At 65.2% G+C, this 55384-nt stretch carries 51 protein-coding genes and 2 pseudogenes (1 of these 53 cut by a window edge); 26 read left to right on the plus strand and 27 right to left on the minus strand.

The window, feature by feature from the left end; all coding sequences use genetic code 11:
• Window positions 1–42: 42 nt before the first annotated feature.
• Complete coding sequence (locus AB4Y44_RS06750; RefSeq protein WP_368699040.1) at window positions 43–1524, minus strand: alkaline phosphatase family protein; 1482 nt, start codon at window positions 1522–1524, stop codon at window positions 43–45.
• Window positions 1525–1719: 195 nt separating this feature from the next.
• Window positions 1720–2565, minus strand: coding sequence for a helix-turn-helix transcriptional regulator (locus AB4Y44_RS06755; RefSeq protein ID WP_368699041.1), 846 nt, complete (start codon window positions 2563–2565; stop codon window positions 1720–1722).
• 80 nt (window positions 2566–2645) lie between these two features.
• On the opposite strand from AB4Y44_RS06755, the gene AB4Y44_RS06760 reads away from it, so the two are divergent.
• On the plus strand, window positions 2646–3551 hold the full coding sequence (locus AB4Y44_RS06760; protein WP_368699042.1) for an SDR family oxidoreductase: 906 nt from the start codon (window positions 2646–2648) through the stop codon (window positions 3549–3551).
• A gap of 94 nt (window positions 3552–3645) precedes the next feature.
• On the opposite strand, the gene AB4Y44_RS06765 is transcribed toward AB4Y44_RS06760, so the two are convergent.
• Window positions 3646–4842: a phytanoyl-CoA dioxygenase family protein gene (locus AB4Y44_RS06765; protein WP_368699043.1), complete on the minus strand. Its 1197-nt coding sequence runs from the start codon at window positions 4840–4842 to the stop codon at window positions 3646–3648.
• 110 nt (window positions 4843–4952) lie between these two features.
• Complete coding sequence (locus AB4Y44_RS06770; protein ID WP_342925454.1) at window positions 4953–5894, minus strand: LysR family transcriptional regulator; 942 nt, start codon at window positions 5892–5894, stop codon at window positions 4953–4955.
• 184 nt (window positions 5895–6078) lie between these two features.
• Between AB4Y44_RS06770 and AB4Y44_RS06775 the strand changes: the two genes are divergently transcribed.
• On the plus strand, window positions 6079–7590 hold the full coding sequence (locus AB4Y44_RS06775) for a CoA-acylating methylmalonate-semialdehyde dehydrogenase (protein WP_368699044.1): 1512 nt from the start codon (window positions 6079–6081) through the stop codon (window positions 7588–7590).
• Window positions 7591–7655: 65 nt separating this feature from the next.
• Here AB4Y44_RS06775 and AB4Y44_RS06780 read toward each other — a convergent pair whose 3' ends face one another.
• Entirely contained in the window at window positions 7656–7937 is a 282-nt protein-coding gene (locus AB4Y44_RS06780) for a VF_A0006 family four-cysteine protein (protein WP_342924487.1), read from the minus strand.
• On the opposite strand from AB4Y44_RS06780, the pseudogene AB4Y44_RS06785 reads away from it, so the two are divergent.
• Window positions 7897–8343 (plus strand): annotated as a pseudogene (locus AB4Y44_RS06785) (substrate-binding domain-containing protein); the annotation flags it as partial. The gene AB4Y44_RS06780 and the pseudogene AB4Y44_RS06785 overlap by 41 nt on opposite strands.
• Window positions 8344–8351: 8 nt before the next feature.
• Here AB4Y44_RS06785 and AB4Y44_RS06790 read toward each other — a convergent pair.
• Both AB4Y44_RS06790 and AB4Y44_RS06795 read right to left on the minus strand, forming a co-directional pair.
• Entirely contained in the window at window positions 8352–9215 is an 864-nt protein-coding gene (locus tag AB4Y44_RS06790) for a sugar phosphate isomerase/epimerase family protein (RefSeq protein WP_368699045.1), read from the minus strand.
• A 145-nt stretch (window positions 9216–9360) separates the two neighbouring features.
• The gene (locus AB4Y44_RS06795; protein WP_368699046.1) at window positions 9361–10314 is read right to left on the minus strand and encodes a LysR family transcriptional regulator; all 954 of its coding nucleotides are present in this window, start codon (window positions 10312–10314) and stop codon (window positions 9361–9363) included.
• Window positions 10315–10424: 110 nt separating this feature from the next.
• On the opposite strand from AB4Y44_RS06795, the gene AB4Y44_RS06800 reads away from it, so the two are divergent.
• Window positions 10425–11441, plus strand: coding sequence for an NAD(P)-dependent alcohol dehydrogenase (locus tag AB4Y44_RS06800; protein ID WP_342924490.1), 1017 nt, complete (start codon window positions 10425–10427; stop codon window positions 11439–11441).
• Between the two features lie 68 nt (window positions 11442–11509).
• Here the strand turns inward: AB4Y44_RS06800 and AB4Y44_RS06805 are convergent, their stop codons facing one another.
• The 4 genes from AB4Y44_RS06805 to AB4Y44_RS06820 form a co-directional block, all read right to left on the minus strand.
• On the minus strand, window positions 11510–12862 hold the full coding sequence (locus AB4Y44_RS06805) for a TRAP transporter large permease (protein ID WP_368699047.1): 1353 nt from the start codon (window positions 12860–12862) through the stop codon (window positions 11510–11512).
• A gap of 7 nt (window positions 12863–12869) precedes the next feature.
• Complete coding sequence (locus AB4Y44_RS06810) at window positions 12870–13349, minus strand: TRAP transporter small permease (protein WP_342924492.1); 480 nt, start codon at window positions 13347–13349, stop codon at window positions 12870–12872.
• Between the two features lie 78 nt (window positions 13350–13427).
• Entirely contained in the window at window positions 13428–14438 is a 1011-nt protein-coding gene (locus AB4Y44_RS06815) for a TRAP transporter substrate-binding protein (RefSeq protein WP_368699048.1), read from the minus strand.
• A gap of 396 nt (window positions 14439–14834) precedes the next feature.
• Entirely contained in the window at window positions 14835–15827 is a 993-nt protein-coding gene (locus tag AB4Y44_RS06820; RefSeq protein WP_342924494.1) for a LacI family DNA-binding transcriptional regulator, read from the minus strand.
• A gap of 174 nt (window positions 15828–16001) precedes the next feature.
• Between AB4Y44_RS06820 and AB4Y44_RS06825 the strand changes: the two genes are divergently transcribed.
• From AB4Y44_RS06825 to AB4Y44_RS06835, 3 genes are all read left to right on the plus strand, one after another.
• Entirely contained in the window at window positions 16002–16835 is an 834-nt protein-coding gene (locus AB4Y44_RS06825; RefSeq protein WP_368699049.1) for an NAD-dependent epimerase/dehydratase family protein, read from the plus strand.
• A 273-nt stretch (window positions 16836–17108) separates the two neighbouring features.
• Complete coding sequence (locus AB4Y44_RS06830) at window positions 17109–17528, plus strand: helix-turn-helix transcriptional regulator (protein ID WP_342924496.1); 420 nt, start codon at window positions 17109–17111, stop codon at window positions 17526–17528.
• 38 nt (window positions 17529–17566) lie between these two features.
• Entirely contained in the window at window positions 17567–18856 is a 1290-nt protein-coding gene (locus tag AB4Y44_RS06835; RefSeq protein ID WP_368699153.1) for a type II toxin-antitoxin system HipA family toxin, read from the plus strand.
• Window positions 18857–18862: 6 nt separating this feature from the next.
• Here the strand turns inward: AB4Y44_RS06835 and AB4Y44_RS06840 are convergent, their stop codons facing one another.
• Window positions 18863–19771, minus strand: a complete 909-nt coding sequence (locus tag AB4Y44_RS06840; RefSeq protein WP_342924497.1) for a LysR family transcriptional regulator — start codon at window positions 19769–19771, stop codon at window positions 18863–18865.
• Window positions 19772–19903: 132 nt separating this feature from the next.
• Between AB4Y44_RS06840 and AB4Y44_RS06845 the strand changes: the two genes are divergently transcribed.
• From AB4Y44_RS06845 to AB4Y44_RS06855, 3 genes are read left to right on the plus strand one after another with little or no spacing between them, the layout of a single operon-like run.
• The gene (locus AB4Y44_RS06845; protein WP_368699050.1) at window positions 19904–21322 is read left to right on the plus strand and encodes a M20 family metallopeptidase; all 1419 of its coding nucleotides are present in this window, start codon (window positions 19904–19906) and stop codon (window positions 21320–21322) included.
• Window positions 21323–21332: 10 nt separating this feature from the next.
• Window positions 21333–22640, plus strand: coding sequence for an MFS transporter (locus AB4Y44_RS06850; protein ID WP_368699051.1), 1308 nt, complete (start codon window positions 21333–21335; stop codon window positions 22638–22640).
• 40 nt (window positions 22641–22680) lie between these two features.
• Complete coding sequence (locus AB4Y44_RS06855; protein WP_368699052.1) at window positions 22681–23775, plus strand: serine hydrolase domain-containing protein; 1095 nt, start codon at window positions 22681–22683, stop codon at window positions 23773–23775.
• Here AB4Y44_RS06855 and AB4Y44_RS06860 read toward each other — a convergent pair.
• From AB4Y44_RS06860 to AB4Y44_RS06870, 3 genes are all read right to left on the minus strand, one after another.
• Window positions 23772–26795, minus strand: coding sequence for an FAD-binding and (Fe-S)-binding domain-containing protein (locus AB4Y44_RS06860; protein ID WP_368699053.1), 3024 nt, complete (start codon window positions 26793–26795; stop codon window positions 23772–23774). The two genes, AB4Y44_RS06855 and AB4Y44_RS06860, sit on opposite strands and share 4 nt — an antisense overlap.
• Before the next feature lie 6 nt (window positions 26796–26801).
• Window positions 26802–28088, minus strand: a complete 1287-nt coding sequence (locus tag AB4Y44_RS06865; protein ID WP_342924502.1) for an MFS transporter — start codon at window positions 28086–28088, stop codon at window positions 26802–26804.
• A gap of 135 nt (window positions 28089–28223) precedes the next feature.
• On the minus strand, window positions 28224–29441 hold the full coding sequence (locus AB4Y44_RS06870) for an aminotransferase class V-fold PLP-dependent enzyme (RefSeq protein ID WP_342924503.1): 1218 nt from the start codon (window positions 29439–29441) through the stop codon (window positions 28224–28226).
• A 162-nt stretch (window positions 29442–29603) separates the two neighbouring features.
• On the opposite strand from AB4Y44_RS06870, the gene AB4Y44_RS06875 reads away from it, so the two are divergent.
• Complete coding sequence (locus AB4Y44_RS06875) at window positions 29604–30311, plus strand: GntR family transcriptional regulator (RefSeq protein ID WP_342924504.1); 708 nt, start codon at window positions 29604–29606, stop codon at window positions 30309–30311.
• A 46-nt stretch (window positions 30312–30357) separates the two neighbouring features.
• On the opposite strand, the gene AB4Y44_RS06880 is transcribed toward AB4Y44_RS06875, so the two are convergent.
• Entirely contained in the window at window positions 30358–31311 is a 954-nt protein-coding gene (locus tag AB4Y44_RS06880) for a LysR family transcriptional regulator (RefSeq protein ID WP_368699054.1), read from the minus strand.
• 351 nt (window positions 31312–31662) lie between these two features.
• On the opposite strand from AB4Y44_RS06880, the gene AB4Y44_RS06885 reads away from it, so the two are divergent.
• The 4 genes from AB4Y44_RS06885 to AB4Y44_RS06900 all read left to right on the plus strand — a co-directional run bounded on the left by AB4Y44_RS06885 (window position 31663) and on the right by AB4Y44_RS06900 (window position 34528).
• Window positions 31663–32103: an anti-sigma factor gene (locus tag AB4Y44_RS06885; RefSeq protein WP_368699055.1), complete on the plus strand. Its 441-nt coding sequence runs from the start codon at window positions 31663–31665 to the stop codon at window positions 32101–32103.
• Between the two features lie 79 nt (window positions 32104–32182).
• On the plus strand, window positions 32183–32770 hold the full coding sequence (locus AB4Y44_RS06890; RefSeq protein WP_368699154.1) for a YceI family protein: 588 nt from the start codon (window positions 32183–32185) through the stop codon (window positions 32768–32770).
• A gap of 269 nt (window positions 32771–33039) precedes the next feature.
• Window positions 33040–33456, plus strand: coding sequence for a plastocyanin/azurin family copper-binding protein (locus AB4Y44_RS06895; protein ID WP_368699056.1), 417 nt, complete (start codon window positions 33040–33042; stop codon window positions 33454–33456).
• 610 nt (window positions 33457–34066) lie between these two features.
• Window positions 34067–34528 carry a CHRD domain-containing protein gene (locus AB4Y44_RS06900; protein WP_368699057.1) on the plus strand — a complete coding sequence of 154 codons (462 nt, stop codon included), beginning with the start codon at window positions 34067–34069 and terminating at the stop codon, window positions 34526–34528.
• Window positions 34529–34670: 142 nt separating this feature from the next.
• Here the strand turns inward: AB4Y44_RS06900 and AB4Y44_RS06905 are convergent, their stop codons facing one another.
• The 4 genes from AB4Y44_RS06905 to AB4Y44_RS06920 form a co-directional block, all read right to left on the minus strand.
• Complete coding sequence (locus AB4Y44_RS06905) at window positions 34671–35285, minus strand: hypothetical protein (protein WP_342924508.1); 615 nt, start codon at window positions 35283–35285, stop codon at window positions 34671–34673.
• Between the two features lie 48 nt (window positions 35286–35333).
• Window positions 35334–36122, minus strand: a complete 789-nt coding sequence (locus AB4Y44_RS06910; protein WP_368699058.1) for a molybdopterin-dependent oxidoreductase — start codon at window positions 36120–36122, stop codon at window positions 35334–35336.
• Window positions 36123–36125: 3 nt separating this feature from the next.
• Window positions 36126–36719, minus strand: coding sequence for a cytochrome b/b6 domain-containing protein (locus tag AB4Y44_RS06915; protein WP_368699155.1), 594 nt, complete (start codon window positions 36717–36719; stop codon window positions 36126–36128).
• Window positions 36720–36969: 250 nt separating this feature from the next.
• The gene (locus AB4Y44_RS06920; protein ID WP_368699059.1) at window positions 36970–37308 is read right to left on the minus strand and encodes an ArsR/SmtB family transcription factor; all 339 of its coding nucleotides are present in this window, start codon (window positions 37306–37308) and stop codon (window positions 36970–36972) included.
• A gap of 90 nt (window positions 37309–37398) precedes the next feature.
• On the opposite strand from AB4Y44_RS06920, the gene AB4Y44_RS06925 reads away from it, so the two are divergent.
• Together AB4Y44_RS06925 and AB4Y44_RS06930 are read left to right on the plus strand one after the other, a co-directional pair.
• Window positions 37399–38616 carry an MFS transporter gene (locus AB4Y44_RS06925; RefSeq protein ID WP_368699060.1) on the plus strand — a complete coding sequence of 406 codons (1218 nt, stop codon included), beginning with the start codon at window positions 37399–37401 and terminating at the stop codon, window positions 38614–38616.
• Window positions 38617–38798: 182 nt separating this feature from the next.
• Window positions 38799–39371 carry an SgcJ/EcaC family oxidoreductase gene (locus AB4Y44_RS06930; RefSeq protein ID WP_368699061.1) on the plus strand — a complete coding sequence of 191 codons (573 nt, stop codon included), beginning with the start codon at window positions 38799–38801 and terminating at the stop codon, window positions 39369–39371.
• Here AB4Y44_RS06930 and AB4Y44_RS06935 read toward each other — a convergent pair.
• Complete coding sequence (locus tag AB4Y44_RS06935) at window positions 39292–40056, minus strand: carboxymuconolactone decarboxylase family protein (RefSeq protein ID WP_368699062.1); 765 nt, start codon at window positions 40054–40056, stop codon at window positions 39292–39294. The genes AB4Y44_RS06930 and AB4Y44_RS06935 overlap by 80 nt on opposite strands.
• 162 nt (window positions 40057–40218) lie before the next feature.
• On the opposite strand from AB4Y44_RS06935, the gene AB4Y44_RS06940 reads away from it, so the two are divergent.
• Both AB4Y44_RS06940 and AB4Y44_RS06945 read left to right on the plus strand, forming a co-directional pair.
• Entirely contained in the window at window positions 40219–41409 is a 1191-nt protein-coding gene (locus tag AB4Y44_RS06940) for a M20 aminoacylase family protein (protein WP_342924513.1), read from the plus strand.
• Window positions 41406–42710, plus strand: coding sequence for an MFS transporter (locus AB4Y44_RS06945; RefSeq protein WP_368699063.1), 1305 nt, complete (start codon window positions 41406–41408; stop codon window positions 42708–42710). Before AB4Y44_RS06940 ends, AB4Y44_RS06945 begins: the two co-directional genes overlap by 4 nt.
• A gap of 122 nt (window positions 42711–42832) precedes the next feature.
• Here AB4Y44_RS06945 and AB4Y44_RS06950 read toward each other — a convergent pair whose 3' ends face one another.
• Window positions 42833–43213 carry a hypothetical protein gene (locus tag AB4Y44_RS06950; protein WP_342924515.1) on the minus strand — a complete coding sequence of 127 codons (381 nt, stop codon included), beginning with the start codon at window positions 43211–43213 and terminating at the stop codon, window positions 42833–42835.
• A gap of 233 nt (window positions 43214–43446) precedes the next feature.
• On the opposite strand from AB4Y44_RS06950, the gene AB4Y44_RS06955 reads away from it, so the two are divergent.
• Entirely contained in the window at window positions 43447–44001 is a 555-nt protein-coding gene (locus AB4Y44_RS06955) for a type 1 glutamine amidotransferase domain-containing protein (RefSeq protein ID WP_342924516.1), read from the plus strand.
• Between the two features lie 21 nt (window positions 44002–44022).
• Here the strand turns inward: AB4Y44_RS06955 and AB4Y44_RS06960 are convergent, their stop codons facing one another.
• On the minus strand, window positions 44023–45957 hold the full coding sequence (locus AB4Y44_RS06960) for a potassium transporter Kup (RefSeq protein WP_368699064.1): 1935 nt from the start codon (window positions 45955–45957) through the stop codon (window positions 44023–44025).
• A gap of 190 nt (window positions 45958–46147) precedes the next feature.
• Between AB4Y44_RS06960 and AB4Y44_RS06965 the strand changes: the two genes are divergently transcribed.
• Window positions 46148–47128, plus strand: coding sequence for a GNAT family N-acetyltransferase (locus tag AB4Y44_RS06965; protein ID WP_368699065.1), 981 nt, complete (start codon window positions 46148–46150; stop codon window positions 47126–47128).
• A 99-nt stretch (window positions 47129–47227) separates the two neighbouring features.
• Here AB4Y44_RS06965 and AB4Y44_RS06970 read toward each other — a convergent pair.
• Both AB4Y44_RS06970 and AB4Y44_RS06975 read right to left on the minus strand, forming a co-directional pair.
• Window positions 47228–47506: pseudogene (locus AB4Y44_RS06970) on the minus strand (alpha-ketoglutarate transporter); the annotation flags it as partial.
• 74 nt (window positions 47507–47580) lie between these two features.
• Window positions 47581–48465 (minus strand): oxaloacetate decarboxylase, encoded by an 885-nt coding sequence (locus AB4Y44_RS06975; RefSeq protein ID WP_368699066.1) that lies wholly within the window; start codon window positions 48463–48465, stop codon window positions 47581–47583.
• A gap of 196 nt (window positions 48466–48661) precedes the next feature.
• On the opposite strand from AB4Y44_RS06975, the gene prpR reads away from it, so the two are divergent.
• The 3 genes from prpR to AB4Y44_RS06990 all read left to right on the plus strand — a co-directional run bounded on the left by prpR (window position 48662) and on the right by AB4Y44_RS06990 (window position 52172).
• On the plus strand, window positions 48662–50623 hold the full coding sequence (gene prpR / locus AB4Y44_RS06980) for a propionate catabolism operon regulatory protein PrpR (RefSeq protein ID WP_342924520.1): 1962 nt from the start codon (window positions 48662–48664) through the stop codon (window positions 50621–50623).
• 72 nt (window positions 50624–50695) lie between these two features.
• Complete coding sequence (locus AB4Y44_RS06985; RefSeq protein WP_342924557.1) at window positions 50696–51310, plus strand: LysE family transporter; 615 nt, start codon at window positions 50696–50698, stop codon at window positions 51308–51310.
• A gap of 16 nt (window positions 51311–51326) precedes the next feature.
• Complete coding sequence (locus AB4Y44_RS06990) at window positions 51327–52172, plus strand: alpha/beta hydrolase (RefSeq protein WP_342924521.1); 846 nt, start codon at window positions 51327–51329, stop codon at window positions 52170–52172.
• 112 nt (window positions 52173–52284) lie between these two features.
• Here the strand turns inward: AB4Y44_RS06990 and AB4Y44_RS06995 are convergent, their stop codons facing one another.
• Both AB4Y44_RS06995 and AB4Y44_RS07000 read right to left on the minus strand, forming a co-directional pair.
• Entirely contained in the window at window positions 52285–52554 is a 270-nt protein-coding gene (locus tag AB4Y44_RS06995) for a hypothetical protein (RefSeq protein WP_342924522.1), read from the minus strand.
• Window positions 52555–52947: 393 nt separating this feature from the next.
• Window positions 52948–53238: a hypothetical protein gene (locus AB4Y44_RS07000; RefSeq protein WP_342924523.1), complete on the minus strand. Its 291-nt coding sequence runs from the start codon at window positions 53236–53238 to the stop codon at window positions 52948–52950.
• 163 nt (window positions 53239–53401) lie between these two features.
• Between AB4Y44_RS07000 and AB4Y44_RS07005 the strand changes: the two genes are divergently transcribed.
• Both AB4Y44_RS07005 and acnB read left to right on the plus strand, forming a co-directional pair.
• Window positions 53402–53788: a DUF3175 domain-containing protein gene (locus AB4Y44_RS07005; protein ID WP_342924524.1), complete on the plus strand. Its 387-nt coding sequence runs from the start codon at window positions 53402–53404 to the stop codon at window positions 53786–53788.
• A 180-nt stretch (window positions 53789–53968) separates the two neighbouring features.
• A protein-coding gene (gene acnB, locus AB4Y44_RS07010) for a bifunctional aconitate hydratase 2/2-methylisocitrate dehydratase (protein WP_342924525.1) crosses the window boundary here: on the plus strand, window positions 53969–55384 show its 5' portion. Its footprint extends 1170 nt past the window's final position; only the first 1416 of its 2586 coding nucleotides appear in the window; the start codon lies at window positions 53969–53971; its stop codon lies off the right edge, out of view.

Raw genomic sequence — 55384 nt, forward strand, 5'->3', positions numbered from 1 at the left:
CTGACACGGCGATCGACGGAACCGATGGCCCACCCCGCGGCGCTAACCTCCCGTCTGGAATCCTAACGATGCCGCCTTCGCGCGCAGGTCCGCGAAGCGGTCCGCGTTCGGGTTGCTCGCGAGCTGCGACTGATCGATCGACGACACCGGATTCGACGACGACGTTCCGGGCGCCCCCGAGCACTCCCCGCCGAACGTGCCCTGGGCAATCGTGAACGCCGGCGCGTCGGTGCGCGGCGCATCGGTGAAATCGAGCGCATAGGCGAGATTGAAGGTTGCCGAATCACTGCCGCGCACGCCGAGCGGCGGCAAGCCGAAGCGCCATTGCAGCAGTGCGTGAATCGAACTCGGGTCGAACGGGTAGCGCGTGACCGTGCCCGCGCGAACGCGCGGCCCCAGGAGCGCGAGCGGCACGCGGAACCCCAGCTTGCCGTCGTTGCCGAGCGCGAGCTCGTTCTTGCTGACCGGCCGCGTGGGCGGCACCACGTGCTCGAGAAAGCCGCCCCATTCGTCGTACACGACGATCATCAGCGTGCGGTTCCAGCTCGGGCTCGTGCGCAGCGCCTCGTACACCTGGCCGAGAAACGCTTCGCCGTTGCGGATGTCCGCGTGCGGATGATCGTCCGCGGAAGTGCCTTGCGGCTCGCCCGCGAACGCCGGATCGACCATGCAGAACGGCGGCAGCGTGCCTGCCTCGGCACGCGCGACGAAGTCCGCAAACGGACGCGAAATGCCGGCATAGCGCGTGCCGTAGAGCGCCGTGAACGGCACGTCGTGATAGTAGTAGTTACAGTCGATATTCGCGTCGCTGAGCCGGTCCCAGATCGTAGGGAGCGTCGAATTGTCGATACCGTCGTCGAGGCGATCCGTTGCGCCGCTGTGCAGGTAAAGGCGGTTGGGAAACGTGCTGGTGAGGATGCCGCTGAAGTAGAAGTCGCCGATCGTGTAGCTGCTCGCCACGGCGTCGAAGAACTGCACATCGGCCGACGTGTAATAACCGATGGGCAGCAAGTCGCCCTGATGCAGGCTCGTGCCCGGTGTGAGCAGAAAACCGTTCATCTCGCCCGAAGCCAGTTGCGTGCGCGCGCCGTCGTAGCTGTGATCGGGGTCCTGGTACGCGCACGCCTGGTAGCCGTAGGCGGCATTCGCCGCGAGCGAAAACGGCGTTTGCGTCGCGCCGAACGCGTCCTTGAACTGCCGGTTCGCGGGCATGCCTTCGGCGCCCGGCACCCAGCCGAGGAAGTGGTCGAAGGAACGATTTTCCATCGTGACCAGCACGATGAAATCGATGCCAGAACTCGCCGGATCGGGCAACCCCGGGCGCGGCAAGCTATAGCGGTCGGCGCCGTCCGGCGAGGGAACGTCGCCGATCGAGTGTGCGGGCGCGTCACTGTCCTGGCCGCCCGGGTCGTCAGCGCCGCCGCCACCGCAGCCCGATAGCGCAACACTGCCGGCAACCGCCGCTACGCCGGCGAGAAAACGGCGCCGGTCGTATCCGTGATGCGGGCTATTCTCGTCTCCCATGACACGTCTCCTGGTTGGATGCAGCGCCGGCAATCCGCCCATGCCTCGCTGCCGCGAAGCGAAACGCGCTCGCTACGGCGAGCAGCGGACGGCCCTTGCCCGCAAGCGTCGCGCCCGCTGTGGTGCAGTCAGGACAAGCCCGGCGTGTTGCGATGGGAGAGGAAGACGAGAGCGGTCAGAATGCACGCGGCGGTGTCACGACTGCTCGATCAACGCCTTGATGCGTTCGGCCTGCCCCGCATCGACCGGGTTGTAGACGATCATGTGCAGGTCGGGCCGGCCATCGACGGAAAACGCCGACTGCTCCAGCGCGATCAGACCCAGCGTGGGATGGTGCAAACGCTTCACATGGTCGGCTTCCGCATGCGCGAGCACTTCGTTCTCGCGCCACAGGGCGTCGAACTCGGGGCTCACGCTGCACAACTCGTCGACGAGTTCGCCAACGGCCGAAACGAGGCCCGCGCGCGCCACGTCGGCCCGGAACGCGCCCACCACGAAGCGCGCCACGCTGTCCCAGTCGTGCTGCTTGGCGCGCACGTCCGGGTTGCAGAACAGGAAGCGCAGGATGTTGCGCTGACCGGGCGGCAGCTTGCCGTAGTCGGTCAGCACGATAGCGGCCGCGCGATTCCAGGCCACGACCTCCCAGGTGGCCGTCTTGACGATGGCCGGGCTGAAGCGCAGCGAGTCGAGCAGGCGTTGCAAACGCGGGTTGACCCCGTCCACGGGCTTGTAGCGCACTTCCGGCGGCCGCCCGAGACCCAGCATGAAGAGGTGCTCGCGCTCCGGATCGGTGAGCATCAGCGCGCTGCAGATGCGTTCGAGCACTTCCGGCGAAGGCGCGCCGCCGCGCCCCTGCTCGAGCCACGTGTACCAGGTCGGACTGATATTGGCCCGCTGCGCCACTTCTTCGCGACGCAACCCCGGCGTGCGCCTGCGGCCGCTAAAACCGAAGCTCGCGGGGTCGAGCCGCGTACGGCAGCGCTTCAGGAAGTCGCCGAGCGAGCCTGCCGAGTGGATCGGAATGGATAGCGTGTTAGTCATCTTAATATGATGAACTCACTACTTTAACGGTATAGAGAATTTGAAGATAGTACGCCAGTCATGACCCAGGAGAGATGACCATGCGTATTTTTCTGACCGGCGCGACCGGCTTCATTGGCTCGGCGCTCGTTCCGGAACTCATCGAAGCCGGTCACGAGGTGATCGGCATGACCCGCTCCGAAGCGGGCGCAAAGGCGCTCGCCAGGGCGGGCGCACGCGTGCATCGCGGCACGCTGGAGGAACCGGCAAGCCTGCGCAGCGGCGCGGAGCAAGCAGACGCCGTGATCCACACGGCCTTCGACCACGACTTCTCGCGCTTCGTCGAAAACTGCGAAAAGGACAAGCGCGCCATTGCGGCGCTCGGCGCCGCGCTCGCCGGCTCCGATCGTCCGTTGCTGATCACGTCCGGCACGGGCATCGGCAATGCCCAGCCTGGCGAGCTGGCGAGCGAGGACGTCTTCAATCCGGGCCATCCCAACCCGCGCATTGCCTCCGAGCTGGCCGGGCAGGCACTGCTGGAACAAGGGCTCAACGTAGGCGCCGTGCGGCTGCCCCAGGTCCACAACCCGTTCCGGCAGGGGCTCGTTACGCCGCTCGTGGCGATCGCGCGCGAGAAAGGCGTTTGCGCCTATGTGGGCGACGGCCAGAACCGCTGGCCCGCCGGCCATCTCTCCGACGTCGTGCGCCTTTATCGCCTCGCCGTCGAAAAAGGTCAGCCGGGCGCGCGCTACAACGCGGTCGGCGAAGAAGGCGTGACGAGCCGCGACATCGCCGAAGCGCTGGGCCGCGGGCTCGGCCTGCCCGCCGTGTCGATTGCGCCGGAAGACGCGGCCGCGCATTTCGGCTGGATGGGGATGTTCGTCGGCATGGACATGCCCGCTTCGAGCGCGCTCACCCAGGCGCGGCTCGGCTGGCGCCCGACGGGTCCCTCGCTGATTACGGATCTGAACGAAGCGCACTTTGCGGAGGTGGGCGCTTCAAATTGATCCGATAGCGATCCTGAATATCCTCACCTCACCGTCACGTGGTCGAGAGTGGCCACGAGACGTGACCCCGTGCGCGATGCGGTCATCGCCGCGCTCACGCGGGGTCGCGTCGCGCGCCCTGCGCGCGCAACGCCTCGGCGAACCGGCCCGGCTCCCAGTCCTCGCGCAGCGCGCGCTGCATGAGTGCCTGCTGGCTTTCCGGCGCGAGGCCACCCAGGGGCGGGTCACGGTCGAGATTGGTGGGAAACGGATAGCCCTCGGCGCACGACGCGATGACCGCCACGGTCGCAAGGTCGACGGCATCGCTCGGGCCCTTCCTGCGCCGTTCCCGCAGCACGGGATAAATCGCCTCGCACATGCGTGTGCGGTCGAGCGCTTCCATGGCGCGCCCCATCGCCGATGAAACCTGCAGCAGGTTCGCCATGCGCTGCACGTCGGCGGTGCGGTTCGCGCCCGCTGCATGAAACAGCGCGGGATTGAAGAACAGGGCGTCGCCCCTGGCAAGCGGCAACTGCACGCAATGCGCTTCGAAATACGCGCGGAAATCGGCGCGCCGCCACGCAAGATAGCCCTCGGCATAGCGTTGCGAGTACGGCAGGAGTTTCGTCGGCCCGCTCTCGACCGGCATGTCGCTGTGCGCCACCGCCCCCTGGAGCGTGAGGAAAGCGGACACGTGATGCACGTGCGCAGGATATCGCTGCGCCTCCTCGATCGTCTGGAATCCCAGGTGATAGTCGCGGTGTGCTTCCTGCGCCGCGCCGCCCGGACGCACCACGTTGACCTGCGAGGTCATCTGATAGCACGGTCCGAGCCACGCCTCGCACACGGCCATGAGCGGCAGATTCGCGAAGTAGTCGACGAACACGGCGGGCGCTTCGAGGCAGAGCTTCTGTTGCGCATTCCAGATGCGGTCGTTTGCGCCCGCCTTCGCAAAATGGTCTGCACCGCTCGTGCCCTGCTCCCGCTCGGCCCGGATGATGGCTTCGAAAACCGCGGTCGCATCGTCCACGGGCTGCATGTTGGCGTAAGCGCGCTCGAGCACCAGCACGCCGGCGCCATCGCGCAGCACATACGTCCATTCCGCCTGCAATTGCGCGCGCTGCGCGACGTCGTGAAGGACGCCTTCGAGCGCCACGCAGTCGTACACGGGAACGCGCTGCCTCACATCGCAGGCATAACTCAACGGGCCGCCGTCGTCGCGTAGACGCTCCACGAAGGCATCTAGCGAGCATTCGCGTTCGACGTACCATTGCCGCCCCAAATCCGCCACAGGTGTTTCGCGCTGATCCATGCGTCTGCCTCCATTTTGAATCTAGGATAACGTCGGCACCGGGCGCCGTGGATACCAAAAATCTATCAAAACCGCATCAGGAAGCTGGCGGCATGGCTGCGTGCGCTACGTCACTCCAGCGGAAAGCCATCCTTGAACGTCTGCCGCAGGAACTCCGTAAAGTGCTTGACTGCACGCGGCACCTGCGCACCATACGGCCGCACGACGTGCAATTGCGAAGCGAACGCGCCGACGGGCCGCCAGTTGGGCAGCAACACGACGAGCTTGCCGGCCTGCAGCGCAGCCTGCGCGCTGAAATCGGGCAACAGCGCGATGCCGAGATGCTCCAGCGCCGCGTCGCGCAACGCTTCGCTGTTGTTCGCCGAGAACGGGCCGTTCACCGTCACCGTCTCGCGCGCGCCTTCGGCGCGGCGGCCGGCTTTCTCGAACGACCACACGCCCGCGCCCAGTGGGCGCGGATAGAACAGACAGTCGTGCTGCGCCAGATCGGCGGGCGTTTGCGGCGTACCGCGCTGCTTGAGGTAAGGCCGCGTGGCGACGATGACCGAGCGCGTGTCGCAGAGTTTCCAGGCCACGTGAGTTTCCGGCACCTGCGCGCTATGGCGAATCGCAAGATCGAACCCTTCAGTCGCGATCGAGCTGAGCCGGTCGGAAAGCTCCAGTTGCACACGCACTTCGGGATGCGTGCGCGAAAACTGCGCGAGACGCGGCACCAGTTGCTGGCGCGCGAAGGCCACGGGCGCGGTGACGCGCACCGTGCCGCGCGCGACGTCGGCCATCTCGCGCACGCTTGCAAAACTGGCGGCAATGCTGTCGAACTGCGCGCGCGTGTCCTCCACGAGCCGCAGCCCCGCCTCCGTGAAGCGCACGCTGCGCGTGGTGCGCTGCACAAGCGGCACGCCCGCCACACGCTCCAGTTCGGCGATGCGCTGGCTCACCGCCGCCTTGCTCACGCCCAGGCGCGTCGCCGCCGCGGTATAGCTGCCCTGGGTGGCCAGCACATTGAGCCAGTGCAAATGCGTCCAGAGTGCTTCGACTCGCTGTGTATCCATCGATAAAAGTCCGCGTCAAAACTCGTGATTCCCGCGCCAATACTAGCATGGCGCTCGCGCACTTTTCACAGACCACGCGAGCGATTGTTCACGACTGAAAACAATCAATTCAGCGCCAACGTCTTTCCTCGCCCCCGCACCCTCCGTAGACTGGCGGCACGCACTCACCTAACGAGGAGATGACATGCAGCCCTATACCGATTCCGCAGACGTGGTCCACTTCATCGGCGGCAAGACCGAGCGCGGCACGGGCGACCGCACGCAAGCGATCTTCAACCCAGCGACCGGCGCCGCCGCGCGCCGCCTCGTGCTGGGCGAAGTTGCCGACGTGGACGCCGCCGTGGCGAGCGCGAAAGCCGCGTTCCCGAAGTGGCGCGACACGCCGCCGATTCGCCGCGCACGCGTCATGCTGCGATTTCTCGAACTGATGAATCGCCACGCGGACGAACTCGCGGCGATCATCACGGCCGAGCACGGCAAGGTCTTCTCCGACGCGCAGGGCGAAGTGGCGCGCGGCATCGACGTGATCGAATTCGCCTGCGGCATTCCGCAACTGCTCAAGGGCGACTACACCGAGCAGGTTTCCACGGGCATGGACAACTGGACCGTGCGCCAGCCGCTGGGCGTGGTGGCCGGCATCACGCCGTTCAACTTCCCCTGCATGGTGCCGTGCTGGATGTTCCCGGTGGCGCTCGCAGCCGGCTGCACGTTCATCCTCAAGCCTAGCGAGCGCGACCCTTCGGCATCGCTGTTCATGGCGCGTCTGCTCAAGGAAGCCGGCCTGCCCGACGGCGTGTTCAACGTCGTGCAGGGCGACAAGGTCGTGGTCGACGCACTCCTCGCGCACCGCGACATGAAGGCCGTGAGCTTCGTCGGCTCCACGCCGATCGCCAACTACATCTACGAGACCGGTGCGAAGCACGGCAAGCGCGTGCAGGCGCTCGGCGGCGCGAAGAACCACATGGTCGTGATGCCCGACGCGGACCTCGACAAGACCGTCGACGCCCTGATCGGTGCGGGCTACGGCTCGGCCGGCGAGCGCTGCATGGCGATCTCGGTGGCGGTGCTGGTGGGCGATGTGGCCGACAAGATCGTGCCGCGCCTCGCCGAGCGCGCACGCAGCCTGATCGTGAAGAATGGCATGGAAGCCGACGCGGAAATGGGCCCGATCGTCACGAAGCAGGCGCTCGAGCGCATCGAAAGCTATATCGCGAGCGGCGTGGAAGAAGGCGCGAAGCTCGTGGTGGACGGGCGCGGCCTCAAGGTGCCGGGCCACGAAACAGGCTTTTTCACCGGCGGCACGCTGTTCGATAACGTCACGCCCGAGATGCGCATCTATCAGGAAGAAATCTTCGGACCGGTGCTCGCCTGCGTGCGCGTGAAGGACTTCGCTGAGGCCGTGCAATTGATCAACGACCATGAGTTCGGTAACGGCGTCGCCTGCTTCACGAGCGACGGCCACGTGGCGCGCGAGTTCGGCCGCCAGATCGAAGTGGGCATGGTGGGCATCAACGTGCCGATTCCGGTGCCGATGGCATGGCACGGCTTTGGTGGCTGGAAGCGCAGCCTCTTCGGCGACATGCACGCGTATGGCGAAGAAGGTGTGCGCTTCTATACGAAGCAGAAGTCGATCATGCAACGCTGGCCGGAAAGCACCGAAAAGGGTGCGGAGTTTTCGATGCCGGTGGCGAAGTAACGGTTGCTGGTGAGAGAAGAAAGCCCACTTCGCGTGGGCTTTTTTATGGTTCATCGCGGGCGGCGTTACATCTGCCTCCGCCGCGAGCAGATCTGGGCGATGCGCGAGATCGCGGACGGTTCCCTCGCACCGGGCATATTCTGCAGGATGCACTCGTGATATGTCCTCTCGCGCGGCAGCAGCATTTCGCCGTTCCGGTACAGCGCATAGCACGAGCGCTGGATATAGTTCGATGCAACCTCATTACGGGCGTCGCGCAAGCCAGCCAGCATGCAGTCATCAAAGGACCTGCCGCAAAACAGCACGCCGTTTTTCCAGCGGCTGACGCTGGGACTCGAGCGCTCCATGCAAATGCTCGACCGGCGCATCGTGCTGCACCGGCAGTTCCTCCCCGAAGCCGACGACGCCGTCATCACCCGCGCCATCCTGCAGCCGAACTACAAGCGTGCGGGCCTGATCGTCACCACGCACGACACGGCGGAGGTGCGCGACGCGCTGCGCACCGTGATCGCCCAGGGCGAGGCCGTGGTGACGATGGTCACCGACATCGACGGGGTCGAGCGCGTGCATTACGCGGGCATCGACAACCGGCTTGCGGGCCGCACGGCCGGCTATTTCGTGGGGCGCCTCGCAAAAGAGCCGGGCCGCGTGCTGCTGATCTGCTCGCGCAAAGACTATCACGCGCATATCGAACGGATCAGCGGGTGCCGCGAATGTGCGGCGCAATCCGTATCTGGGCGTCGGGAATTGAGTGACTGGCTTCAAGCCGCGGCACTGTCGCGCGCGGATTCCCTTTCGACCGCCTGCCACAACTCGCGAATCCAGTCGCGCATGAGCAGCGACTCGCGCCAGCGGTCGGTCGTGTCGTTGCCATCCGGTCCGATGATCGCGTAAGGCTGCGGCCCCAGTTCGCAGGTGAACGCGAGCGTGTCGTCCGCGCCCGCTCGCTTGCGCCACGAATGAAAGCCGTAGCGCCACCAGTCGAGAAAGAGATCCACCCATTTGCGGTGCGGCGCGAAAGAAAGCTCGATCTGCACCTGCTCGCGGCTCGCCACGCGACCATGAAACGCCCACGAAGCATCGAGTATGCGATGCATGAGCGCGTGATTCTCCTGCGCAACGGGCCACGCGAACTCGCGCCCGACCAGGTAGTGCGAAATGTCGCCGAGCAGCTTGAGCTCCGGCCGCGCGTCGAGCAGATCGAGCGTGAAATACAGATCCGTCGTCATGCGGTCGCGATGCGTTTCGATGTAGACCGGTATCTCCACCTGCTCGGCCAACCGCCGCCAGCCGTCCAGCAAGGCGAGCGCCTCGCGCTGCGTGCGCGGGCGCACGTCGGGCTGCAGGTCGACGTGGTGCAAGCCGAATTCGGTTGCGAGTTCGAGCACCGGTTGCAGGTCGTCGACGGCCGTCGGGAAGCATTGGCCTTCTGCCGCCAGCCCGTAGGTCTTGCGCAGCTCCGCGAGGCGCTTCACGTCCTCGCGCTGCGTGCAATGCGCGCTCACGCCGTCGAAGCCCGCCTCGGCGATCATCCGCACGTTTTCTTCGAGCGTGCGCTCGTAGCCATCGGTATGGCGGCGTTCCATCGACCAGAGCGACTGGAACACCAGGAGTCGTTGCGCCATCATGTCTCCGTTTTTCGTCTCAAAGCAGGCTCTTGAGCTTGACCTCGGGGTTGGCCAGCGCCGATGGCAACGCGTAGCGCACCTCCTGGGATCAAACATAAGCGGCGCGCCTGTCGCGCACAACGGAAACCTTGATGAAATTTCGTCAATTTTCGTCCGGGTCGATGAGGTCCATCGGGTTCATATGGTCTTGTTCAGTGCCGAGCATGCGCGAAATATCCGCGACGAGCGCATCCACCGCCACGCGCACCTTCGACGGCATGTGCCGCGCCTTCTGCCGCACGACGTGAACTTCGTCGCCCATCACGCTCTTGCTGTCCATGACGAGTTCGAGCCGACCGTCGCTCAGATACGGGCTCATGAGCCAGCACGGCAGCCACGCGAGACCGGCGCCGGCGGCGGCCGCGTCGGCGATCGCCAGCAGGTCGTCGAAGCACAGCCGCGACGCGAGCCGACACTCCTCGACTGCGCCGCCGGAGCCGCGCACGCGCCACGCCGGGCTCTGTCCGGCGCGGCCATAGGCGACGCCGGTGTGCGTGGCGAGCGCCGCGACGTCCGCGGGTTTGCCGTGCTGCGCGAGATACGCCGGCGACGCGCAGATGCCCATGCGCTGCACCCCGAGCCGGCGCGCGACGAGCGTGCCGTGGTCGGGCAGCGTGCCGATGCGCACGGCCAGATCGAAGCCGTCCTCGACGAGATCGGCCACGCGGTCGCTGAACGAGAGTTCGACATGCAGACGCGGATGCACCTCGACGAGCCGCCGCACCACGGGCGCCACGCACTGGCGCCCGAACAGCACCGGCGCACTGATCCGCAGGCGCCCCGCCGGCTCGCGCCGTCCGTGATCGAAGGCTGCTTCCACGGCGCTCAGCTCGCCCAGCACGCGGCGGCACTGCTCGTAGTAGGCGTGGCCTTCGTCGGTGAGGCTCAAGCTGCGCGTGGTCCGCTGCAGCAGGCGCACGCCCAGGCGCTGTTCGAGCCGCGCGACGATCTTCGCGACCGCCGAGCGCGTCACGCCAAGGCGCTCGCCCGCGGCAGAGAAGCTGCCCGCGTCCACCACGTCCACGAATTCGGCCACGCCGCTCAGGCGGTCGTTCATATCCCCACTCCTTTTGTATCCTATACGGCGACAACCAAGCTCCGGAATCTCACCAATGTCGCCTCGAAAGCAACACTATCATAGGTGCTCCCACTCGTACTGGAGCAGTCATGAACGCATGGAAACTGAAGGCCGGCAGCGGCCATAGCGCACTCGCGCGCGCCGACTTCACGCCGCGCACGCCCGGCCCGCATGACGTGGTCGTGAAGATTCACGCGGCCTCGCTCAACTATCGCGACCTGATGTTCGCGCGCGGCGATTACCTCGGTCTTGGCGACACGCCGCTCGTGCCGGTCGCCGACGGGGCGGGCGAAGTGGTCGAAGTCGGCGCGGCCGTCACGCGCTTCAAACCCGGCGACCGCGTGATCAACACCTACTTCCCGCATTGGGTGGATGGCCCGCCCACGCCGTCGAAAGTGCGCGAGACGCCCGGTGCGCAATTCGACGGCGTGCTCGCCGAACGTTTCGTCGCTGCGGAAACCTCGCTCGTTGCGATTCCCGCGCACCTGAACTACGAGGAAGCCGCGACGATCTCGTGCGCCGGCATCACCGCCTGGAACGCGATCTTCGCCGATGGCGGCGCACGGCCCGGCGCGACCGTGGTGCTGCTTGGTACCGGCGGCGTGTCGATCTGGGCGTTGCAGCTTGCCCATGCAGCGGGCTTGCGCACCATCATCACGTCGTCGAGCGACGAGAAGCTCGAACGCGCCCGCGCGCTCGGCGCGAGCGAGACGATCAACTATCGTTCGCACCCCGAATGGCAGGACGAAGTGCTGCGGCTCACGGGCGGCGAAGGCGCGGATATCGTCGTGGAAGTGGGCGGACGCGATACGCTGCCGCGCTCGGTGGCGGCCGCGAAGATGGGCGGGCTCGTGACGATCATCGGCGGCGTGACGAGTTTCGCGGGCCCCGAACTGGGGCTGTTATCAGTGATCGGCGGAATCAAACGTCTGCACGGCATCATGGTCGGCAGCCGCACGATGCTCGACGACCTCACGCGTTTCGTCGCCGCCCAGCAGATTCGCCCCGTGGTGGATCGCGTGTTCGCTTTCGACGAAGCGCCCGAAGCTTATGCATGGCTGGAAGCCGGCAAGCATTTCGGCAAAGTGGTGATACGCGTGGCCTGACGGCACGTATGCAGAAAAGCGAAACGGGCACGCCAGGTGCCCGCTTCTTTTCGGGTGTGCCGGTCGCTTTAGAAAACTGGATGCCCATTGATCACGCTGGGCAGCCACGTCGAGAAGAACGGAAAGTAGGTGACCAGATTGATCGCGCTAAAGATCGCGAGATAGTACGGCCACGCGACCTTGGTCGTCTCGCCGATCGACACGTCGCCGATTGCACAGCCGATGAACTGCACCGAGCCGATTGGCGGATGCACGAGACCAAGCGCGCAGTTCAGCAGGATCATGATGCCGAACTGCACCGGGCCCACGCCGCTATGCATGGCGAGCGGCAGGAACAGCGGCGTCGTGATGAGAATGTGCGCCGCCATGTCGATGAACGTGCCCAGAAACACCTGGATGATGTTGATGTAGAGAAGCATCAGCCAGGGTAGCGTCGTGGCATGTTCGAGCACGCGCTCGATGGCCTCCGGGATCTCCAGATAAGCCATCTGATAGCGCAGCATGTTCGACACCGCGATCAGCAGCAGCACTACGCCCGTGGTCTTGGCCGCGCGCGAGAGGGCGAAGAACAGCTTCTCCTTCGTCATCGAGCGATACACGACCACGGTGAGCGCGAGCGAATACACCACGGCAATCGCGGCCGCTTCGGTTGCAGTCGCAATGCCCCGCGCCACGCAGAAGAGAATGATCGCGATCACGAGCAGCCCGGGCAGCGCGCCGAGGAACGCCCACACCACGGCGAGCCAGCCGGGAAACACCTGCAGCGTGGTCGAACCGTCCGCGCTGCGCGGATAGCCGAAGCGGCGCGCCTGCCAGTACGCGGCAACCAGCACGAAGCCCATCACCCACAACACCGGCAGCAGGCCAGAGAAAAGCAGGTCGCCAATCGACACGCCGCTCATCTGCTGGCCGTTCAGCGTGCCCGTGATGCCTTGCGCCGCGAACGCGTAGATGATCATGTTCGTCGAGGTGGGCATCAACGCGCCCGCCAGCGATGAGTGCGTCGTCACGTTGACGGCATAGGCCGCGCTATAGCCCTCGCGCTTCATGAGCGGAATGACCACGCCGCCCATGGCCGATGTATCGGCGGAAGGCGAACCGGAAACGCCGCCGAACAGCGTGCAGGCGACGACATTGGCCATGCCGAGGCCACCGCGAAAATGCCCCACGGTGGCCTGGGCGAAGCGCAGGATGCGGTCGGCAATGCCGCCGTGCAGCATCAGCTCACCGGAGAAGATGAAGAACGGCACCGCGAGAAACGAAAACGCGTTCATGCCCGAGATCATCGACTGCATGGCAGTCGCGGCCGGCAGTCCTTCGTAAAGGTACGTGCTGACGCAGGCGAGACCGAGGGAGAAAGAAACCGGCACCCCAACGGCGAGGAGCACCAAAAAACTGAGCGAAAGAATTGCGAGTTCCATGTTTGCCCTACGTTGCCTTGCGTACGAACAGCGCCAGCAGATGCTCGAGCGAGAACAGCACGATGCAGGTGCCGGCCACGACCGGAATGACATAGCGCACCGCTTCCGGTATGCCGAGAATCGCGATGTGGTCGTCCATGGTCGTGTCCGCCATTTGCAGGCAGCCGAAGAAAATCGCCACGCCAAGCGCGATCAGGCAGAGGTGCTGGAACGCCTCCGCGATCAGCTGTCCCCGCGGGGACAGCTTCTTGACGAGCGAATCGAGACCGATATGGCCGCGCTCACGCACCTTGAGCGCGGCACCGAACATGGCGATCGTGACCACCAGCAGCAACGCGACCGGCTCGACGAAATCGGGTGCGCTCTCGAACACGTAGCGCATGATCACGCCGTAGAAGACGAGAACCGTCAGCGCGGCGAGCGCGACCGAGGCAACGATCGTCAGCAGGCGAAACAGCAAATCGTTGGGGAGTTTCAGGAAAGTCATGATCCATCCTTGCACGGCACACACGACACAACTGCATTGCTCCAGCTCCGCGCCGCTCGCGACGCGGAACCCCGGGCTTTAGTGAATCGCCTGGATTTCGTCCACGATCTTCTTCATGTCGGCCGTCTTTTCATACTTCGTCCAGACCGGCTGCATCGCCTTCACGAAGGCCGCGCGATCGACCTGCGCGGCCGGAATGATGGTCGCGCCGCCCTTCTCCACCGTCTTGCCCGCCGTGTCTTCGCGCGCCGTCCAGAGCTTCACGTAGTACAGCACCGAGTCGGCTGCCGCCTTCTTGATGATCTCCTGCTCCTGCGGCGTGAGCGTGTCCCATACCTTCTTCGAGAACACGAGCACTTCCGGCGTCATCGCGTGATCGGTCTCGGAGTACACCTGCGCCACTTCGTAGTGCCTGGTTTCCTCGTACGACGGCAGGTTGTTTTCCGCTGCGTCCACGAGGCCCGTCTTCAGGCCCGTATAGACTTCGGCGAACGGCATCGGCGTGGGCGTGCCGCCCATGGCCTTGATTTCGTCGACCATGAGGTCGGACGGCTGCACACGCACCTTCAGGCCTTTCATGTCGGCCGGCGACTTGATCGGACGCTTCGCGTAGATCGAGCGCGCGCCGCTCTCGTAGAACGTCAGCGCGATCATGCCCTTGGCCTTGAACGCGTCGAGAATCTTCTGGCCTTCGGGGCCGTACATCACCTTGCGGAAATGGTCGATGTCGCGAAAGAGGAACGGCAGCGAGGGAATCATCGATTCCGGCACGATCTCGTTGAACGCGGCGCCATTGGCGCGAACCATGTCGAGCGCGCCGATGCGCACCTGATCGATCGTATCGTTCTCCGAACCGAGCGCGCTGTTGCCGAACACCTTGACGGAGTCCTTGCCGCCCGTGGCCTGCGAAATTTCCTCGCCCATGTGCTTGAGCGCCATGTTGGTCGGGAAGGTGTCGCTGTGCACGTCGGCGACGCGGAACACGCGCGCGTGCGCGGCGCCTGCGGTGAGCGCGAGCGCTGCCGCCAGAACGGTCATTGCGTTCTTTGCGCTGCGTGCACTGCGTGAGTTGCGGAAGATCTTTTTCATCGCTTGCCCCAAGAATGGATGAGTTGTTTTCGAGCCGTGTTTGGGCTGATTCGCTGGCCAACCGGGTGTCTCAGAACCGGTGGATGATGCCTGCGTGCAGGACGACGCAAAGGCGGGGGCGGCGCCCGCAATCGCCACCCCGACCACAGCGCACTTCAACCGGCGCCTGTTCTCCGCCATTTCCCGATCTCCTTTTGTTCTTCGCGTGCCACTTCTGGAAAACGTTTTCTCGAAATTTAATGCGTTCCTTTCGAAATGGCTAGTAGGTAGTTACGCGGAGCGGCGCAGGGTCGGCGCAGGGTCGGCGCGGGCGAGGCGGCGGATCGGGAGCAGGCGTGGCAAGGCCGCCGGCCGTTGTCTGGCGGCCAGCGCGGGGGATCTACAGCGATCAGGAAATCAGCGGCGGGCGACGGTCGAGTCGCGCACGACGAGGCGGGGTTCGAGCACGACCTGCTCGACATCGGCGCGGCCGGCGAGGACGTCAATGAGCTTTTGCATGGCCAGCTCGCCCATGCGCTCGCTCTGCCCGTCGACCGTGGTGAGGCGCGGCTCGACATATTCGCCGTAGGGCACGTTGTCGATGCCGGCGACCGAGACGTCCTGCGGCACGCGAAAGCCGAGCGACCGGGCCTCCTTCATGAAGCCGAGCGCGATGAGGTCGTTGTAGCAGATCACCGCCTGCGGACGCTTCGGGCCCAGCATCACCCGCGAGCAGGCCTGCTCGCCCGCCTGGGCGGTCGGCGCGTGCGTCTCGTAGACGTCGAGCGTGAGGCCGGCCTCGGCCAGTGCCTCGGTGGCGCCGGCAATCCGCTCGTCGTTGATGGTCGCCGCGGCGAAGCCCAGATAGGCCACATGGCGGTGCCCGAGATTGAGCAGGTGGCGCACCAGCATGGACGTCGCGAGCCGGTTGTCGAATCCCACGGTGGGCATGTCGAGCCCGCGCACGGTCCGGAGCATGACGACCGGCTTGCCCAGATTCATCGTCCACCGGGCGATCTCCTCGGAAGCCCTCGAGCTGACGATCAGCCCGTCCACGCGCGGCGCGAGCGCTTCGATGAGCGAGCGCTCGCGCGCGAGATTCTCTTCGGCGTCCACGAGAAGCAGCGTGTAGTCGTGCTGGAGCGCCACGCGGTTCGCGCCCTTGACCACGTTCGTGAAGTGCGGGTTCGCGATATCCAGGATGGCGATGCCGATGGTGCGCGTGCGCCCCGTGATCATCGAGCGCGCCAGCGGATTGGAGCGGTAGCCGAGCAGCGCGATGGCGTCCTTGACCTTCGCTTCCACCGTCGGCGAAAAGCGCTGCGTGCCGTTCACGTACTTCGATACCGTCGCGACCGAGACGCCGGCCATGGCGGCGACATCGCGAATCGTCGGGGAACCACTTTTCATAGATTGGCAACGCCAGGGAGGATCGACGGCGAGCATTGTCTCAGAAACGGACCTGGGGTGAACCCCGGTATTCGCCGCAGGTATTCCTCCATTGACGCTGCGACTCGCGATGGCTATATTAGGAAAACGTTTTCCTCGCGTTTTCAATATCAAAATAATTCCCAGGGAGCCCTGATGTCGCAACACTCACTTGCAGCCAAACCGTTCAGCCGTCTTCTTCTTACTGGCGCAGGCGGCAATCTGGGCCGTCAGTTGCGCGGCGCGCTCGCGAACTGGGCCGACGTCGTGCGCGTCAGCGACATCACGGAACTGGGCGAGGCGGCGCCGCACGAGGAAACGCGCCGCGTCGACCTCTCGGACCGCGAGGCGGTCATGCAACTCGTGGAAGGCGTGGATGCGATCGTGCACCTCGGCGGCATCTCCATCGACGCGCCGTTCGACGATCTGCTCGAAGCCAACATCCGCGGCACGTACAACCTCTATGAAGCCGCGCGCCAGCACGGCATCAAGCGCATCGTCTACGCCAGCTCCAATCACGTCACGGGCTTCCATCCCGTGACGAGCGTGCTCGATACCGATGCCGCGCACCGGCCGGACAGTCTGTACGGCGTGACGAAATGCTTCGGCGAATCGCTGTCGCGCTATTATTTCGATCGCTTCGGCATGGAGACGGTCTGTCTGCGCATCGGTTCGTCGTTCGAAGAACCGAAGAACGCACGCATGCTCGTCACGTTCCTGAGCTATCGCGACTTCATCGAACTCGTGCGCTGCTCGCTGTTCACCAACCGCGTGGGCCATGCGATCGTCTATGGCGTGTCGGACAACCCGGCAAGCTGGTGGGACAACGGCAAGGCGGGTTTCCTCGGCTACCGGCCGCGCGACAGCTCGGCGGCGTACGCCGAGCGCTTCCCGGCAACCGCGCCCAACGCCGAGCTGGCCGACGCCGCGCAGCAGTACCAGGGCGGACCGTTCGTGCTGGGCGAGCCGATGCAAGGCGCCGAGCTCTGATCGGAGTCCTGATAAAAAGCGGAGACTGGCCCGGACGCCTGAAAACAGGCCGTTTTGGCCGCGAAGCGGCTGGGGCAGGGTTGGCGGCAATTGACAGTTAGTTGCACATTCGCCGGCACCACGCGTGCCTAAGGCACCCTCGCCCGCCAGCGAATACAACCTGCAGGCTGTATTTTTAAATTACAGCCCGTGATTTGTATTTTTACTTTACAGGGTATAGACTGTATTCGACTGCGCCGCGCGTTTCCGTTTGCCTCGGCCGTCTGCATCGGCATGTCGCCGCCCGGAGTTGCCGTGGACTACCCTCTCAAGACCCTGAGCCAGCTGCGCCCGATTCTCGTCGGCTTCCGCAAGAAGGCCGGCCTCACCCAGAAAGACCTCGCCGCGCGGCTCGGCATCTCGCAGCAGAGCTATGCCGCGTTCGAGGCGAATCCCGAAGCGGCGAGCGTCGAGCGGCTCGTGCGGGTCCTGCGGCTCGTCGACGTCGAAATCAAGCTCGGCGCGCCCGAAGCCAAGGCCGCGCCGGTCGCGGCGAAAACCGCTCCGCGCCCGGCCAGCCCCCCTGCAGCGGCAGCCAGGATGTCGAGCGCGGCCAAGCCCCCGGCCGCCCGCAAACGCACCCACACCACGCCAGAGGCCGCAGCGCCGCAGCGCCAGTCCGCCGCCCGCCGCAAGCCGAGGGAGGACTGGTGAGCGCACGCCCCCGCCTGCCCAACCGGCTCGACCTGTGGATGAACGGCCTGCCGGTGGGCTACTGGGAGAACGCGCGCGGCAACGAACGCCTCGTCTACCTCGACAGCTGGCTCGACGACGAGCAAGGCCGCCCGCTCTCCCTTTCGCTGCCGTTCACGCCCGGCAACCAGCCCTACCGCGGCCAGGTCGTCGCGGATTATTTCGACAATCTGCTGCCGGACAGCGACCGCATCCGCAGACGCATCGCCGCGCGCTACCAGACCGGCGGCACCTCGCCGTTCGAGCTGCTCGCCGCGCTCGGCCGCGATTGCGTGGGTGCGCTGCAAATTCTTCCAGCTGGCGTTGCGCCCACCGGCCTGAAGAGCATCAAGGGGCGCCCCCTGAGCGACGGCGACATCGCGCAACTGCTGCGCGAAACCACCGCCACGCCACATGCGGGCGAGCACGATGCCGTGGACAGCCTGCGGCTGTCGATCGCCGGGGCGCAGGAGAAGACTGCGCTGCTGCGCCATGGCGGCGAGTGGCTGCTTCCGCAAGGCAGCACGCCGACCACGCACATCCTGAAGCTGCCGCTCGGCCTCGTCGGCAACATGCGCGCCGACATGCGCACCTCGGTGGAAAACGAGTGGCTGTGCACGCAAATCATCGCGGCCTACGGTCTGCCCGTCGCGCCGTGCGAAATCGCGCAATTCGAGGACGCGAAGGCACTGGTCGTGGAGCGCTTCGACCGGCGTCTTGCGAGCGACGCCAGATGGATCGTGCGCCTGCCGCAGGAGGATCTGTGCCAGGCCACGGGCACGTCCGGCCTCGCCAAATACGAAGCCGACGGCGGCCCCGGCATCGACGCGATCATGCAGGTGCTGGACGGCTCCGCGCAGGCCACGGCCGACCGCCGCCACTTTTTCGTCACGCAGGTCATCTTCTGGCTGCTCGCGGCCACGGACGGCCACGCAAAGAACTACAGCATTGCGCTGCTGCCCGGCAGCCAGTACGCGGCCACGCCGCTCTACGACGTGCTCAGTGCGCATCCGGTCATCGGCCGGGGCCGCAATCATATTGCGCCGCAACGCGTGAGCCTTGCGATGGCCGTGCGCGGACGCAACCGGCACTATCGCGTCGAGGAGATCTATCCGCGCCACTGGATCGCGCAAGGCCAGCGCGTGGGCTTCGCCGCGGCGGAGGTCGAAGCGATGCTCGCGCAGGTGGCGGCCCAAACGCCGCGCGTGATCGAAGCCGTCGCGGCGCAAATCCCCGCCGGCTTCCCCGCAGACGTAGCCGACGCCGTTTTCGCCGGCATGCGCCGGCTCGCCGCGCGGCTCAGCGCGTAGGCAACATCAGCCGCACACGAGCTCCTCGCCGTCGATCGCGCGCGTGAGCAGGTCGACAAACGCCTGCATGGTCTGCGGCAGCGTGCGGCCCGCCATCGTCTGGATCTGCAGCGTACGCTGATGCAGCTCCGGGTTCGTGAGCGGCACGGCGGCCAGCCCCTCCACCTCGAGACGGCCGCGCACGGTCAGAAAACCGGTGAACGTCACGGCATCGGTCAGGCGTACGAATCGTTGCAATGCCACATGATAGTTGCTGACGAACACCGGCTCGAAGATCAACCCTTCGAGGCTGCAGGCGATGTCGAGCAGCTGGCGGATCGTCACGCCCTGACTGTTCATGGCGACCGGCCACGGGATCAGATCGCGCAGCGACAGCGACTCGCGCGCCGCCAGCGGATGATCGCGCCGCATCAGCGCGAAGATCGGCGCGCGCTGCGAACAGTGCACGGCAATCTCCTTCTCGGGCGCGACGCTGAAGCACAACGCGATATCGGCCGTGCCCTCCCGCACACGCTGCGTTGCAACAGAAGGCGCCGACACGTCCAGCTGGAAATGCGTTTGCGGGTACGTCCGGAGAAAGTGTGCGAACACCTGCGGCAGAAAATCCGGCGCGAGGCCTTCGGAACTCGCCACGCGAATGGTCGCGCGGCCGCCCTCGCTCAGCCCGCGAATCTCGCCGACCACGCGCTCCGTTTCGAGCAGGCTGCGCCGCGCGTGCTCGGCAAGCATGCGGCCTGCCTCGCTCAGCACCATGCCGCGCGGGCGCCGTTCGAATAACGGCGTGCCGAGTTCTTCTTCGAGCCGGGCGATCTGGCGGCTGAGCGCCGAAACGGCGACGTAGAGCCGCTCGGACGCCTTGCTCAGCGAGCCGCTGCGGGCCACTTCCAGAAAATAGCGCAGTGCGGTGTTGTCCATGTCGATGCGCGCGGTCTCGTCCGCTTTGCCGTTTCGGCAAAGATAGATCACAAATATTGTAATTGTGCAGAAATATCGGCGGTTGCACGATCGTTCGACATTCAGACGGCATCAAACAGAGGGAGACGCGCGTTGACCCGTGACACCGCCATTCAAACCGCAGCCGCTCAATACGATTCGGGCCGCTTCCTGAACGATCTGCGCCGCCGCGTGGCGTTTCGCACCGAGAGCCAGGAGCCGGAGAGCGGCGGCCGTTTGCGCGGCTATCTGGACCAGGAACTCACGCCGTTGCTCACCCAATGGGGTTTCACCTGCCGGGTCGTCGAGAATCCCGCCAAAGGCGCGGGCCCGTTCCTGATTGCCCACCGCCACGAAGACGATGCGCTGCCTACCGTGCTCAGCTACGGCCACGGCGACGTCGTGCGCGGCTACGACGCGCAATGGCACGAGGGCCTCACGCCGTGGGACGTAACCGTAGACGGCGAGCGCTGGTACGGCCGCGGCACCGCCGACAACAAAGGCCAGCACAGCATCAACCTCGCGGCACTCGAGGCCGTGCTCGATGCGCGCGGCGGCAGGCTCGGCTTCAACCTCAAGCTGCTGTTCGAAACGGGCGAGGAAGTCGGCTCGCCGGGCCTGCACGAACTGTGCACGCGGTTGCGCGACGAACTCGCCGCCGACGTGCTGATCGCCTCCGACGGACCGCGCCTCTCCGCGCACCGCCCTACGATCTTTCTCGGCTCGCGCGGCCTCGTCAATTTCAGGCTCGAACTGACGCTGCGCGAAGGCGGCCATCATTCGGGCAACTGGGGCGGCCTGCTGCGCAATCCGGGCGTCGTGCTCGCGAATGCGATCGCGTCGATGGTCGATGCGCACGGCAAGATCCTCGTAGAAGGCCTGCGCCCGCCGCCGATTCCGGAATCCGTGCGCCGCGCGCTCGCCGATATTCGCGTGGGCGGCAATCCGGGCGAGCCCGAGGTCGATCGCGACTACGGCGAGCCGGGCCTCACGCCCACCGAGCGCGTGTTCGGCTGGAACAATCTGGAAGTGCTCGCGTTCCGCACGGGCAACCCCGAGAAGCCCGTGAACGCGATTCCACCGCACGCCATCGCGTACATGCAGATCCGCTTCGTCGTGGGTACGAACTGGCAGGACCTCGAACAGATCGTGCGCGCGCACCTCGATGCGCACGGCTTCGACATGATCGAACTCGAAGTGGAGCGCGGCGCACCGGCCACGCGCGTCGATCCCGACAACGCCTGGGTGCAGTGGGCGCTGCGCTCGCTGCGCGAGACCACGGGCGCCGACCCCGTGCTGCTGCCGAACCTCGGCGGCACGCTGCCCAACGAGGTATTCGCCGAGGTGCTCGGCATGCCCACGCTGTGGGTGCCGCATTCGTATCCAGGCTGCTCGCAGCACGCGCCGAACGAGCACCTGCTCGGCCCGGTCGTACGCGACGGGCTGCGCATCATGGCTGGCATCTTCTGGGACCTCGGCGCAAGAGAGGCCGGCGCGTCCAACCCCGCACCGCATCCAACCACGCTTGCATGAGGACGTTCCAATGAGCATCGAATCCCTACCCGCGCACGGCAGCGAGCCCTGGTCAGAGCCCGCTCAAGGCACGTCAGGCAAGAACGTCTCGCGGCTCATCGTCGCGACTTCGATCGGCAACGCGCTCGAGTTCTACGACCTGCTCGCGTACGGCTACTTCGCCTCGACGCTCTCCAAGCTCTTCTTCCCCGTTCACAACGCAACGATGTCGCTGCTGCTCACGCTCGGCACCTTCGCGCTCTCATACCTCGCGCGGCCGGTCGGCGCGCTCGTGCTCGGCTCATACAGCGACCGCAAGGGCCGCAAGGCGTCGCTCACGCTCTCCATTACGATGATGACGATCGGCACCGGCATGGTCGCGCTGATGCCCACCTACGCGACCATCGGCATCCTCGCGCCCATCGGCATTTTTGCCTCGCGTCTTCTGCAAGGCTTTTCGGCGGGCGGCGAGTTCGGGAGTTCCACCGCCTTCCTGATCGAGCACGCGCCGCAGCGCAGCGGTTTCATGTCGAGCTGGCAGTTCTCGAGCCAGGGCGCGAGCACGCTGCTCGTCTCCTTGTTCGGCGCGGTGCTGACGGGCATGCTCACGCAGCCGCAACTCGAAGGCTGGGGCTGGCGCATTCCATTCCTGTTCGGTGTGCTGATCGGTCCCGTGGGCCTCTATATCCGCCGACGCATGGACGAAACGCCCGAATTCGAGCGCATCGAAAAAGCCGAGTCGCCCGTGCGCGAACTGTTCGCCACGCAGAAGTCGCGCGTGATCGCATCGATCGGCGTGCTGATCCTGACTACGTCGGCCCAGTACGTGCTGCTCTACATGCCGACCTATGCCGCGCGGCAGCTCGGCCTCGCGCCTTCGTCGGGCTTCATCGCCACGCTCGTGGCCGGCCTGATCGCCATCGTGCTCACGCCGATCGTGGGCCACTGGTCGGACAAGGTGGGCCGCATGCGCATCATGTTCGTGGCGGGCGTACTGTTCCTGCTCACCGTCTATCCCGCGTTCATGTTCGTCAATACCCACCCTTCGCTGCCCTCGCTGCTGGCCGCCGTGGTCTGGATCGCGGTGCTGAAAGTCACCTATTTCGCCTCGATCCCGGCGCTCATGGCAAGCTTCTTCCCCACGCGCACGCGCACCACGGGCATGGCGCTCGCCTATAACGTCGGCACGACCGTATTCGGCGGCTTCACGCCGCTGGCCGTGGCCGCGCTCATTGCGGCGACGGGCAACAATCTCGCGCCGGGGCTCTGGCTGATGTTCGCGGCCGTGTTGAGCCTCGCTACGCTGATCTGGGCCGGCATGCGCCTCGACGCCCGTTGAATCGGCACCGTACAAGAACACCAACAGGAAACACGCACGTATGCAACACGATTTGCCGCAGGAAGTTCAGGACGCCATCCAGTTTTCCGTCGATCACGAATCGGCATGGGACCGTAACGCCGATGGCAACTTCGGCGTGCACGTGAACGACCCGCCGCCGTGGAACCGCTTGCTGGGTCCCATTCACGATCGCGGCCCGGTGTCCGGCGCCATCGCTGTCAACGGGCGCCCGCTCGCGCAATGGGGCGCGCCCGATCGACCCGATCTGACCTTCAGCATCGCGAAGACGTATCTGGCGCTGCTCGCGGGCGTCGCGTACGACCGCGGCCTCCTGCCCGATCCCGACGAGCCCGTCCATGTACGCGTGCCCGGCATCGGCTTCGACGACGACCACAATGCGCAGGTCACGTGGACGCATCTGCTGCAACAGACGAGCGAATGGCAAGGCACGTGCTTCGGCCTTTCCGATCAAGCCGATCACTATCGCGCCGTCACGTTCGGCGAGCCGCCCGACGGGAAAAAGGGTGACTTGCGCCCGTTGCGTGCGCCCGGCACGTATTGGGAATACAACGACGTGCGCATCAATCAGCTTTCGTTCGCGCTCCTGCGTCTGTTCGGTCGTTCGTTACCCGAAGTCTTTCGCGAGACGATCATGCGACCCGTCGGTGCGAGCGAGAACTGGCAATGGGTCGGCTACGACGACGCGTGGATCGACCAGGGCGGCAGACGCGTGCAGTCGGTGCCAGGCGGCTCGCATTGGGGCGGCGGCATGTCGGTGAGCGCAAACGACCAGTTGAAGGTCGCGCAAATGCTGCTCGACGATGGCGTCGTATCGGGCCGCCGCGTGCTCTCGAGCGAATGGATCGCGCGCATGCGCACGCCCTGCCCGCTCGCGCCGTTCTACGGCTCGCTGGTCTGGCTCAACACGGGGCGGCGCATGTTTCCGGGCGTGCCCGAGTCGAGCTGGTTCGGCGTCGGCGCGGGCAGTTCGTTCATGTGGATCGAGCCCGAGCGCAAGATCGCGCTGATCGTGCGCTGGCTCGATTCGCAGTTCGCCGATGCGTTTTTCGGCAAGATGCTGCACGCCGTGGATGCCGTGCGCGCGCGCCAGGGCACGAGCACGCTGGCGACCTAGCGCATCGCCATTTCCAGCACCCGCGCCACGTGCAGCGCCGTGGCGTTCGCGCCGTCGTGAATCTGGTGGCGGCAGCTCGTGCCATCCGCCACGACGAGATCGGCGCGTTCCGCCTTGCGCACGGCGGGCAACAGCGCCAGCTCGGCCATCGCCAGCGACGCTTCGTAGTGCTCCGCTTCGTAGCCGAAGCTGCCCGCCATCCCGCAGCATGACGATTCGATCGGCTTCACATCGAGGCCCGGAATCCAGCCCAGCACCATGAGCACGGGCCGGAAGGCGTCGAATGCTTTCTGGTGGCAGTGCCCGTGCACCCACGCGCGCGGCGCATCGAGTGCATGCAAGGCCAGATCGAAGCGGCCCGCGCCCTTCTCGCGCACGAGGAATTCTTCGAACAGGAACGCCGCCGCCGAAAGCTCGCGCGCTTCGTCGCCGTAGCCGTATTGCAGGAACTCGTCGCGCATCGAGAGCAGACACGACGGTTCGAGCCCGACGATCGACACGCCGCGCGCCACGAACGGCATGAGGGTATCGAGCAGGCGCCGCGCCTCGTGCTTTGCCTCGTCCACCAGTCCCGCGGCGAGGAACGTGCGGCCGCAGCAGAGCGGGCGTTCTTCGCCGCGCACGTTGAAATGCACGAAATAGCCGGCCGCTTCGAGCACCCGCTTCGCGGCGCGGGCGTTTTCGGGTTCGAAGTTGTCGTTGAAGGTGTCGACGAACAGCACCACTTCCTTCGTTGCCGCTGCGGCGTCCGGCTTCGCGGCCGCAACCTCCGCAAGGAACGAAGGCCGCAACTGCGGCATCGAGCGTTGCGGCGCGATGCCGAGCACGCGCTTCGCCAACGCGGAGACCACCGGGATGCGCTCGCCCGCCGCCGCAAGGCTGCCCGCTTGCGCCACGCGTCGCGCATAGCGCGGTAAATACGCAATCATCTTCTCGCGCAGCTTGAGGCCGTGCTTCGTGTTCCAGGCCGCGCGCGCCTCGATCTTCAGCTTCGCCATGTCCACGCCGGTCGGACAGTCGCGCTTGCAGCCCTTGCACGAGACGCACAGGTCGAGCGTGTCCTTGACGTCGTCGCTGGCGAGTCCGTCCTCGCCCAGCTGCCCTGAGATCGCGAGCCGCAACGTGTTCGCGCGGCCCCGCGTCACGTGCTTCTCGTCTTTCGTGACGCGGTAGCTCGGGCACATCGTGCCCGCGTCGAACTTGCGGCAGTGGCCGTTGTTGTTGCACATCTCCACGGCTTTTGCGAGGCCGCCCGTCAGGTCGTCGCCGCTGCCGGGCGGCGTTTCCACACCCGTCAACGGATCGCGGCCCACGTCCCATGCCGACCAGTCGAGCATCGGGCGCATCTGGCGCTCGCGATAGCCCGGCGCGAAGCGGAACAGCTTCGCATCGTCCATCTTCGGCGGCCGCACGATCTTGTCGGGATTGAAGCGGTTCTCGGGGTCGAACAGCTGCTTGATCTCCGAAAATGCCGCGTTGATCCTCGGTCCGTACTGCCAGGCAATCCATTCGCCGCGGCACAGGCCATCGCCATGCTCGCCCGAAAACGCGCCCTTGTACTCGCGCACCAGCTCCGCAGCCTGCTCCCCGATCGCACGCATTTTGGCCGCGCCGTCGCGACGCATGTCGAGTATCGGCCGCACGTGCAGCGTGCCGACGCTCGCGTGGGCGTACCACGTGCCTTCGGTGCCGTGCCGATGAAAGATCTCGGTCAGGCGGCTCGTGTACTCCGCGAGATGTTCGAGCGGCACGGCGCAGTCCTCGATGAACGAGACGGGCTTGCCGTCGCCCTTCATGCTCATCATGATGTTCAGGCCCGCCTTGCGCACTTCCCACAGCGCCTTTTGCTCGTTCGCATCGGTCATCTTCACGACCGAGTCCGGCAGGCCGTGGTCGCCCATCAGCTCGACCAGCGCTTCCAAACGGCGCACCTGCGCGTCGCGTTCGTCGCCCGCGAACTCGACTAGCAGGATCGCATCGGGCCTGCCCACCAGCGCCTTCTCGATCACCGGCTTGAAGCCCGGGTTGCCGAGTGCAAGCTCGATCATCGTGCGATCGACCAGCTCGACCGCGGTCGGCTTGAGCTTGACGATGTGCTGCGCCGAGTCCATCGCCTGCCAGAAGGTGGGAAAACTCACCACGCCCAGCGTTTTGTGCGCGGGCAGCGGCGCGAGCTTCAGCGTGATCTGCCGGCTGAACGCGAGCGTGCCTTCAGAGCCTACGAGCAGATGCGCAAGATTCGCCACGCCGTCGTCGGTGTAGGCAAGCGGGTTCTGGCAATCGAACAGGTCGATGTTGTATCCGGCCACGCGGCGCAGCACCTTCGGCATGCGTTCGGCGATCTCGTCGCGCTCGCGCGTGGCGATGCGCTGTACGCCTTCGAGCAGCGCCGCCAGCCGCGCGCCTTCGTGCGGCAGGTTCAGCGACTGGAAGCGCGCTTCGCTGCCATCCGCGAGAATCGCGTCGATGCCGAGCACGTTGTGCACCATGTTGCCGTATTCGATCGAACGCGAGCCACACGAGTTGTTGCCCGCCATGCCGCCGATCGTGCACTGCGCCGCCGTCGACACATCCACGGGAAACCACAACCCGTGCGGCTTGAGCCACGCGTTCAGATGATCGAGCACGACGCCCGGCTCGACCGTCACCGTGCGCGCAGCGGCGTCGAAATCGACGATGTTGTTGAGCCACTTCGACGTGTCGATCACGAGCGCTTCGCCCACCGTCTGCCCGCATTGACTCGTACCTGCGCCGCGCGCCAGCACGGGAGCGTGCGCGAGGCGCGCCACTTCCAGCGCGGCGCGCAAATCGTCCTGATCGCGTGGCACGACCACGCCGATGGGCATGATCTGATAGATCGAGGCGTCGGTCGCGTAACGGCCGCGGCTCGCGGCGTCGAAAAAGACGTCGCCGCGCAGCGCTTCACGCAGGCGCCGCGCGAGCGGCGAGCCGTGGCCCGCGCTCGAGGGAACGAGATGAACCGGTTTGACCAGCATGCCCGAGGTGCGTGCGCCTTCCATCGCCGTTCACACTCCTTGATGAGAACCTGCGGGCTCGTCAGCCTTCTTGCCCAGCTCGAAGCGGCTGTCCGGCTGCATGCGGAACGCGAGAATCACGCCGCATCCCATCAGTATCATGCTGCCCACGAACGGCAGATCCCAGTTGCCGAAGCGGTCGATCAGAAAGCCGCCCACCACGGGCGAGATGATCGCAGCCAGCGCCGAGCCCGTGTTCATCATGCCGCTCGCCGTGCCCGAGAACTCCGGGGCGATATCCATGGGAATCGCCCACATCGGCCCGATCGTCATTTCGGCGAAGAAGAAGCCCGCCGCGAGGCACGCCATGGAAATGACGGGATCGTGCACGAACATCAGCGGCACGAGCACGATCAGCGTGATCAGCATGCACACGGAGACCATCCAGCTGCGTGCGCGCTTGAGGTTGCCGGTGCGCTGAAAGAGCCAGTCGGTCACGAGGCCGCCGAGCGTATCGCCCACCACGCCCGCGAGAAACACCACCGAGGCGAAGATCGCCGACTTGCCCAGTTGCAGGTGATAGTTGTGCAGGAAGTATTGCGGAATCCAGCTAAGGAACAACCACAGCGTCCAGCCGTAGCAGAAGTAGACGATCGTCACCGGAATCATGCGCCTGAAGAGCGCCATCCACGGCAGACCGGTCACGCGCGGCTTGGGCGGCGGCAGGATCGCGAGTTCGGCCTCGGTAATGCGCGGGTGATCCTTCGGATGTTCGGTGAACGTGAACGCCCACACCACCACCCACAGCAGGCTGAGCGCGCCGCAAACATAGAACGATTCGCGCCAGCCGTAACGCGCCATCACCAACACCACGACTGCGGGCGCCACCGCATTGCCGATGCGCGACGCGGAGTGCGTGATGCCCTGCGCGAAACCGCGCCGCTCTTTCGCGACCCAGCGCGACATGGCCGAGGTCGAGGCGGGAAACGTCGCGCCCTCGCCGAAGCCGAGCAAAAGGCGCGCGGCGAGCAGCGTGGCGAGGCCGCCCGCCATGCCCGTGAGAACCGTGGCCACACCCCACAGCGCGCCGCAGAAAAGCAGCGTGCGGCGCGCGCCGAAGCGGTCGCTCACCCAGCCGCCGATGATCTGAAACAGCAAATACGGATACGCAAACGCCGAGAAGACCAGCCCCACCTCGGTGTGCGAGAGCTGGAACTCCTTGCCGAAGCCCGCCGCGGCCGTGCTCACGTTCACACGGTCGAGGTAGGTGATGAAGTACATGATGCAGAGCATGATCAGCACGATGCTGCTCGCGCTCGTCAATCGAAACCGTTTCATCGTCAGTCTCCGTTGCTGATTCTATCGGCCGCGTCGCCCTTCTCGAAGTGGCGTCCGGCATGGGAACGACCTTGCATCACCCGGAATCGGCCTGGCATGCCGCGCCCCGTGCGCGGGATGGGCAAACGCGCCTCGTCAGGCGGCTTTCAGCGACACCACGTTGGGTTGCGCCGCGAGATATTCCATTGCGGCGGGCAAGCCGCTGTCCTTCAAGGGCACGCCCGCAATGCGCAGGCCCATCTCGCAGCCGGCCAGGGCCGCCAGCAGCGTGAGATCGTTGCAGTCGCCCAGATGCCCGATACGGAACATGCGCCCCTTGACCTTGCCAAGGCCTGTGCCGAGCGAAAGATCGAAGCGCTCGTAGATGATCTTGCGCACCGCATCCGCATCGACACCTTCGGGCATCATCACGCCCGTGAGCACGGGACTGTAGACGGCGGGATCGACGCACTGGATCTCGAGGCCCCACGCGCGCACGGCGCGCCGGCACGCCTCGCCCAGCCGCTGATGCCGCGCGAACACGTTGTCGAGCCCTTCGTCCTGCAGCATGTCGAGCGCTTCGGACAGGCCGTAGAGCAGGTTCGTGTTGGGCGTGTACGGCCAGTACCCGCTCTTGTTCATCTCGATGATCTCGGCCCAGCCCCAGAAGCTGCGCGGCAGCTTCGCATGCTCGCTCGCGGCCAGCGCCTTCGCCGAAACGGCGTTGAAGCTGATGCCCGGCGGCAGCATGAGACCCTTCTGCGAGCCGGAGACGGTCACGTCCACGCCCCATTCGTCATGCCGATAGTCGGCGCTGGCGAGACCGGAAATCGTGTCCACGAGCAGCAGCGCCGGGTGGCCCGCGGCGTCGATCGCGCGGCGCACCGCGGCGATGTCCGAGGTCACGCCGGTCGAGGTCTCGTTGTGCACCACGCACACCGCCTTGATGCCGTGCTGCGCGTCCTCGCGCAGACGCTTTTCGATCATGTCGGCCTGCACGCCGCGCCGCCAGCCCTCGATGCCAGGCAAGCCGAGAAATTCGGGCTTCAAGCCGAGTCGCTCGGCCATCTGCTTCCATAACGTCGCGAAATGGCCCGTTTCATACATCAGCACCGTGTCGCCGGGGCTCAGCGTGTTGGCAAGCGCGGCTTCCCACGCGCCGGTGCCGGAAGCCGGATAGATCACCACCGGCTGCTGCGTCTTGAAGATCTTCTTGATGCCATCGAGCACCTTGAGCCCGAGCACGCCGAACTCGGGGCCGCGATGGTCGATGGTCGGATAGCTCATCGCGCGCAGGATGCGATCGGGCACCGGGCTCGGCCCCGGAATCTGCAGGAAGTGGCGACCAGCGGGATGGAAATCGAGCTTCAACATGCAATCGCTCCTGTTTTGAATTTTGCATTCAAAAAACTATAATCCAGCCAGCTCACGTGTAGACAGAGAATTCTGACGTGGTTTACCCCAATCACGCGTTACTTCTTTGGGGTCCTGTCCTTGGGCTAGAATTCGCTGGAAATCGATGGAAATGCCTTTTGCATGCAAAACCCGAACCTGAACCCCTCTGCGATCAGCCCGGAACTGCCGCCCATTCCGCGCCAGCAACTCCATGACACCGTCGTCGATCATCTGCGGCGGTTCATCGTGGAAGGCGTGCTCGAGGCCGGCCGCAAGCTCAACGAACGCGAGCTGTGCGAAACGCTGGGCATTTCGCGCACGCCGCTGCGCGAGGCGCTGAAGGTGCTCGCGTCCGAAGGGCTGATCGAGATTTCGCCGAATCGCGGCGCCTCGGTCTCGAAGATGTCGGAGGCGGAGCTGCGCGAGACCTTCGAACTCATGAGCGGGCTCGAAGCGTTTTCAGGCGAGCTGGCTTGCGAGCGGATCACCGCGGCCGAGATCGCCGAGATCAAGGCGCTGCACTACGCCATGCTCGCCTGCCGCGCGCAGAACGATCTGGCCGGCTACTACAGCCGCAATCAGGCGATTCACGACAAGATCAACGAAGCGGCGCGCAATTCGGCGTTGCGGCAAACGTATATCGCGGTGAATCGCCGTTTGCAGGCGCTGCGATTTCGCTCGAACTTCGAAACCCCCAAGTGGGATCGCGCGATCCACGAGCACGGCGAGATGCTGGAGGCGCTCGACGCGCGCGACGGCAAACGGCTCGCCGCGATACTGCGGCAGCATTTGCTCGCCAAACGCGATGCGGTGTTGCGGATCGGGGACACGCCGCCGGTGCAGGAATAGGCTGGCGGCTGGCATCCCGATGCGTTGCGCGCGCAACGTCTTTCGACTACTTCGCTGCCGACTCCAGAAAACTCTGCGCCAGCTGCTTCCTCAGGTGATCGGCGGCGGGCGAGAGCCTGCGGCCCACGCGCGTGACCATCTGGCTCGAAAAGCCCGCCGCAATCGGATGATCGATCGGCACGGCCACCAGCTCGCCCAGATCGATGCCGCGGCGTGCCGTGATCGACGACATGAACGCCACGCCAAGCCCGGCGGCTGCGAGCGTCTGCGCCGTGTTGAACAGGTCCACGCGATACGCCGGCATCACGTTCAGACGCGCGTCGTCGAACAGCGACTGCACGAAGTGCTGCACACCGAACGACTCGGTCATGAAGATCAGGCGCTCGCTGGCGAGTTCGGCGGGCGCCACCTTCTGCAGCTTCGCAAAGCGGTGCGAGGGCGCGACGAGCGCACAGAGCGGCCGCGACGCGAAGGGATGTATGCGCATGGCAGGGTCATCGGAGGTGCGCGTGCACAGGCCGATGTCGACGACGTCGTCGCGCACGAGCGACAACACGACCGGCGTCGGCCCGGAGCGGATCTCCACGAGAATGTCGGGGTACGTCATCGAAAAGCGCTGCAGCGCCCGCGCGATCAGATTGCCGATGAAGCCCTCGCCCACACCCAGCGCCACGCGGCCGCGCCGCAGGTGCCGATACTCCTCCAGGCGCGCGGCCAGATCGCGCTGGCGCCGTTGCCCGTCGCGATAGTGGTCCACGAGCACCTGACCGATCTCGGTCACGGCCACGCTGCGCCCGCGCCGCTCGATCAGCGGAAAGCGCAGCCGCCGCTCCAGCGCCGCCACCTGCCGGCTGATGACCGACGCGTTGATGCCCAGCGCCTCCGCGGCCATGCGCACGCCTCCTGCCGCCGCAATTTCGGCCAGATAGCGCAGCGGCCGCTCGCCGATATCGTCGATCGCGTCTCGCACCGCATCTTCCCAATCTGCCTTTCCCCGCATTCCATTGCTCCTTCCGCGCGCGCTGTCCTTGATCTCGCGATTCAAGAATGTTGTCCAGCAGTCTCAATAAACCATTTCTGTGTTACCGCACATAAATTTTTATTTCCGCAAAGGTGTCAAGCCAACCATAGGCACCATGCCCGCCGCGGTGACAGCAGCGGTGGTCTTTATCGTGCTTCACCTCGCCTTCACGAACCGCGGAATAAGGGGCGCGTGCGGAACGTTTTCCCGTTGTCCTCAGCACCTCAGCGGCATCGAACGCCTTTCGCCATCAGCGCGCTCGCCGCCGGAACTGCGCTCGCAGGGCTTGCAGGCGTAGCTACGTCGCCTGTTGCGCCGCCGTCGGCGCAGATGACAATCGCCGGGCAGGCCGACCTCGCTTACGTGGTCTACGCGCCTGAGCGGCGTCATCCGGTCGAGGTGACGGCCGCGCGTGAGGGGGCGATCGTCGACTGGCTCTCGCAGCGCCTGAATCGTCCGCTCTCCGTGCCGTCGCTGCGGGAGTACGGCTATGCACTGCCGGGCGGGCGGCGGCTGCCGGGCGCAGCCGGGCCAGCCGCGCAATTCATGTACGAGGACGGGGCTGGCGCGCGGCTTGCGCTTTACGTGAGCCCGGCCTCGCAACGCGAAACGGCGATCCACGTTCTGCGCGAAGGCGATCGCCGCACGTTCAGCTGGGCAAACGACCACATGGGCTGCGCGCTTTCCGGGCGGATGGCGGAGGGTCAATTGCGCAAGATCGCTGTCGACGTCTGCAGCGAGCCTGGCGGGCATCCCGAACCGTGGAGGTAGAAGCGTGCCCTATCGCAGCCCCATCCGTCGACGAGGCGCGGCCATGCATCGTCTCAAAGCGCGCGTTGGCGCGATCGTGATGTTCGGCGTCTGCGCTGCCTGCGCAGTCGCCGGGGTCCGTGCCGACTCGATCGACACGTCCGCGCCGCTGGCACAGTATCGACTCGATCCAGGCCGCTCGGGTGTCACGTTCGATGTCGCGAACATCTGGCACTCGAACCTCACGATGCGCTTCAGCCGCATAGGTGCCCAGCTTGAAGGATTCCAGGGCTTTGCCGTGGGCCGCGTCATGGTGACGATCGACGCGACAAGCCTCGAATCGAATACCCCGTTTGTCGCCAGATTCGTCGAAGGCGGCGACATGCTGGACGTGGCGCATTTTCCGGCCATTCGCTTCGTGAGCACCCGCTTTGTCCGAACCGGTACATTGACCGGCCTCTTGACGGGCGATCTGACGATCCGCGCGACGACGTGTCCGGTCACGCTCGCCGTGGCGTTCGACGAAGACCCGCGCGATCCGCCGGGCGCCCGCCGAACGCTGGTTTTTTTCGCCGACGGCCGCTTCAGCCGGGCGGCGTTCGGAATGTCGAAGTGGTCGCGCGCTGTCGGGGACGAGGTGCACTTGAGGATCCACGCCGAATTTGTGCAGGAACGCGCGGATCCTTGAACCGTCTCGCTGCCGTTTCACCCGCGGAGTCCCGTCATGACCCAGGCCTTGTCGGGCATCGCGACCGCGGCGACGTGTACGGCAAAGAGCGCGATGTGACGACGGGCTGCTGGAATAGGCCTCCCGCCACGCACGTTTACTGCACGTATCGCGCTGCAGAAAACGTTCATGCCATCTCACAGGCAGGGGCCATTGCGTGCGCAACGAATGGCATGCGCCAGGCGCCCGACGCGAGGCAGACGTGATATGCCGATGCAAAGGAGGCCGCCATGTCTGCCACTTACGGAATCACCATCCTCGCCAGCGTGATCGCACTCGGGATGACATCGCATGCCAGCTGGGCGGAGCAAACCGTCAACGCGACACTGTTATCGAATTCGATCCAGCTCGGGACGCACAACGTGAAGGCGGGTCGCATCACGCTCGAAGTCAGGAATGCTGCGGACAACAACATGGAACACGAACTCGTCGTGCTCAAGACGGATCTCGCGGACGACGCACTCCCCGTCAGCAAGGGACTGGTGCTGGAACGCAAGCTGAAAAAGATCGGCGAAGTCGAAGACATCGCACCGGGCAAGAGCAAGCGCGTGTCGTTCAAGCTCGCGCCCGGCCACTACGCGCTAATCTGCAACAAGCCGGGACACTATGCAGCGGGCATGCATACGGCACTTGTCGTGGCGCCGTAGATCACCCTGTGAGTCAGAAAAAGCTCGAAAGGCGGCAAAAGAGCCATGCGCTGACGGCGGCAATATATCCGCGTTGGCGCGGCGCCTCGACCAAACGGGCATCATTGTTGCGCACGAGGAATAAGGCGTCGGTGCACCGCGTTTATAGCTATGCAGGCGCCTGCGTTTGCGATGAGCCGCGTGACGCGTCCGCACCGCATGCGACGTTCGGCGTCGTCGGCCATTGCGCGGCTAATGCCTCGCTGGATGCCCCTCAGCGCGATTTCCAGCGAGCTTCCCCAGGAGGAAATCATCATGAAGCGGCTTCGGATGGTTCTTGCATGTCTCGTTTGCCTCGGATTGGCCGCGGTTTCTGGATCCGTAGCCGCGAGCGGCGATATGAATCAAGGCGGCAATGGCGCGTCAAGCACTTCGACCAATTCCTCAGGCGGCGGTTACTGAGCGCGGCAGGCGGTAATGCGCAGCACGTCGCCGGGCTCTCCGCGTGATCCGCAACGTAACCCTGTGGCACTGCTCCCGGCAACGACCCACCTTTGAATGCTGATCCCTCGTGTTAGATGGCGTTGCATGGCCAGGCGTCCGGCTGAGGGTAGCCGAAAGGAGATAGCAGATGAGTGCATTCCAGTCGCGGCGGGCCATTCCCATACTTGCCGGCATCACATGCGCCGGAGCCGTCGGCGTGGCGCTTGCCGCGCCCGTGTCATTCTCCGTACCGCTCAATGGATCGGAGCAGGTGCCTTCCGTACAAACCAGGGGCACAGGAGACGCCAGGCTCACTTACGACCCCGACACGCGTCAGGTCACCTGGAACGTAACGTACAACGACCTCTCGAGTCCGGTAACGATGGCGCACTTCCACGTCGGACCAGCGGGTAAGAATGGCAAAGCGGTCGTCTGGCTGACGAAAGTGGGTAGCACCAGCACCCCCATTGAGGGCCCTCTCAAGGGCGAGAGTACGCTGACGCCAGATCAGGCAAAGGAATTCTTCGCGGGCGATCTCTACATCAATGTCCACACGAAAGACCACCCGGACGGCGAGATCCGCGGTCAGGTCGTGCCGCCGAAGCAGTAACCGCTGTGGGATGGCGAAACGCGCGCCAGCGGCGCGAGGGAAGAGAGGACGCCACGCGCCGGACCAGGATGGGGTCCGCACCCCGGTACGGCGCGTCGATCGTGATTGCCGGAGAACTCCCGGGAAATCCGCACGCTTTCTCTTACATTGGTGGGACGACCCCGTTCTTTTCGACCACCAGGCGCTGCGCGGCATACGTACCCTGTGACGCTGGTTTCGCAACCACGAAGACTTGCTTGCCTGGCGCCAGATCGGAGCGCGCAGCCGGCATGAAGGTGACGATCGGGACATTCGGAGGCACCGTAATCTCATTGCTGCCGCCCTTGTACGACAGCTTCAGATTGCGACCTTCCGTGCCCTGCACGACAGTATCAACATTCGCATTGGTCATCGTGCTGTTCGGACCGAGGTCCCACGCGTAGTGACCTTCCCCTGTGCCGCGTGCGGCTTCGGGAAAGACGACGACTTCGGTCGCCGTCAGCTTGCCATCAGTGCCCGTCGTCGCGGCTGTGCCGACGAACGTACCCGGCTTGATGTCGGACAGTTGCATCGCTTTGACGGACGACACTGGAACATTTGTCTCGAGGGCGATTGAGACCGTGTCGCCACTGCGTCGATGGACCTTGAGCACATCGCCGTCGAGAGAAACGATATTGCCACGAATACGTACCGGCCTGGTGTCAGCAGTCTGCGCCAGCACGCTGCCGGCTATCGTCATTGCGGCAATGGCCGCTCCAGCTTTCAGTCGAATGGTCATGAATGCTCCATGTAGCGGATATGCGTTGAGGAAGGAATCAATTGCACTTCAGGAACCGCCGAACCAGTTATAGCCCTGGTTCTCCCAATAACCACCGGGATACTCGTTCGTCAGCATGATTGCGACGATATGCTTCGGATTCTTGTAGCCGAGTTTGGTCGGCATGCGCAGCTTCATCGGAAAGCCGTATTTGGGCGGCAGCACATCGCCGTCGTAGGTCAGCGTAAGCAACGTTTGCGCGTGCAGAGCTGTCGGCATATCAATACTGGTCCAATAGTTGTCGGCGCAATGGAGCGCGACGTACTTCGCTGTCGTGTCGGCGCCCGCGCGGCGGAGAAAATCGGAGAAACGCACCCCACCCCAATGGCCAATGGCGCTCCAACCCTCGATGCAGATATGGCGCGTGATCTGGCTTTCCTGTGGTAGCGCTCGAAGTTCGTCGAGCGTCCATGTGCGCGTGCCGTTCGCGAGTCCCCCCACCTGCAGCCGATAAGTCGCGGCGTCGACTTCCGGCACGTCGTCGATGTCGTAGAACGCGTTGAAGGGAAAAGGCCGCGTGATCATCGACGCCGGATACGTCGGTGCCATCTTGTTTGGATCGAACAGCAGCGCCTGCACGCGGTCGTTGAAGAACGACATCTTGCGCAGCGCGGTATTCACCGACTTGTCGTTCGAGAGATCGCAGCCCGAGAGCATGGCAATGCCGCCGAGCGTGAGTATCTGTCTGCCGAGCAGTCTGCGCGCGGGACTCTTCAATTCACTGCGCACGTCCTTGATGATCGAATCCGCGTTCGAGACGAGAAACGCATTGGCTTGTTTTTTGCGTGGGCGCATCATCGTTTACCGTCCGCGTATCATCAGGAGCAGTGAGCGCGGCACGAACGCGACCATGACGACGTGCACGACGAAAAACGCGACGAGAATGCTCATCGAGAAAAAATGGACGACACGCGCGTTGTCGTATCCACCCATCAGCGTTCGCAACAGAGGCAACTGAACCGCTTTCCAGACCGCCAACCCCGAAAGGATCACGATCGCGATGTCCACGATCGTCACCACATACGCCAGCTTTTGAACAGCGTTGTAGCGAGCAAGATCCTCGTGCCCCAGCTTGCCGCGCATCGCGGCGGCAAGCTCCCGGGCTACGGCACTGAAACGAATCGGGAGAAGTTTCCTCCACAGACGCTTTGAAAGGACGTTCAGGGACAGGTATGCAAGATAGTTCGCGACCAGCAGCCACATGATCGCGAAGTGCCACTGCAAGGCGCCACCCAGCCAGCCGCCCAAGGTCATGCTTGCGGGAAATTTCAGTCGCGCGAAGATGGGCGAGGCGTCGTATATCTGCCAGCCGCTTGTCACCATCAGCACGACCGCCACGGCATTGATCCAGTGTGTCGTGCGGACCCAGAGAGGCTGAATTATCGTTCGGCTCATTTGCAGGCTTCGTGGAAGTTGTTCGTTGACGACCGGACCCGACTCGATCGTTCCGTGGTCGCACCGTGCTGTTGGGTAAACCACGCACGTGCATCCCTATTCCACTGCTGCCGGGAAATTTCTCCTTACGGAAATCCAACGAAGCGAGTCGGCGCTCAAAGGCGCCTTCGACGACGACCCGCGTGATCCGCCGGGCGCCTGCCAAAGCTCGACGCGTCCGGCGACTCCGTGAGTGAAGGCAGCGAATCGGTCAAGCGGGACGTAGCGCGCGATCCAGGTCGTCGAGCAAGCGCTCGACCGCCTCGCGATTGGGCTTGTAGTACACCCAGTTTTTGATTTTCTTCGAAGTCACGAGGTCTGCCGCTGCCAGCGCCTGCATATGCGTAGTGACAGTGGGTTGACTCAGGCCTGTTTTCTCCGTGATGAAACTGACACACACCCCGTCCTTCACGAGGTCCGCGTCCCGCTGCGGTGGAAAGTGCTTTTCCGGCTCGGTAAGCCAGATGAGGATCGTCAGCCGGTGGCGATTCGAGAGTGCATGCAGCGCGCCCTGCAGCGGGCTCTCATCGGGGTTGTCCATATTCGGCATTGCTCATATTTTCCTTGACGGGACCAATCTATATTGTACTCTATCTATATAGGCATTTATCGATATAGGTCGATTATGGCGACGGACGCAATGACTTCCACAAGCACTCAGTCAATCGTGCGCACGATCAGCGTTGCCGTCGTCTTCACGCTGTTCGTGGCGGTCGTGTTCGGTTTTGGGCTCTATCTTTTTGCGCTGGTCGTGCCAGTGATGCGGCAGAGTCTCGGGTTCGACTATACGGCGATTGGCATCGTAACTGGCGGGGCCCAGACTGCGTATCTCGTTGCGGCGCTGGTTTGTCCGCGTCTCGCAACACGCTTCGGCGAGGGACAGGTCATTGTGGTCGCCGTCGCTGCGGCAGCCTTGCTTTTGCTCCTGTTCGCGCAAGTCCAGAGCGTAATGTCGGTCGGACTCGTTCTCGCCGGACTGGGCGCGACGGCGGCTTTCATGATGGTCCCGAGCGTCGGCGCCATCTCCGGGACAGTCCCTTTCGGGTACCGGTCCCGCGTCAATGGTCTGGTTTCGAGCGGCACGGCCTATGGGCAGTTCGCGAATGGCGTTCTGGTGTCGCGGCTTTTACCAGAATACAGCTGGCACTCGATATGGATTGTGGCGGCGTCGGTCTCGCTCGTCATTGCGCTCGTGGGACTGCTTGCGCTGCGCCGCTTCTCTCCACAGGTTTTCAGCCGCAAGGCGCCAAAGCGCGCCGAAAGTCGCCACGCGTCGGGCGACCGGTGGCGCCTGGTGACTCGCCCCAACCTGACGGTCTGGATCCTGCTAGCGTTGAGCGGAATGGCTTGCGGGCCGTGGCAAAACTATCTGTCGAGCTTTCTGGCCGACGAACAGGGGCATTCGCTGGAAACGATCGGGCAGGTCTGGTCGACGATTGGCGTGGTCGGACTGTTCAGCGGATTTGCGGCGGGCATGGCGGCCGACAAGGCAGGGGTGCGGATTGCGCTCACATTCTCTTTCACTGCACTCGCCGGCTCCGGTCTCCTGATCGCTTTCCATTCCGACGCATGGCAATTGCGAGCGGCCGCCGTGTGTTTCGGTCTCTCGTTCTATGCGATTTACGGACTGATTCCCGCGTATATCAGCAAAACCATGGACCCTCGCTCGGCAACTACGGTGTTTGGTGTCGCCAACGTCTTTCTCGGTCTGGGAACGACATTGGGCAACGTGATGGGGGGCAACTTCGCAGGCTGGTTTGGGTCGCTCAAGGACGTTTTTGTCACCGCGTCGGCGCTTGCATGCGTGGCGCTGATACTCACGGCGACGCTCCGTGATGAACGGGCAGTGACCTCCTGATATACCGTTTGCACTGCCAACCTGCGCCGCTGCCCGACGGATGAGCGGACGCTGCTTCCCGGGAGTCAAATGCGCGCGGCAACCCTTGCGCAGTTCGACGCGGTATGGGTCAATGGAGGGAACGCATTCATACTTCGTCGGGCAATGAAGCAAAGCGGATTTGCTCGAACGAGCGCCACCCAATGCCATATAGCACTTTGAGGGATGGCGACGCTTTCGTAATGGAAAGCACGCGGAGCGAGATCGTAGGCGCTGAAATTGGAACGCTCTGGGCGCCAGGCTCGACAGGCCGGGACAAGGGTCTATTGCTAGACGCCTATGCCTGCCGCGCAATCGAACTGTTTTGCCAGCGGGGGTTGCAGATGGGATCTGATGAACGAGCGATTCGCGAGGTGCACGCGACCTGGATTGATGCAGTCAACGCCGGCGATCTTGTCCGCTTGCTCACCCTGATGGCGGACGATGCCGTGTTTCTCACTCCGGGCCAGGCACCGCTCGGCCGGGAAGGATTCCCCGTTGGCTTCTCGGCCGCGCACCAACAATCCCGAATCCGTTGCATCAGCGAGTTGGAAGAAGTCGTGATCGTCGGCGAAGTCGCCTACACCCTGTGCCGGGACTCGTTATCTGTGACACCGCGCGCCGGCGGAGAAGCAACGGAGCTGGCCGGTCACCGGATCACCCTATACCGCAAACAGCCCGACGGCCGCTGGCTTCTGGCCCGCGACGCCAACACGCTCGCCCCGGTGGCCAACTGAGGTCGTGAGCATCGTCCCAGTCGACCTGGTCATTCCATCTAGCGTACGTCGAAATGGTCGCTGAGCGCGTTTGGACCGCAACTCTCGGCGCGCGTAGAGTCAGATGTGATTCGAAGGCGAAACCGGCCGCCCGCGGCGACTGTTGCCTCCCATGCATTCCACGTATCCATAAGCGCCTCGATTCTCTTAGGTATCTTAAAGTTAATGGCGCACGCAATTTTCCTCGTAGCGACCTATCGATGCCATCCGGGACTCTTCGGAAAAGATGCGAAGCGTGGGTGATGGCGCCGCCTGCGCGGATCGCCGCCGCCACAAGCGCGGCTTCGGAAAGTTGCGCATGCGTCGCGCCGGCGTCGCGAGCAGCCTTGGTGTGCAGTTCAATGCAATAGGGGCACTGTGTCGTCAACGCGACCGCAACCGCGATGAGCTGCTTTTGCTGCGCGCTCAAAGCGCCCTCTTCAAAGGCCGCCTTGTCGAACGCCCAGAAGCTTTTCATGGCTTCGGGTGCGTTTTCATCGAGCTTCTTCAGACGTGTGAGATGCTTCATGTCGAACATGGCACCCTGGCCGAGCATGCGGCGATCGAAGCACGTATCCTTGCGCCGCTGCCGGGCGATGTCGACTTCACGGTGGGTGCGAGCTTGCCGATCTCCGGACAGACCGCATGGCAAGGGCTGTTCCAGCATGGCCGCCTTCGGGCGGGCCAGTGTCTTGCTGCGCCGCGACAATCGATCGTTGACTTAAAGTCAACATTTTCGATGCATTTCCGTCATGGGTCGAGTTTTTCGTCGATGCAATACTCGGCCTTTGGCGTGTGCCCAAACCTATTCCAATAAAAGGAGTCCCCCGTGAGCGAGCATCACTACTGCGAAGTCGCCGACCTGGCCGAAGCCCGATCGGAACTCGACGAAATCCGTCATCACCTCCACAAGCACCCCGAACTGTCGTACGAGGAAGCCGACACGTCGCGCTTCGTCGCCGACAAGCTCGAGTCCTGGGGCTACGAAGTCACGCGCCATGTGGGCGGGCACGGCGTCGTGGCGGCGCTCAAGGCGGGCACGAGCATGCGCACTGTAGGCGTGCGCGCCGACATGGACGCCCTGCCGATCCAGGAGTTGACCGGCCTCGATTACGCCAGCGTCCACGCGGGCAAGATGCACGCGTGCGGCCACGACGGCCACACGACCGTGCTGCTCGGCGCAGCGCGCCAGCTCGCCAGAACGCGCAATTTCGACGGCACCGTCCACCTGATCTTCCAGCCCGCCGAAGAAGCCGGCTCGGACAGCGGCGCCGAGCGCATGATCGCCGACGGCCTGTTCGAGCGTTTCCCCTGCGAAGCCATCTTCGGGCTGCACAACCATCCGGGCGTGCCCACCGGCACGTTCGGCTTTCGCGCAGGCCCGCTCATGGCCGCGTGCGACACCGTCAAGCTGCGCGTTCACGGCAAGGGCGGGCATGCCGCGCGCCCGCATCTGGCCGTCGATCCGGTGCTCGTGGGCAGCAGCATCGTGATGGCCCTGCAGTCGGTGGTGTCGCGCAACGTCGATCCCAACGAAGCCGCGGTCGTGACCGTTGGCGCGTTCCGTTCGGGCCACGCGCCGAACGTGATTCCCGAAGACGCCGTGCTCGAAATGAGCGTGCGCTCGTTCTCGCCCGAGGTGCGCGCGACGCTCGAAGCGCGCATCCGCGCGCTCGTGCAGGCGCAGGCGCAAAGCTACGGCGCGACGGTGGACATCGAATTCATCCGCGGCTATCCGGTACTGATCAACAGCGAAGCCGAAACCGAATTCGCACGTCAGGTCGCCGAGGAGCTGGTCGGGCCGGAGCACGTCATCGCACCGTTCCCGCCGATCGCCGGCAGCGAGGACTTCGCGTACTACCTGCAGCAGCGGCCCGGTTGTTTCGTACGCCTTGGCAATGGCGAAGGCCGGCCGATGCTGCACAACGCGCGCTACGACTTCAACGACGAGAACCTGACCGTCGGCGCGGCGTTCTGGACGCGCCTCGTCGAACGCTTCCTCAGCAAGGACCGTGCATGAACGCCGCCACCGAACCGCTCCTGGAAGCGGCCGAAGAAGCGACGCTCTCGCCGGGCTATCAGCGCAAGATCGTCCTCGCGGCGGTGATCGGCAACCTGCTCGAATTCTTCGACTTCACCGTCTATAGCTATTTCGCGCTCACGATCGGCCATCAGTTCTTTCCGGCCGACAGCCAGGTCACGTCGCTCCTGCTCGCGTTCGCGGTGTTCGCCGTGGGCTTCGTGATGCGCCCGCTCGGCGGCATCGTGCTCGGCCGCTACGCGGACCGCGCGGGCCGCAAGCCGGCGCTCACGCTCACCATCCTGCTGATGGCGGTGGGTTCCGCGTCGATCGGTCTGGCGCCCACCTATGCGCAGATCGGCCTTGCCGCGCCACTGTTGATCGTTGTCGCCCGCCTCGTGCAGGGGTTCGCGCAAGGCGGCGAGTTCGGCGCGGCCACCGCCACCCTCCTCGAAATGGGCGGCCAGGCGAGCCGCGGCTTTCGCGCGAGCTGGCAGCTCGCGAGCCAGGGCGCGGCGGCGCTGCTCGGCTCGGGCCTCGCGGCGAGCCTCGGCTTTCTGCTCTCCGCGGAAACGATGCATAGCTGGGGCTGGCGCATTCCGTTCCTGCTCGGCACGCTCATCGCGCCGGTCGGCATCTATCTGCGCCGGCACATTCGCGAAGAGCCGCCGGCGCAGCGCGTGGTCGCGGACCGCAACGACCCGAAGCGCGGCCTGTACGTGCGCAACTGGTTTCTCACGATCTTCGCGATCATGGGCATGTCGGTTTCGACGTACGTGATGATGTACTACATGCCGACCTACTGCATCCAGTACCTGGGACTGCCACCCAAAATGTCGATCCTCGCGGGCGTGGCGTCCAGCACGATCTCGCTCGTGATGTGCCCGATCTACGGCGCGTGGTCGGACCGCATGGGACGCCGCAAGCCGCTCACGGTGACCGGTCGCGTCGCGCTGATCCTGCTGCTCTATCCGGCGTTCTGGCTCATGACGCACTTTCCGTCGCTGCCGGTCGTGCTCGCCGCGCTCGTCGTGCTCATGCTCTGCTATACGATGGGCTCCGCACCCGCTTACGCGCTGATGCCGGAAAACTTTCCGAAACATCTGCGCGCAGGCTATATGTCGAGCGCGTACGCGATTGCGGTATCGGTGTTCGGCGGTACGGCCCAGCTCGTGGCCGGCTGGCTCATCCATGTGACCGGCAACAAGATGGCGCCCGCTTGGTACATGATCGGCTGCGTGCTGATTTCGCTCATCGCCGTTTCGATGTTCGAGGAAACCGGCAACAAGCAGATCGACTGACCGGTCGATTGAAAAACTTGCAGCTTTGAAAAAGGGCGGGTGAACGCAGTTTGCGTCGCCCGCCCTTCGCGCTACATCCCCGATTCTTCTTCAATAATTAGTTTAACTACACACCCCGTCTCTTACTGGCTCCCCTGCGAGCCGCCGCCAGGCTGCGTGCTCATCCCGCCATTGCCGTAACCATTGTCGTTGTTATACGGCATGGTCTGGCGGGTTCCCGGTGCGGGCGCAGGCGCCGCGCCAGTCCCCGTTCCCTGGCCGCCGCCCGTCGCCGTGGTGCCAGGTGCGCCGTAGCCGCTGTTTTCATATCGGGTGCCTGCGGCACTTCCCGGCGGGCGCGCCGTGTTGACGCCCGCCGCGCCTGTCGTGCCGCCGCCTGCGCCTACGCCATTGCTACCGCCGCCGGCTCCACCTGCCCCTCCGCCAGCGCTCTGCGCGAGCGCCGCTGCCGAACACGTTGCGATGACGATTCCAGCCAGCAATTGTTTGATCGATCCATTCATTTCGCTCTCCTTGAGTGTTGTGGATGGAACTGCTGCGTGGCGAACCGGTGGCCGCGCCACGCTTGCCTCTTGTTCCGCAAACGCCATGCCACCGGCGAGAGGAGCCCGGCTGCGCGCCATTTGCGCCTGTTTGCGTTTCCCGCGCCGCGCGGCATCCGCCTTGCTGCGGTTGAGAACGGTTTCAATCGATCTTTCAACGGTCTCAGACGGTCTCAAACGAGGAGGAAATTGCAATGGCCAACATGCTCGATAACTGCAAGGTCGCAATCCTTGCCATGGACGGATTCGAGGAAGTCGAACTTACCGAGCCGCGCCGCGCATTGAAGGAAGCGGGGGCGCAGGTGGACGTGATCTCGCAGAAAAGCGGTGAAATTCAGGGCTTTCGTCACGTCGACAAGGGCAGCAAGATCAAGGTGGACCGCACTTTCGGCAGCGCGAAGGCCGATGACTACGACGCCGTCGTGTTGCCGGGCGGCGTGGTGAACTCAGACGCCATCCGGCTGATTCCGGAAGCCCAGGCGTTCGTGCGCGCGGCCAACGACGCGCACAAGACCATTGCCGTGATCTGCCATGGCGGTTGGCTGCCGGTCTCGGCCGGTATCGTCGAGGGGCACACCATGACCAGCTGGCCTTCGCTGCAGGACGATATCCGCAATGCGGGCGGCAAGTGGGTCGACGAGACCATGGTCCACGACGGCAACTTCATCACGAGCCGCAAGCCCGACGATCTGCCCGCCTTCAACGCGGAGATCATCTCCACGCTTTCCGCGGCGGCGGGCACGGCATGACGGCGCGGGCCGACGTCATGCTCATAGCGCCACCTGCACACCCAGTTCGACCACATGCGCGGGAGCCAGACCGTAGTACTCGGCGCTCGACGTGCAGTGATACGACATGAACGCGAAGAGCCGCGCGCGCCAGCGGCTCACGTCCTGCTGGGCGTGCCCGCGCAGCACCTCGTCGCGCGGCAAATAGAAGGTGGTTTGCTTCGGGTCGAAACGCCAGTCGCCCAAGCGGCCCTGCAACGCGGCCAGCAGGCGCGGCAGGTTGGGCCGCTCGACAAAGCCATGATGCGCGACGATCTCCCAGCAGCCCGCGCCGAGGTCGCGCGCTTCGATGCGCGTCTCATCGTCCGCCTGCGGTGCGGACTCCGAAACATTGGCGAACACGATCACCGTGCGATGCAGGACATAATTGTGACGCACGTTGCTCACGAGCGCGGCCGGCGTCATGCCGGGGGCGTTGCCCGGATAAACGGCCGTGCCCGGTACACGGGGCAGCTTCGGATCGGCCGCGCAGATGCCACGCAGAAAGTCGTCCACCGACTCGCCGCGCGCCGCATGGCGTGCCTCCAGTTCGCGGCCCCGGTTCCAGGTACTCATCGTGATGAACAGCAACGCGCCCACGGAAACCGGAAACCAGCCGCCCGTGGGAATTTTCGGCAGGTTCGCGGCCAGCAGCATGCCGTCCACGATCAGCAGCGGCACACACGCGAGCCACGTGGCGATGCGCGGCCAGCCCCATACTTCGCGGCACACGGACAGCATCTGCATCGACGTGGTCACCATCGTCATCGCCACGGCGAGGCCATACGCGGACGTAAGCCGCTCGGAGCTGCGAAAGAACAGCACGAGAAACACCACGGCCACGAGCAAGCCCGCGTTGATCGCCGGAACATAGATCTGGCCGCGCCGCGTGCTCGAGGTTTCGATCGTGCGCATGCGCGGCAGGAAGCCCAGCTCGATGGCCTGGCTCGTCATCGAAAACGCGCCCGAGATCACCGCCTGCGAGGCGATGATGGTGGCGAGCATGGCGATGCCGACCGCCGGAATGAGCGCCCAATGCGGCACCGAGCGAAAGAACGGCTGGCTGGCGCCGCCCGGCTCGAACAGCACGGTCGCGGCCTGGCCGAAATAGCCCGCGACGATCGCGGGCAGCACGACGCCAAAGAACGCAATGCGGATGGAGCGCGTGCCGAAATGGCCGATGTCGGCGTAGAGCGCCTCGGCGCCCGTCAACGCGAGAATCACGGCGGCGAGCACGCTGAACGCGAGGCCGGGTTGCGTGAGCGCGAGCCGCACGGCCCAGACCGGCGACGCCGCGGCGAGAATCGCCGGATCGAGCACGATGTGATAAACGCCCACCGCACCGAGGCTCAGGAACCAGAGCGCCATGACGGGCCCGAACGTGCGCCCGACCACGGCGGTGCCGCGCGACTGGAACAGGAAGAGCGCCACGAGAATCGCCAATGAAACCGGCAACACGGCGCTGCCGAATGCGGGATTGATTTCCTTGAGCCCTTCCACCGCGGAGAGCACGGAAATGGCGGGCGTGATCATCGAGTCGCCGTAGAACATCGCCGCGCCGACGAGCCCCGCGAGCACGAGCAGACGCGGCGCGGGCCGCCCCGCCTTCGCGAACCCGGCGCGCACGAGCGCCGTGAGCGCGACGATGCCGCCCTCGCCTTCGTTGTCGGCGCGCATGACGAAAGAGGCGTATTTGAGCACCACGACGATCAGCACCGCCCACAGGATCATGGAGAGCACGCCCATCACCACCGGTTGCGCCGTGGAATGTGCCGTCTGCACGGCTTCGCGCAGCGCATAGATCGGGCTCGTGCCGATGTCGCCGAAGACCACGCCGAGCGCGCCGAGCACCAGCGCGCGCTGGCCAGCGTCGTTGTCCTGCTTGCGCGCCCGCTCTTTCGGCGCGTTTCCGGGCGGGTTGAGGCGTTCCTGAAGCATGGCTGCGCGGCGATCGTGGAGGCTTTGCCTTCACGCAATTGGCGTTCCTCTTGCGCCTCGGCGAGTCAAGGGTCGAACGGCAATTTCCCGGCCGCGTGGCGAACTTGCGTTATCCGCCGGGCGCGCCTATATTGAGTTCGAATGGTTGCGACTCGCAACCATTCGCATGAAGACCATAACGGAGACCATCATGGATTTTGTCGACGTGCCCGCGCAGCCCCGCGAGACGACCATCCTCGAGCTGCGCGAGTTCTCGCGGCGGCTGGTGCGCGAGCTGGGCTTCATGCGGACGACGCTCGCCGACAGCGATCTCGCCCCTTCCGCCGTGCACGCCATCATCGAGATCGGCGCGCAGCCGGGCATCAACGCGAGGGCGCTGGGCGACATCCTGCGGCTCGACAAGTCGAACACGAGCCGGCAAGTCGCGCGGCTCGAGGCGGCTGGCCTCGTCAAACGCAAGACCGCCGACGACGACGCGCGCTCGTCCGAGCTGACCCTGAGCGCGGCGGGCCAGAAGCTGCGCGCGAAGATCGACCGCTTCGCCACGGACCAGGTGTCGAACGCGCTGCGCAGGCTCGTTCCGGCCGACCAGCAGACGCTCGTGCGGGCGCTCGCGCTCTACGCCGACGCGCTCGCGCACAACAACCCCAACGAGACCAGCGCAACCGCGCCGGCGGCGGGCGTGCAGATCGTGGAAGGCTACCGGCCCGGCTGCATCGGCGACATTGCGAGCCTGCACGCGCGGTTCTACGCGGCGAACTGGGGCTTCGGCGCTTACTTCGAGAAGAAGGTAGCGACCGAACTCGCCGATTTCGCCGGCGCCTTGCCAGCCGTTGGCAAGGCGCTCTGGCTCGCGGTGGAGCGCGATCGCGTCCTGGCTTCGCTTGCCATCGACGGGAACGAGAGCGGCAACGCAGGCGTCGCCCACCTGCGCTGGTTCATCGTGGACGACTCACTGCGCGGCACCGGCGTCGGCAGGCAGCTGATGACGAACGCGATGCAGTTCGTCGATGCGCACTACACCGAGACTTACCTGTGGACCTTCAAGGGCCTCGACGCCGCGCGGCATCTGTACGAGTCGTTCGGCTTCCACCTCGCGGACGCGTCCGAAGGCGACCAGTGGGGCACGAAGGTCACGGAGCAGCGCTTCGTGCGGCGCCGCGCCGATTGACTCGCATCACACGGAGCTTGCCGGACACCCGCGCGTTTCCGGCATGCGCAGATACACGATCAGCGAAATCGCCGCGCAGGCCGTGACGTACCACCACGTGAGCGCGGACTTGCGCCCGTGGCGGTCGGCGTAGAAGCCCACGAGCCAGCTGCCGAGCGGCCTCGCCACGTAGCCCACGGCCGCGATGGCCGCCGTGTTCATGAGCTGCACGGTCGGCTTGTCGCTCGGGAAAAACGACTTCGCGAAGTAAATCGAAAAGATGCTGTACGCCAGAAAGTCGTACCACTCGATCAGGTTGCCGGCCAGGCCCCCGACGATCGAACGGATGCGTGGCCGTGCGCTCGGCACAGCGTGTGCTCCCACCGTCTGATTGTCGATTCGGACTCCGAAATCCGTGTCGTTCGACGTGCGTGTCTCCTCCTCTTGTTTTTCAAAATTCCGGGGTGTGGCGTTTAGTCTTTCGGTGCGTACTCGCGATCGAGCCGGTCGAAGAGCGGCTTGTTCACGAGGCGCTGGCGCTCGGCGAACGGCGCGACGATCGTCGCGTCTTCATCGAGGCGGCCATTCGCGCGCAATTGCCCGAGAGCACGCTGCATGCCGACCACGGCGCCCTGCAGCGCCGCGTTCGCGTACAGCACCAGCGCGTAGCCAAGGCCCGCCAGCGCTTCGCGCGACTGCACCGGCGTCTTGCCGCCAATCACGATGTTGATGAGTTGCGGCGCGTCGATGAGTTTGGGCAGCCGTTCGATGTCTTCGAGCCTTTCCGTGGCTTCGATGAAGAGAATGTCCGCGCCCGCCTCGATGAACGCGTGGCCGCGCGCGATCGCGTCTTCGATGCCGTGCACGGCGGCCGCGTCGGTGCGCGCCATGATGAGCAGGTTGCCGTCTTCGCGCGCGTCCACGGCCGCGCGGATCTTGCCCACCATCTCGCTCGCGCCGATCACTTCCTTGTTGGCGAAGTGGCCGCACTTCTTCGGCATCACCTGGTCTTCGAACTGGATCGCGTCGGCGCCGCTGCGCTCGAGCGTGCGCACGGTCTGGCGCACGTTGAGCGCGTTGCCGAAGCCGGTGTCGGCGTCGACGATGAGCGGCAGGTTGACCGCGTCGCGCACGCGCGCCGTGTGCTCGGCAATGTCGCTCAAGCCGATGAAGCCGAGATCGGGCAGGCCGAACGACATGTTGGTGACGCCCGCGCCCGTGAGGTACAGCCCCTCGAAGCCGGCGTCCTCGATCACGCGGGCGCTCATGGCGTTGAAGGCGCCCGGCACGAGCAGGCCGCGGCGGTCGTTGACCTTGGCGCGGAACGCGGCGCGGCGTGCGGCAGTGGAAGTGGTCATCGCGATGACTCCGTTCAGTGGGTTTTGAGATGGTTCGGACATGTGCACGATGTATGCCAACCAGCGGAAGCTGGGCGCAAGCCATATAAAACAATACTTTAGGCGGCCCATCGTACGACCGGCGTTTCATGCCACAATCTCTGGAACGTTTCATGAAACGTTCCAGAACGCCAATTTTCGTAGCGAGGACTCCGCCGTGCCTCCCCCCAGCCCGCCCCAGGGCGCCAGCCGCCCGAGCATCGCGCTCGTGAGCATCAGCCGCTTGCGCAATCTCTGCGAAACCGTGGCGCCGCGCTATGCCAGCGAGGCACGCTTCTTCAACGTGCGCGAAGGCTATGGCGACGCCGTCACGGCGCTGCAGCCCTATATCGAAGCCGGCACCGTGGACGTGGTGCTCGCCGCCGGCTCCAACGGCGCGTACCTGCGCGACAACCTGAGCGTGCCCGTGGTCATGGTCAAAGTGAACGGCTTCGACGTGCTGGCCGGCATCACGCACGCGAACGCCACCTGGCCCGGCGCGCCGATCGGGCTGATCCTGCACGAGAGCGTCTCGCACGAACTCGCCGACCTCGGCGCGTGGCTCAACCTGCGCCTTACGCAGCGCGCCTATCGCACGGTGGACGAAGTGCGCGATGCCGTCACGGTGCTCGCCGCCGAGGGCTGCCGCGTCATCATCGGCCCCGGCATGGCCTGCGATCTCGCCCAGGCCGCGGGGCTCGAAAGCGTGTTCCTCTACTCGCTGGGCGCGGTGCACGAGGCGTTCGAGCGCTCCGTGGAACTGGCGCGCGTGAGCCGCCAGAAGGAGTCCAAGCGCGTGCGCCTGAACACGATCGTTGCGCACCTGCGCGACGGCGTGGCCGCGTTCGACGCAGCCGGTCAGCTCGAAGCGGTCAATCCGGCCATGCTCGATCTGCTCGGTCTCGACCGCGCGCGCGATGTGAGCGCGCAACTGGTCCGCTCGGTGGGCCCGTTGCTGCACGAAGTGGCCGGCGGCGATGCGGCAGTCGATGAACGCATCGAGCAGATCGGCGGGCGCTCGCTGATCGTGAGCTGCGTGCCGATCGTCGAACAAGGCGCGCGCTCGGGCGCGGTGGTCACGGCGCAGGATGCGCTGGTCGCGCAGCGCATCGACCGGTCGCTACGCACGACCCAGCGGCCGCGGCACCTCGTGGCCCGCTACGAACTTGACGACCTGGTCGGCGTTGCGCCCGCCATGGCGCGCGTCCGCCGCCTCGCGGCCATGAGCGCCGCCCACGACGCCACCGTGCTCCTCACGGGCGAAAGCGGCACGGGCAAGGAACTCGTCGCGCAGGGCATCCACAACGCGAGCCGGCGGCGCGGCAATCCATTCGTCGCCTTCAACTGCGCGGCGCTGCCCGAGGGGCTGATCGAGAGCGAGCTGTTCGGCCACGAGGAAGGCGCGTTTACAGGCGCGCGGCGCGGCGGCAAGCCTGGCCTCGTCGAAATCGCGCATACGGGCACGATCTTTCTCGACGAAATCGGCGAGATGCCGCCCGCGCTGCAAAGCCGCCTGCTGCGTGTGCTCCAGGAGCGCGAGGTGATGAAGCTGGGCGCCAGCCGCGCCACGCCCGTGGACGTGCGCGTGATCGCCGCGACGCACCGCGACTTGCGCGCGCTGGTGCAGGAAGGCGTATTCCGCGCCGATCTGTATTTCCGGCTCAATCTGCTGCATATTCCGTTGCCGGCCTTGCGGGAGCGCCGCGAGGACATCGCTGCGCTCGCGCGCCATCTGCTCGAACGCATGGCCGATCGCTACGCCCTGCGCGCCGCCGCGATCGAGCGCGTGCTCATGCTGTTCGCGCCGTACTTCTCGAGCTATGCGTGGCCGGGGAATGTTCGCGAACTCGAAAATCTGCTCGCGCGCGCGGCCATCTTCCTCGCCGACGAAACCGGCGGCACGCACGGCGATAGTTCGCTATACGATGTATTTCCGGAGTTCGCGCAAAGCGACGCAGCGAGCCAGTCGCCGCGGCACGCGGCGACCGCCTCGAATGACGCGCGGCGCGACGACGCCACGCCGGTCACACGGGATGACGTCGAGCGCGCGCTCGCCGCGAACGGCGGCAATCGTGCCGCTGCCAGCCGCGCGCTCGGCATAGGCCGCACGACGCTGTGGCGCTTGATGAAGGGCGCCTGAGCGCACGGAGTATCATCACAACCTCCACGATGCGTCGATTGAAGGCGCATAGAACCTGCCGCGGAACCTCCCATCGTGAACTATTTCAACGTCCTGCTCGCGCTTTCGGGCGTCCTGCTGCTGAGCGTCGCCAGCCCCGGGCCGAACTTCGTCATCGTCACCTCCACGGCGGTGGCCTCGCGGCGCGCGGGCCTCGCGACCGGCCTCGGCCTCGCCGCCGCCTCCGGCACGTGGGCATGGATCGCCATCGCAGGCCTGAGCCTGATCGTCACTCATGTGACCTGGATCGGCACCGGGCTGCGCATCGCAGGCGCGGCTTATCTGATCTGGCTCGGCGCGAAAATGCTCCTCACGGCGCGCCAGCCCTTGCAGGTTGCGGCGCAGGCGGGCGCATCGGGCTGGGCCGCCGCGAAGAAGGGCTACGTCGTCAGCATGACGAATCCCAAGGCCATTGCGTTCTACGGCAGCATCTTCGCGTTGATGGTGCCCGCTGCCGCGCCGCGCTGGCTCGAAGTGGCGGTCGTCGTAATCGCCATTCTCATTTCATGCGCCTGGTATTGCTCGATGGCCCTGCTCGCCTCGCATCCCACCGTGCGCCAGTTCCTCGTCCGGCGCAAAGCCGCGCTCGACTCGGTGGTAGGCGTCGTGCTGATCGGACTCGGCGGGCGCATGCTCGCAGGCCGCTGAGCCCGGTCACGCGGCCATGAGCGGGCGCCTGGCCTGGCGATGGCTGCGTGCCGCGCCGCTGGTGTCGGCATTGACACTGGCGTTCGTGCTCGCGGCGGCGTCCTCGCTGGCTCACGCGCAAAGCACGCCCAGGGTCGTCGACATTCCTACCCGGCCCGGCGTCACCCAGCGCTTTCTCTTCATTGCGCCGGCAGCGCCAAAGGCGGTCGCGATTCTTTACGCGGGCGGGCACGGCGGCCTGCAACTCGACCCGCAGGGAAGCTTCGGCTGGGGCGCCAACAATTTTCTCGTGCGCAGCCGCATGCTGTTCGTGAACGACGGCGTGGCCGTGGCGGTCATCGACGCACCGAGCGACCGGCAAGCGCCGCCCTACCTCGACGGCTTTCGCTTCACGCCCGAACATGCCGCGGACGCCCGCGCCGTGATTGCATGGTTGCGCGGACAACTGCACGTGCCGGTCTGGCTCGTCGGCACGAGCCGCGGCACGCAGTCGGTCGCGGCCATCGCCATTGCGCTCGCGAAAGACGACGCAAGCCACGATGCAGGCCCGGACGGCATCGTGCTCACCTCGACCATCCTGCGCGAAAACCGGGGCGGCGACCCGGTCACGGGCATGAACCTCGCCGCGCTCAAGATTCCCGTGCTCGTGGTCCACAACAAGGACGACGCCTGCAAGGTGTGCCCGGTAGCCGAAACGGACACCCTCATGCAAAAGCTCACGCAAGCGCCGAGAACGAAGCTGACGCTCGTCTCCGGCGGCGCCTCGCGGGGCGACCCGTGCGGGGCGTTCGCGTATCACGGCTTTAACGGCATCGAAAGCGACGTCGTGCACGGCATCACGGCGTGGATGCTTGCGCCGTAGCGGGTTTGCTGCTTGCGGCACACCGGCCGTGCGGCGCGCCGGCAAATGGCGCTCGCCACGCGAGCTCGCCCACGCGCCGCTCATTGCGAGCGCGTCGCGGTATTTCGCAGGACTAACCGCCCTTCCTTTTCACCGGCGCGCTGTTGTGCCCGAACGACCCCGGCGGCTCCGCCCGGCCGTGGTGGCCGAGCGGCACCTCTGCGGTCTGCTCCGGATGCGGGCCGCCCTCGCGCGGCATGAACTCGGGCCGCGACTCCGGTTGATCGAAGCTGCCCGGCGCACCCCGTGCGGGTTTCTCCTGCGCCGGTTGCTTGCCGGCGGCGAGTTCGTCGCCGGTTTTGCTGGCCTCGTCCGGCCTGGGGTGTTGTGGCGAAAGACCCATACTCGGCTCCTTAAGGGGCGTGGATGCGAGGCATCCTGTTCACTCTTTCGGACCGCTCGCCGGTGCCGCTTGCGCGCCGGCTGGCGCCGACATCTGGCTACCCGGAGAATTCTGGGTTTGCGGGCGCGCACCTTCGTCCGCACGTTTGCAGGCCGTACAGCCGAGCGCCAGCGCGGCCGCGCCGAGCAGCCACAAACGCGGCCAGGAGCGGGCGCGCGGCCTTGCCAGATTGGCAGCCGATTTCGCAGTGCTTTTCATCCGATCCCTCCCTTGCGCGCGCCAATTGCAAATCCGCGCGCCACGCTTGTAATTCTTCTACCCCGTTCCCCGTCTCTCCGATCTTTCACTTTGGCGCTGGCGCGCTCCGTCTCGCGCCGGCCCTGCGCCCATCCTTCATTCCCGATAGGCCGCCATCACGATCCACATGTCGCGCTCGCCGTTGCTCACTTCAGCAGCCAGCGCATAGCGGTCGTGCGGGCTGCAGGCGTTCTGCAGCGCCTTGCGCGCCTGTTCCGTGTTGTCGTAATCGCGCTTTTCCAGCGGACGCACTTCGTTGCGTCCCTCGAACATCTTCTGGTCCTTGCGGTAGATAAGCGTTTCGGTTTTCCATTCGCGAAAACATTCCCGGACATGCTGGAAATCGCCTCCGCAGACGTTCACTTCGTAGCGTGGAGTTGACTTCATGATCGACTGCCTCCCTTGCCGGTTCGACGCGCACCTGCCGTTTTCCCTCACGCCGCGCGTGCACACCCGCGAGGCCGCATAGGGCGTGCCGGATCTGACCTTACCGTGCGGGCGGTATTGCATTTGCGCAGCGGGTGAATCGTCTGATGGGAAAGGAGGAGTCATGAGCACGAGCCACCATCCAGCTACGCGGCGCAAGGGCGGCCGCCCCGCGCGGCAGCGTCATGCCCACGCGAGCGCCGCAAAAGGTCACACGAAAAGCGCTGCGGGCGGCGCCACGAACAAATGGTCGAAGCATGTGAACGAGACGAGCGACGCCATGGACATCGAGTCCGGCGTATTCAGGTCCGGCAGCGCCGAAGCGATCGCCCGTTCGCTCAAGGAATCGTCGCTGCACAGCCGGCGGCGCAAGGGCACGCCGTTCCAGTCGGCCATGTCGATGCTGAACTTCTACATCAATCGCGCGGGTAGAAATCTGCCCAAATCGCGGCGCGACACGCTCGTGAAAGCCAAGGGAAAGCTGCGGGAAGCGTTTGGCCGCAAGCCCTGAGGGAAAATTCCAGGCTTTTTCACGGTGGCATCGGCTCTGCGGCTCAACTCTTATATAAGACATAAGACATTTGACGTTATATCGTATTGCGCTTAAAATCCCGCTCAAAGCAGTGCCTGGAAAAGCCTCGGAGTGCCTGAAAAGCCTTCGCCTTCAAACGCAATACCAGTAGGTCCCCCAATGCTTGAAAACTTTCGCGCTCACGTAGCCGCACGCGCCGCGCTCGGCATTCCCCCCCTGCCGCTCACGGCTCAGCAGACCGCCGAACTGGTGGAACTGCTGACGAATCCTCCCGCTGGCGAAGAGCAGACGCTGCTCGACCTGATCACCAACCGCGTGCCCGCAGGCGTCGACGAAGCCGCCCGCGTGAAGGCCGGGTTCCTGGCCGCCGTGGCCAAGGGCGAAACCGCCTGCGCGCTGATCTCGCGCGCTCGCGCCACCGAACTGCTCGGCACGATGCTGGGCGGCTACAACATCGCCCCGCTGATCGCCCTGCTCTCCGACGCCGAAGTGGGCACCGTGGCTGCCGACGCGCTGAAGAAAACCCTGCTGATGTTCGACCAGTTCCACGACGTCAAGGAACTGGCCGACAACGGCAACGCCAACGCCCGTGCCGTGCTGCAAAGCTGGGCCGACGCCGAATGGTTCACGAGCCGTCCGGAAGTGCCGCAAAGCCTGACCATCACCGTGTTCAAGGTGACGGGCGAAACCAACACCGACGACCTCTCGCCGGCCCCGGACGCGACCACCCGCCCGGACATCCCGCTGCACGCGCTGGCGATGCTGAAGAACGCGCGTCCCGGCATCACGCCGGAAGAAGACGGCAAGCGCGGCCCGGTCAAGTTCATCGAATCACTGAAGGAAAAGGGTCACCTGGTCGCCTATGTGGGCGACGTGGTCGGCACCGGCTCCTCGCGCAAGTCGGCCACCAACTCGGTGCTGTGGTTCACGGGCGAAGACATCCCCTTCATCCCGAACAAGCGCTTCGGCGGCGTGTGCCTCGGCGGCAAGATCGCCCCGATCTTCTACAACACGATGGAAGACGCCGGCGCGCTGCCGATCGAACTCGACGTGTCGCAGATGGAAATGGGCGACGTGGTCGAACTGCGCCCGTACGAAGGCAAGGCCCTGAAGAACGGCGCAGTCATCGCCGAATTCCAGGTCAAGTCCGACGTGCTGTTCGACGAAGTGCGCGCCGGCGGCCGCATTCCGCTCATCATCGGCCGCGGCCTGACGGCCAAGGCGCGTGAAGCGCTGGGCCTCGCCCCGTCGACGCTGTTCCGCCTGCCGCAGCAGCCGGCCGACAGCGGCAAGGGTTTCTCGCTGGCGCAGAAGATGGTTGGCCGCGCGTGCGGTCTGCCGGAAGGCCAGGGCGTGCGCCCGGGCACGTACTGCGAACCGAAGATGACCTCGGTCGGCTCGCAGGACACCACGGGCCCCATGACCCGCGACGAACTGAAGGACCTGGCGTGCCTGGGCTTCTCGGCCGACCTCGTCATGCAGTCGTTCTGCCACACCGCCGCTTATCCGAAGCCGGTGGACGTGAAGACGCACCAGACGCTGCCGAACTTCATCAGCAACCGTGGCGGCATCGCG

Origin of the sequence: Paraburkholderia sp. BR10937, assembly GCF_040965695.1 — a bacterium.
Lineage (GTDB): Bacteria > Pseudomonadota > Gammaproteobacteria > Burkholderiales > Burkholderiaceae > Paraburkholderia.

What these genes read in the sequence shown, in the direction of transcription:
- AB4Y44_RS06750 (WP_368699040.1), bottom strand. Translation starts at nt 1,524, where the DNA reads ATGGGAGACGAGAATAGCCCGCATCACGGATACGACCGGCGCCGTTTT.
- AB4Y44_RS06755 (WP_368699041.1), bottom strand. Translation starts at nt 2,565, where the DNA reads ATGACTAACACGCTATCCATTCCGATCCACTCGGCAGGCTCGCTCGGC.
- AB4Y44_RS06760 (WP_368699042.1), top strand. Translation starts at nt 2,646, where the DNA reads ATGCGTATTTTTCTGACCGGCGCGACCGGCTTCATTGGCTCGGCGCTC.
- AB4Y44_RS06765 (WP_368699043.1), bottom strand. Translation starts at nt 4,842, where the DNA reads ATGGATCAGCGCGAAACACCTGTGGCGGATTTGGGGCGGCAATGGTAC.
- AB4Y44_RS06770 (WP_342925454.1), bottom strand. Translation starts at nt 5,894, where the DNA reads ATGGATACACAGCGAGTCGAAGCACTCTGGACGCATTTGCACTGGCTC.
- AB4Y44_RS06775 (WP_368699044.1), top strand. Translation starts at nt 6,079, where the DNA reads ATGCAGCCCTATACCGATTCCGCAGACGTGGTCCACTTCATCGGCGGC.
- AB4Y44_RS06780 (WP_342924487.1), bottom strand. Translation starts at nt 7,937, where the DNA reads ATGGAGCGCTCGAGTCCCAGCGTCAGCCGCTGGAAAAACGGCGTGCTG.
- AB4Y44_RS06790 (WP_368699045.1), bottom strand. Translation starts at nt 9,215, where the DNA reads ATGGCGCAACGACTCCTGGTGTTCCAGTCGCTCTGGTCGATGGAACGC.
- AB4Y44_RS06795 (WP_368699046.1), bottom strand. Translation starts at nt 10,314, where the DNA reads ATGAACGACCGCCTGAGCGGCGTGGCCGAATTCGTGGACGTGGTGGAC.
- AB4Y44_RS06800 (WP_342924490.1), top strand. Translation starts at nt 10,425, where the DNA reads ATGAACGCATGGAAACTGAAGGCCGGCAGCGGCCATAGCGCACTCGCG.
- AB4Y44_RS06805 (WP_368699047.1), bottom strand. Translation starts at nt 12,862, where the DNA reads ATGGAACTCGCAATTCTTTCGCTCAGTTTTTTGGTGCTCCTCGCCGTT.
- AB4Y44_RS06810 (WP_342924492.1), bottom strand. Translation starts at nt 13,349, where the DNA reads ATGACTTTCCTGAAACTCCCCAACGATTTGCTGTTTCGCCTGCTGACG.
- AB4Y44_RS06815 (WP_368699048.1), bottom strand. Translation starts at nt 14,438, where the DNA reads ATGAAAAAGATCTTCCGCAACTCACGCAGTGCACGCAGCGCAAAGAAC.
- AB4Y44_RS06820 (WP_342924494.1), bottom strand. Translation starts at nt 15,827, where the DNA reads ATGAAAAGTGGTTCCCCGACGATTCGCGATGTCGCCGCCATGGCCGGC.
- AB4Y44_RS06825 (WP_368699049.1), top strand. Translation starts at nt 16,002, where the DNA reads ATGTCGCAACACTCACTTGCAGCCAAACCGTTCAGCCGTCTTCTTCTT.
- AB4Y44_RS06830 (WP_342924496.1), top strand. Translation starts at nt 17,109, where the DNA reads ATGTCGCCGCCCGGAGTTGCCGTGGACTACCCTCTCAAGACCCTGAGC.
- AB4Y44_RS06835 (WP_368699153.1), top strand. Translation starts at nt 17,567, where the DNA reads ATGAACGGCCTGCCGGTGGGCTACTGGGAGAACGCGCGCGGCAACGAA.
- AB4Y44_RS06840 (WP_342924497.1), bottom strand. Translation starts at nt 19,771, where the DNA reads ATGGACAACACCGCACTGCGCTATTTTCTGGAAGTGGCCCGCAGCGGC.
- AB4Y44_RS06850 (WP_368699051.1), top strand. Translation starts at nt 21,333, where the DNA reads ATGAGCATCGAATCCCTACCCGCGCACGGCAGCGAGCCCTGGTCAGAG.
- AB4Y44_RS06855 (WP_368699052.1), top strand. Translation starts at nt 22,681, where the DNA reads ATGCAACACGATTTGCCGCAGGAAGTTCAGGACGCCATCCAGTTTTCC.
- AB4Y44_RS06860 (WP_368699053.1), bottom strand. Translation starts at nt 26,795, where the DNA reads ATGGAAGGCGCACGCACCTCGGGCATGCTGGTCAAACCGGTTCATCTC.
- AB4Y44_RS06865 (WP_342924502.1), bottom strand. Translation starts at nt 28,088, where the DNA reads ATGAAACGGTTTCGATTGACGAGCGCGAGCAGCATCGTGCTGATCATG.
- AB4Y44_RS06870 (WP_342924503.1), bottom strand. Translation starts at nt 29,441, where the DNA reads ATGTTGAAGCTCGATTTCCATCCCGCTGGTCGCCACTTCCTGCAGATT.
- AB4Y44_RS06875 (WP_342924504.1), top strand. Translation starts at nt 29,604, where the DNA reads ATGCAAAACCCGAACCTGAACCCCTCTGCGATCAGCCCGGAACTGCCG.
- AB4Y44_RS06880 (WP_368699054.1), bottom strand. Translation starts at nt 31,311, where the DNA reads ATGCGGGGAAAGGCAGATTGGGAAGATGCGGTGCGAGACGCGATCGAC.
- AB4Y44_RS06885 (WP_368699055.1), top strand. Translation starts at nt 31,663, where the DNA reads ATGACAATCGCCGGGCAGGCCGACCTCGCTTACGTGGTCTACGCGCCT.
- AB4Y44_RS06890 (WP_368699154.1), top strand. Translation starts at nt 32,183, where the DNA reads ATGTTCGGCGTCTGCGCTGCCTGCGCAGTCGCCGGGGTCCGTGCCGAC.
- AB4Y44_RS06895 (WP_368699056.1), top strand. Translation starts at nt 33,040, where the DNA reads ATGTCTGCCACTTACGGAATCACCATCCTCGCCAGCGTGATCGCACTC.
- AB4Y44_RS06900 (WP_368699057.1), top strand. Translation starts at nt 34,067, where the DNA reads ATGAGTGCATTCCAGTCGCGGCGGGCCATTCCCATACTTGCCGGCATC.
- AB4Y44_RS06905 (WP_342924508.1), bottom strand. Translation starts at nt 35,285, where the DNA reads ATGACCATTCGACTGAAAGCTGGAGCGGCCATTGCCGCAATGACGATA.
- AB4Y44_RS06910 (WP_368699058.1), bottom strand. Translation starts at nt 36,122, where the DNA reads ATGATGCGCCCACGCAAAAAACAAGCCAATGCGTTTCTCGTCTCGAAC.
- AB4Y44_RS06915 (WP_368699155.1), bottom strand. Translation starts at nt 36,719, where the DNA reads ATGAGCCGAACGATAATTCAGCCTCTCTGGGTCCGCACGACACACTGG.
- AB4Y44_RS06920 (WP_368699059.1), bottom strand. Translation starts at nt 37,308, where the DNA reads ATGCCGAATATGGACAACCCCGATGAGAGCCCGCTGCAGGGCGCGCTG.
- AB4Y44_RS06925 (WP_368699060.1), top strand. Translation starts at nt 37,399, where the DNA reads ATGACTTCCACAAGCACTCAGTCAATCGTGCGCACGATCAGCGTTGCC.
- AB4Y44_RS06930 (WP_368699061.1), top strand. Translation starts at nt 38,799, where the DNA reads ATGCCATATAGCACTTTGAGGGATGGCGACGCTTTCGTAATGGAAAGC.
- AB4Y44_RS06935 (WP_368699062.1), bottom strand. Translation starts at nt 40,056, where the DNA reads ATGCTGGAACAGCCCTTGCCATGCGGTCTGTCCGGAGATCGGCAAGCT.
- AB4Y44_RS06945 (WP_368699063.1), top strand. Translation starts at nt 41,406, where the DNA reads ATGAACGCCGCCACCGAACCGCTCCTGGAAGCGGCCGAAGAAGCGACG.
- AB4Y44_RS06950 (WP_342924515.1), bottom strand. Translation starts at nt 43,213, where the DNA reads ATGAATGGATCGATCAAACAATTGCTGGCTGGAATCGTCATCGCAACG.
- AB4Y44_RS06955 (WP_342924516.1), top strand. Translation starts at nt 43,447, where the DNA reads ATGGCCAACATGCTCGATAACTGCAAGGTCGCAATCCTTGCCATGGAC.
- AB4Y44_RS06960 (WP_368699064.1), bottom strand. Translation starts at nt 45,957, where the DNA reads ATGCTTCAGGAACGCCTCAACCCGCCCGGAAACGCGCCGAAAGAGCGG.
- AB4Y44_RS06965 (WP_368699065.1), top strand. Translation starts at nt 46,148, where the DNA reads ATGGATTTTGTCGACGTGCCCGCGCAGCCCCGCGAGACGACCATCCTC.
- AB4Y44_RS06975 (WP_368699066.1), bottom strand. Translation starts at nt 48,465, where the DNA reads ATGACCACTTCCACTGCCGCACGCCGCGCCGCGTTCCGCGCCAAGGTC.
- AB4Y44_RS06990 (WP_342924521.1), top strand. Translation starts at nt 51,327, where the DNA reads ATGAGCGGGCGCCTGGCCTGGCGATGGCTGCGTGCCGCGCCGCTGGTG.
- AB4Y44_RS06995 (WP_342924522.1), bottom strand. Translation starts at nt 52,554, where the DNA reads ATGGGTCTTTCGCCACAACACCCCAGGCCGGACGAGGCCAGCAAAACC.
- AB4Y44_RS07000 (WP_342924523.1), bottom strand. Translation starts at nt 53,238, where the DNA reads ATGAAGTCAACTCCACGCTACGAAGTGAACGTCTGCGGAGGCGATTTC.
- AB4Y44_RS07005 (WP_342924524.1), top strand. Translation starts at nt 53,402, where the DNA reads ATGAGCACGAGCCACCATCCAGCTACGCGGCGCAAGGGCGGCCGCCCC.